The sequence below is a fragment of the Marinobacter fuscus genome (assembly GCF_003007675.1).
GTDB lineage: Bacteria > Pseudomonadota > Gammaproteobacteria > Pseudomonadales > Oleiphilaceae > Marinobacter > Marinobacter fuscus.
On record NZ_PXNP01000104.1, the window covers coordinates 170,143 to 227,134 of the forward strand.

General features: G+C 59.2%; 54 protein-coding genes (1 of these 54 cut by a window edge). 32 read left to right on the forward strand and 22 right to left on the reverse strand.

Going from position 1 to position 56,992, the window contains the following annotated elements; translation table 11 throughout:
• Positions 1–71: 71 nt before the first annotated feature.
• Complete coding sequence (gene radC / locus C7H09_RS16490; protein WP_106764763.1) at positions 72–746, reverse strand: RadC family protein; 675 nt, start codon at positions 744–746, stop codon at positions 72–74.
• Between the two features lie 182 nt (positions 747–928).
• Between radC and coaBC the strand changes: the two genes are divergently transcribed.
• The 7 genes from coaBC to argA all read left to right on the forward strand — a co-directional run bounded on the left by coaBC (position 929) and on the right by argA (position 10,251).
• A complete protein-coding gene (gene coaBC, locus C7H09_RS16495) occupies positions 929–2,143 on the forward strand; it encodes a bifunctional phosphopantothenoylcysteine decarboxylase/phosphopantothenate--cysteine ligase CoaBC (RefSeq protein ID WP_106764765.1) in 1,215 nt (404 codons plus the stop codon).
• Positions 2,140–2,601, forward strand: a complete 462-nt coding sequence (gene dut, locus C7H09_RS16500) for a dUTP diphosphatase (protein ID WP_106764767.1) — start codon at positions 2,140–2,142, stop codon at positions 2,599–2,601. Before coaBC ends, dut begins: the two co-directional genes overlap by 4 nt.
• A 78-nt stretch (positions 2,602–2,679) precedes the next feature.
• On the forward strand, positions 2,680–5,331 hold the full coding sequence (locus C7H09_RS20455; protein WP_106764769.1) for a phosphomannomutase/phosphoglucomutase: 2,652 nt from the start codon (positions 2,680–2,682) through the stop codon (positions 5,329–5,331).
• Between the two features lie 34 nt (positions 5,332–5,365).
• Positions 5,366–6,262, forward strand: a complete 897-nt coding sequence (argB, locus tag C7H09_RS16510; protein ID WP_106764771.1) for an acetylglutamate kinase — start codon at positions 5,366–5,368, stop codon at positions 6,260–6,262.
• 23 nt (positions 6,263–6,285) lie between these two features.
• Complete coding sequence (locus tag C7H09_RS16515) at positions 6,286–7,527, forward strand: acetylornithine deacetylase (protein WP_106764773.1); 1,242 nt, start codon at positions 6,286–6,288, stop codon at positions 7,525–7,527.
• A 20-nt stretch (positions 7,528–7,547) separates the two neighbouring features.
• Positions 7,548–8,717: an acetylornithine deacetylase gene (argE, locus tag C7H09_RS16520; RefSeq protein WP_106764774.1), complete on the forward strand. Its 1,170-nt coding sequence runs from the start codon at positions 7,548–7,550 to the stop codon at positions 8,715–8,717.
• Between the two features lie 226 nt (positions 8,718–8,943).
• A complete protein-coding gene (gene argA, locus C7H09_RS16525) occupies positions 8,944–10,251 on the forward strand; it encodes an amino-acid N-acetyltransferase (protein WP_106764776.1) in 1,308 nt (435 codons plus the stop codon).
• Here the strand turns inward: argA and C7H09_RS16530 are convergent.
• Complete coding sequence (locus C7H09_RS16530) at positions 10,225–11,295, reverse strand: aminopeptidase (protein WP_106764778.1); 1,071 nt, start codon at positions 11,293–11,295, stop codon at positions 10,225–10,227. The genes argA and C7H09_RS16530 overlap by 27 nt on opposite strands.
• A 182-nt stretch (positions 11,296–11,477) precedes the next feature.
• Here C7H09_RS16530 and C7H09_RS16535 point away from each other — a divergent pair, with 182 nt between their 5' ends.
• Positions 11,478–15,239, forward strand: a complete 3,762-nt coding sequence (locus C7H09_RS16535) for a DUF1631 family protein (protein ID WP_106764780.1) — start codon at positions 11,478–11,480, stop codon at positions 15,237–15,239.
• A gap of 19 nt (positions 15,240–15,258) precedes the next feature.
• A complete protein-coding gene (locus C7H09_RS16540; RefSeq protein ID WP_106764782.1) occupies positions 15,259–16,125 on the forward strand; it encodes a phosphoribulokinase in 867 nt (288 codons plus the stop codon).
• 14 nt (positions 16,126–16,139) lie between these two features.
• Here the strand turns inward: C7H09_RS16540 and C7H09_RS16545 are convergent, their stop codons facing one another.
• From C7H09_RS16545 to C7H09_RS16555, 3 genes are all read right to left on the reverse strand, one after another.
• Positions 16,140–17,006, reverse strand: coding sequence for a pirin family protein (locus C7H09_RS16545; protein ID WP_106764784.1), 867 nt, complete (start codon positions 17,004–17,006; stop codon positions 16,140–16,142).
• Between the two features lie 148 nt (positions 17,007–17,154).
• Complete coding sequence (speD, locus tag C7H09_RS16550; RefSeq protein WP_106764786.1) at positions 17,155–17,946, reverse strand: adenosylmethionine decarboxylase; 792 nt, start codon at positions 17,944–17,946, stop codon at positions 17,155–17,157.
• 233 nt (positions 17,947–18,179) lie between these two features.
• The gene (locus C7H09_RS16555; RefSeq protein WP_106764788.1) at positions 18,180–18,602 is read right to left on the reverse strand and encodes an OsmC family protein; all 423 of its coding nucleotides are present in this window, start codon (positions 18,600–18,602) and stop codon (positions 18,180–18,182) included.
• A gap of 276 nt (positions 18,603–18,878) precedes the next feature.
• Here C7H09_RS16555 and crp point away from each other — a divergent pair, with 276 nt between their 5' ends.
• Entirely contained in the window at positions 18,879–19,520 is a 642-nt protein-coding gene (gene crp, locus C7H09_RS16560; RefSeq protein WP_106764790.1) for a cAMP-activated global transcriptional regulator CRP, read from the forward strand.
• 36 nt (positions 19,521–19,556) lie between these two features.
• Here crp and modC read toward each other — a convergent pair whose 3' ends face one another.
• The 6 genes from modC to C7H09_RS16590 form a co-directional block, all read right to left on the reverse strand.
• Complete coding sequence (gene modC / locus C7H09_RS16565) at positions 19,557–20,636, reverse strand: molybdenum ABC transporter ATP-binding protein (protein WP_106764792.1); 1,080 nt, start codon at positions 20,634–20,636, stop codon at positions 19,557–19,559.
• Positions 20,633–21,313: a molybdate ABC transporter permease subunit gene (modB, locus tag C7H09_RS16570; protein ID WP_106764794.1), complete on the reverse strand. Its 681-nt coding sequence runs from the start codon at positions 21,311–21,313 to the stop codon at positions 20,633–20,635. The genes modC and modB overlap by 4 nt, the downstream gene beginning before the upstream one ends.
• On the reverse strand, positions 21,313–22,077 hold the full coding sequence (gene modA / locus C7H09_RS16575) for a molybdate ABC transporter substrate-binding protein (protein WP_106764915.1): 765 nt from the start codon (positions 22,075–22,077) through the stop codon (positions 21,313–21,315). Before modA ends, modB begins: the two co-directional genes overlap by 1 nt.
• A gap of 97 nt (positions 22,078–22,174) precedes the next feature.
• Positions 22,175–22,558 carry a winged helix-turn-helix domain-containing protein gene (locus tag C7H09_RS16580; protein ID WP_106764796.1) on the reverse strand — a complete coding sequence of 128 codons (384 nt, stop codon included), beginning with the start codon at positions 22,556–22,558 and terminating at the stop codon, positions 22,175–22,177.
• Complete coding sequence (locus C7H09_RS16585; RefSeq protein ID WP_106764798.1) at positions 22,491–23,489, reverse strand: alpha/beta fold hydrolase; 999 nt, start codon at positions 23,487–23,489, stop codon at positions 22,491–22,493. Before C7H09_RS16585 ends, C7H09_RS16580 begins: the two co-directional genes overlap by 68 nt.
• A gap of 184 nt (positions 23,490–23,673) precedes the next feature.
• Positions 23,674–24,411, reverse strand: a complete 738-nt coding sequence (locus C7H09_RS16590) for a glutathione S-transferase family protein (protein WP_106764800.1) — start codon at positions 24,409–24,411, stop codon at positions 23,674–23,676.
• A 109-nt stretch (positions 24,412–24,520) separates the two neighbouring features.
• Between C7H09_RS16590 and C7H09_RS16595 the strand changes: the two genes are divergently transcribed.
• The 10 genes from C7H09_RS16595 to C7H09_RS16640 all read left to right on the forward strand — a co-directional run bounded on the left by C7H09_RS16595 (position 24,521) and on the right by C7H09_RS16640 (position 33,923).
• Complete coding sequence (locus tag C7H09_RS16595; RefSeq protein WP_106764802.1) at positions 24,521–24,958, forward strand: META domain-containing protein; 438 nt, start codon at positions 24,521–24,523, stop codon at positions 24,956–24,958.
• A 131-nt stretch (positions 24,959–25,089) separates the two neighbouring features.
• On the forward strand, positions 25,090–25,707 hold the full coding sequence (locus tag C7H09_RS16600) for a glutathione S-transferase family protein (RefSeq protein WP_106764804.1): 618 nt from the start codon (positions 25,090–25,092) through the stop codon (positions 25,705–25,707).
• 95 nt (positions 25,708–25,802) lie between these two features.
• Complete coding sequence (locus C7H09_RS16605; RefSeq protein WP_106764806.1) at positions 25,803–26,420, forward strand: DUF4202 domain-containing protein; 618 nt, start codon at positions 25,803–25,805, stop codon at positions 26,418–26,420.
• Positions 26,421–26,486: 66 nt separating this feature from the next.
• The gene (locus tag C7H09_RS16610; protein WP_106764808.1) at positions 26,487–27,191 is read left to right on the forward strand and encodes a response regulator transcription factor; all 705 of its coding nucleotides are present in this window, start codon (positions 26,487–26,489) and stop codon (positions 27,189–27,191) included.
• Complete coding sequence (locus tag C7H09_RS16615; RefSeq protein WP_106764810.1) at positions 27,188–28,534, forward strand: sensor histidine kinase; 1,347 nt, start codon at positions 27,188–27,190, stop codon at positions 28,532–28,534. The genes C7H09_RS16610 and C7H09_RS16615 overlap by 4 nt, the downstream gene beginning before the upstream one ends.
• Positions 28,535–28,622: 88 nt before the next feature.
• Positions 28,623–30,593, forward strand: a complete 1,971-nt coding sequence (locus tag C7H09_RS16620) for a TonB-dependent receptor domain-containing protein (protein ID WP_106764812.1) — start codon at positions 28,623–28,625, stop codon at positions 30,591–30,593.
• Between the two features lie 8 nt (positions 30,594–30,601).
• Positions 30,602–31,750 (forward strand): ABC transporter substrate-binding protein, encoded by a 1,149-nt coding sequence (locus C7H09_RS16625; protein ID WP_106764814.1) that lies wholly within the window; start codon positions 30,602–30,604, stop codon positions 31,748–31,750.
• Positions 31,747–32,835 (forward strand): FecCD family ABC transporter permease, encoded by a 1,089-nt coding sequence (locus tag C7H09_RS16630; protein ID WP_106764816.1) that lies wholly within the window; start codon positions 31,747–31,749, stop codon positions 32,833–32,835. The genes C7H09_RS16625 and C7H09_RS16630 overlap by 4 nt, the downstream gene beginning before the upstream one ends.
• Positions 32,832–33,620 carry an ABC transporter ATP-binding protein gene (locus C7H09_RS16635; protein WP_106764818.1) on the forward strand — a complete coding sequence of 263 codons (789 nt, stop codon included), beginning with the start codon at positions 32,832–32,834 and terminating at the stop codon, positions 33,618–33,620. Before C7H09_RS16630 ends, C7H09_RS16635 begins: the two co-directional genes overlap by 4 nt.
• A gap of 18 nt (positions 33,621–33,638) precedes the next feature.
• Positions 33,639–33,923, forward strand: a complete 285-nt coding sequence (locus C7H09_RS16640) for a DUF2218 domain-containing protein (RefSeq protein ID WP_106764820.1) — start codon at positions 33,639–33,641, stop codon at positions 33,921–33,923.
• Between the two features lie 29 nt (positions 33,924–33,952).
• On the opposite strand, the gene C7H09_RS16645 is transcribed toward C7H09_RS16640, so the two are convergent.
• The 7 genes from C7H09_RS16645 to rpe form a co-directional block, all read right to left on the reverse strand.
• On the reverse strand, positions 33,953–35,305 hold the full coding sequence (locus C7H09_RS16645) for an MATE family efflux transporter (protein WP_106764822.1): 1,353 nt from the start codon (positions 35,303–35,305) through the stop codon (positions 33,953–33,955).
• Positions 35,306–35,328: 23 nt separating this feature from the next.
• Complete coding sequence (gene trpC / locus C7H09_RS16650) at positions 35,329–36,141, reverse strand: indole-3-glycerol phosphate synthase TrpC (protein WP_106764917.1); 813 nt, start codon at positions 36,139–36,141, stop codon at positions 35,329–35,331.
• A 174-nt stretch (positions 36,142–36,315) separates the two neighbouring features.
• Entirely contained in the window at positions 36,316–37,344 is a 1,029-nt protein-coding gene (gene trpD, locus C7H09_RS16655; protein ID WP_106764824.1) for an anthranilate phosphoribosyltransferase, read from the reverse strand.
• A 15-nt stretch (positions 37,345–37,359) separates the two neighbouring features.
• Positions 37,360–37,938 (reverse strand): aminodeoxychorismate/anthranilate synthase component II, encoded by a 579-nt coding sequence (locus C7H09_RS16660; protein ID WP_106764826.1) that lies wholly within the window; start codon positions 37,936–37,938, stop codon positions 37,360–37,362.
• 16 nt (positions 37,939–37,954) lie between these two features.
• The gene (gene trpE, locus C7H09_RS16665) at positions 37,955–39,442 is read right to left on the reverse strand and encodes an anthranilate synthase component I (protein ID WP_106764828.1); all 1,488 of its coding nucleotides are present in this window, start codon (positions 39,440–39,442) and stop codon (positions 37,955–37,957) included.
• A gap of 232 nt (positions 39,443–39,674) precedes the next feature.
• The gene (locus C7H09_RS16670; RefSeq protein WP_106764830.1) at positions 39,675–40,364 is read right to left on the reverse strand and encodes a phosphoglycolate phosphatase; all 690 of its coding nucleotides are present in this window, start codon (positions 40,362–40,364) and stop codon (positions 39,675–39,677) included.
• Positions 40,361–41,047 (reverse strand): ribulose-phosphate 3-epimerase, encoded by a 687-nt coding sequence (gene rpe / locus C7H09_RS16675; protein WP_106764832.1) that lies wholly within the window; start codon positions 41,045–41,047, stop codon positions 40,361–40,363. The genes C7H09_RS16670 and rpe overlap by 4 nt, the downstream gene beginning before the upstream one ends.
• A gap of 116 nt (positions 41,048–41,163) precedes the next feature.
• Here rpe and C7H09_RS16680 point away from each other — a divergent pair, with 116 nt between their 5' ends.
• The 3 genes from C7H09_RS16680 to C7H09_RS16690 all read left to right on the forward strand — a co-directional run bounded on the left by C7H09_RS16680 (position 41,164) and on the right by C7H09_RS16690 (position 44,698).
• The gene (locus tag C7H09_RS16680; protein ID WP_106764834.1) at positions 41,164–42,114 is read left to right on the forward strand and encodes a DUF3530 family protein; all 951 of its coding nucleotides are present in this window, start codon (positions 41,164–41,166) and stop codon (positions 42,112–42,114) included.
• A gap of 90 nt (positions 42,115–42,204) precedes the next feature.
• On the forward strand, positions 42,205–43,770 hold the full coding sequence (locus C7H09_RS16685; RefSeq protein WP_165794841.1) for an MmgE/PrpD family protein: 1,566 nt from the start codon (positions 42,205–42,207) through the stop codon (positions 43,768–43,770).
• 73 nt (positions 43,771–43,843) lie between these two features.
• Complete coding sequence (locus tag C7H09_RS16690) at positions 43,844–44,698, forward strand: endo alpha-1,4 polygalactosaminidase (RefSeq protein WP_240616626.1); 855 nt, start codon at positions 43,844–43,846, stop codon at positions 44,696–44,698.
• A gap of 98 nt (positions 44,699–44,796) precedes the next feature.
• Here the strand turns inward: C7H09_RS16690 and C7H09_RS16695 are convergent, their stop codons facing one another.
• Genes C7H09_RS16695 through C7H09_RS16705 form a run of 3 tightly spaced genes read right to left on the reverse strand, consistent with a single transcriptional unit; the run spans position 44,797 to position 47,284 of the window.
• Complete coding sequence (locus C7H09_RS16695) at positions 44,797–45,552, reverse strand: DnaJ domain-containing protein (RefSeq protein WP_106764838.1); 756 nt, start codon at positions 45,550–45,552, stop codon at positions 44,797–44,799.
• On the reverse strand, positions 45,549–46,241 hold the full coding sequence (gene murU / locus C7H09_RS16700; protein WP_106764840.1) for an N-acetylmuramate alpha-1-phosphate uridylyltransferase MurU: 693 nt from the start codon (positions 46,239–46,241) through the stop codon (positions 45,549–45,551). Before murU ends, C7H09_RS16695 begins: the two co-directional genes overlap by 4 nt.
• A complete protein-coding gene (locus C7H09_RS16705; RefSeq protein ID WP_106764842.1) occupies positions 46,238–47,284 on the reverse strand; it encodes an aminoglycoside phosphotransferase family protein in 1,047 nt (348 codons plus the stop codon). Before C7H09_RS16705 ends, murU begins: the two co-directional genes overlap by 4 nt.
• Before the next feature lie 294 nt (positions 47,285–47,578).
• Between C7H09_RS16705 and C7H09_RS16710 the strand changes: the two genes are divergently transcribed.
• From C7H09_RS16710 to slmA, 9 genes are all read left to right on the forward strand, one after another.
• Positions 47,579–49,870 (forward strand): LPS-assembly protein LptD, encoded by a 2,292-nt coding sequence (locus tag C7H09_RS16710; protein WP_106764921.1) that lies wholly within the window; start codon positions 47,579–47,581, stop codon positions 49,868–49,870.
• Between the two features lie 55 nt (positions 49,871–49,925).
• Positions 49,926–51,269 (forward strand): peptidylprolyl isomerase, encoded by a 1,344-nt coding sequence (locus C7H09_RS16715; protein WP_106764844.1) that lies wholly within the window; start codon positions 49,926–49,928, stop codon positions 51,267–51,269.
• Positions 51,266–52,276 (forward strand): 4-hydroxythreonine-4-phosphate dehydrogenase PdxA, encoded by a 1,011-nt coding sequence (gene pdxA, locus C7H09_RS16720; protein WP_106764846.1) that lies wholly within the window; start codon positions 51,266–51,268, stop codon positions 52,274–52,276. Before C7H09_RS16715 ends, pdxA begins: the two co-directional genes overlap by 4 nt.
• Positions 52,273–53,103, forward strand: a complete 831-nt coding sequence (gene rsmA / locus C7H09_RS16725) for a 16S rRNA (adenine(1518)-N(6)/adenine(1519)-N(6))-dimethyltransferase RsmA (protein ID WP_106764848.1) — start codon at positions 52,273–52,275, stop codon at positions 53,101–53,103. Before pdxA ends, rsmA begins: the two co-directional genes overlap by 4 nt.
• Entirely contained in the window at positions 53,096–53,899 is an 804-nt protein-coding gene (locus tag C7H09_RS16730) for a symmetrical bis(5'-nucleosyl)-tetraphosphatase (RefSeq protein ID WP_106764850.1), read from the forward strand. The genes rsmA and C7H09_RS16730 overlap by 8 nt, the downstream gene beginning before the upstream one ends.
• 64 nt (positions 53,900–53,963) lie before the next feature.
• Complete coding sequence (locus C7H09_RS16735; protein WP_106764925.1) at positions 53,964–54,284, forward strand: DUF423 domain-containing protein; 321 nt, start codon at positions 53,964–53,966, stop codon at positions 54,282–54,284.
• A gap of 16 nt (positions 54,285–54,300) precedes the next feature.
• On the forward strand, positions 54,301–54,501 hold the full coding sequence (gene thiS / locus C7H09_RS16740) for a sulfur carrier protein ThiS (RefSeq protein ID WP_106764923.1): 201 nt from the start codon (positions 54,301–54,303) through the stop codon (positions 54,499–54,501).
• Positions 54,502–54,557: 56 nt separating this feature from the next.
• Positions 54,558–55,367, forward strand: coding sequence for a thiazole synthase (locus tag C7H09_RS16745; RefSeq protein WP_106764851.1), 810 nt, complete (start codon positions 54,558–54,560; stop codon positions 55,365–55,367).
• Positions 55,368–55,482: 115 nt separating this feature from the next.
• Positions 55,483–56,070 (forward strand): nucleoid occlusion factor SlmA, encoded by a 588-nt coding sequence (gene slmA, locus C7H09_RS16750; protein ID WP_106764853.1) that lies wholly within the window; start codon positions 55,483–55,485, stop codon positions 56,068–56,070.
• Between the two features lie 184 nt (positions 56,071–56,254).
• Here slmA and C7H09_RS16755 read toward each other — a convergent pair whose 3' ends face one another.
• Positions 56,255–56,992, reverse strand: partial view of an inositol monophosphatase family protein gene (locus C7H09_RS16755; protein WP_106764855.1) — the 3' portion only. The gene runs 87 nt beyond the window's last position; 738 of the gene's 825 nt are visible here — the last part of the coding sequence; the start codon falls outside the window, past its right edge; the stop codon is at positions 56,255–56,257.

Sequence of the window (56,992 nt, forward strand, 5' to 3'; positions counted from 1 at the left end):
CCAGAACTGACGGGCCAACGCAAAAAATTGTTGGGAATTTGGCCAGTTTTGGGGGCGTCCCCGGAAAATAACTACATCAACCCTCTTTCAGCCAGGGATATTACCTCACCGTGGCCCACTACCATATGGTCAAGAACCCTGATATCCACCAGGCCGAGTGCTTCTTTCAGTCTTCGGGTCAGAGAAATGTCTGCCTGGCTGGGTTCGGCCACGCCGGACGGGTGGTTGTGGGCAAAAATGACCGCTGCAGCGTTGTCCTCCAGAGCCTGGCGCACGACTTCCCGGGGATAGACGGCAGCGCCATCGATGGTGCCCCGGAACAGTTCTCGGTACTGGATTACCCGATGCCGGTTGTCCAGGAACAGCCCGGCAAAAACTTCATGGGGGTAGGTGCCCAGGCGACTGGTCAGAAATCGCCGGGTGTCCTCGGGAGAACGCAGCGGGTCGCCCTGGCGCAGGGGCTCATCCATCACCCTCCGGGCCATTTCCATGGCCGCCTGAACCTGGGCATATTTCGCCGAGCCAAGCCCTTTTACCCGGCAGAACTTTCCCTGCGAGGCGGTCATCAGCCCCCGCAAGCCGGAAAATTCTTCGATCAGATAACGGGATAGTGCCATTACCGGCATTCCGGTGGTGCCGGTGCGCAGAAAGATAGCGAGCAGCTCGGCGTCTGACAGGGATTGGGCGCCGTGGGCGAGTAAGCGCTCTCTGGGCCGCTCGTCTGAGGGCCAGGGGTCAGTGGTCATAGTATGCTTCCTTGCGATCAAGCAAATTAGGGAACGATGCTTCCGGCATCGGGTTCTCGAAATTACAAAGGTTACTCCAAAAGGTAACATTCGGTAAACGAATGTCGATGCCTGCAGGCTGCCCGTGTGCCCCGGGCATGCTATCTTATAACTCTTTTTTTTCAGTGGATAACGGAGCCTGCATGGCGGCCAGACGAATATTGTTGGGGATTACCGGTGGCATTGCGGCTTACAAAAGTGCCGAGCTGGTTCGGTTGCTGAAGAAGGCCGGTTGTGAAGTTCGCGTGGTGATGACAGCGGGTGCTGAAGCCTTTGTCACCCCGCTGACCTTCCAGGCGCTCAGCGGTGAGCCTGTGCGTACGTCGTTGCTGGATCCGGAAGCCGAAGCGGGCATGGGGCACATCGAGTTGGCCAAGTGGGCGGATCAGGTGGTTATAGCGCCGGCGTCGGCGGATTTCCTGGCCCGGTTGACCCATGGTATGGCTGACGACCTGTTAACAACGGTGTGTTGTGCCACCGAAGTTCCGATTGCGGTAGCGCCCGCCATGAACCAGGCCATGTGGAGCAACGCCCGCACCCAAAGGAACATCCAACTGCTGCAGGACGACCCGCAGATCAGTATCTGGGGGCCTGATCGTGGTGAACAGGCCTGTGGTGATAACGGGCCGGGGCGCATGCTGGAGCCGGAGGCGCTGGCAGAACGGGTTCTGGGTGCCAGTCCACAGGCTGCGGGCGGAGTGCTGGCGGGAAGGCGTGTTGTGATCACCGCTGGCCCCACCCGGGAGCCGATTGACCCGGTGCGCTACATTACCAATCACAGCTCCGGAAAAATGGGCTATGCCGTGGCGATGGCTGCCGCGTTGGCCGGTGCCGAGGTTGTCCTTGTCAGTGGGCCAGTGTCTTTGCCAGCTCCCCGGGGGGTGCAGGTGCGAGGCGTGACCACCGCGCAGGAGATGCTGAATACCGCAAGTGCCGCCGTAGACGAAGGCTGCGACATCTTCATTGCCAGCGCTGCGGTGGCTGACTATCGGCCGGAACAGTTCGTCGACCAGAAGATCAAAAAGGCCAGTGACACCATGAGCCTGTCCCTGGTGCGTAATCCGGATACCCTGGCGACTATCGCTGCCCGGGACAAGCCGCCTTTCACCGTAGGCTTTGCCGCGGAAACCACCGACGTGGCCAGGTATGCCGCCGACAAGATGAAACGCAAGAAGCTCAATATGATCGTTGCCAACGATGTGTCGATACCGGGCCTTGGTTTCAGCAGTGACCGGAATGCGGTCACCGTATTCTGGCCGGGCGGCAGTGAATCGATAGGGCCAGACAGCAAGCAAACCATTGCGAACCGCCTGATGGCGTTGATTGCAGAACATATCAGCAGGACAGCAACAGTATGAGTAAGCGACAGTTTCAAGTGCGCGTTCTGGATGACCGGATTGGCACCGATATTCCATTTCCGGCCTATGCCACCGAGGGTTCAGCTGGCCTGGATCTGCGAGCCGCTCTGAAAGAACCCCTGACACTGAAGCCGGGAGAAACCTTTCTGATACCCACCGGCCTGTCTGTCCACCTTGCCGATTCGAATCTGGCCGCGATGATTCTCCCCCGCAGTGGGCTGGGCCATAAGCACGGGATCGTCCTCGGCAATCTGGTGGGGCTGATTGATTCCGATTACCAGGGTGAGCTGATGGTGTCTTGCTGGAACCGCGGCCAGACAGAGTTCACGGTTGAAATCGGTGAGCGTATTGCGCAGATGGTTTTGGTGCCGGTGGTTCAGGCCGACTTCGAGGTGGTTTCCGAGTTCGCAGCCAGTGACCGTGGCGCCGGTGGTTTCGGGTCGACCGGAAGTCATTAACAGCGCTCGTCGGCGCACGGGCGTCTATACTCAGCGGATAACGAATAATCCGGGTTCTACATATTTGCGGGATGTACTATGAAATTCGCCAAGAAAAAAACCAACGCGGCGTCTGGTGAGGAACTGCCGGAAAAAAAATCGGGTAAGAAGCGCAAACCGGCCAAGGCCGACAAAGAGCCCGGCGCCTCCGGTCTGAAAAAGCTCGGCAGCGTGGCTGTCAATCAGGCTCTGGTTGTGATTCTGGCGACAGCTGCGGCGGTTGCTCTGGCTTATTTTCTTGCGCTGCAGCCTGCGGCTCAGGCCAGTTTCCGTGAAGCCGTAAAGGTAGAGGCAGACAGTGCCAAAACGCGCCTGGATCAGTCGCTTGGCGCCTTGCAGGCTCAGGTGCAGGCGATGGCGAGTCAGCGCTACATTGCCAACGCCCTGCAACAGCGGGCGGGGGTAGAATCACTGGCCGAGCAACTGCAGGCGGCGATACCCGGCGCAGCTCGGGTGTTTGTCTTCCCGTACCGGGAAATTCCCAGAACCGGTGCCGAGGGCAGTTTGCTCGGTTTTGCCGGGCTGGAGCTGGCCCGGCGTGCGGAGAGTGGCCAGTCGTTGCTGCCTGACGCCTTCCCCAGAGACAACCAATGGTACCTTCAGTTCGCCGGCGCAGTTCGGCATCCGGTCAGCAACGCAGTTGTTGGCAGCGTACTGGTGGTGTTTGACGCCTCTCATATCCGCCCCCTGCTGAGCGTTAATAACCCGCAGCTTGGCGGACAGCTTGCGTTGGTGCAGACCGTCGCCGGCACCAGCAGAACGGTTGTCAGTTCGGGTAGCGGCAGTGGCGATGTGCAAACCCGTACCCTGCTGAACCCCGACTGGACGGTGAGTTACCAGCCAGCCAGAGTGCCCGAGCCCCCGGTGAACACGGTGCTGCTGGGTTTGCTGGTTGGTTTTCCCCTGCTGATTGCCGCGATTGTTGTCTGGTTCCTGCTGAGTGGTGCCCAACGGAGCATTCGCAAAGATGTCGCCGCGCTGGTGCAGTGGGCGCATAAGGTGTTCAGTGGCGAAAAGATGAAGCTGCCCACCATGCATTGGGATCTCGTTGCCTCCACGGGCGAGGTGCTGTTCCGGATGTCTCAGGCAGTGGAAAAGCGGGTTTCAAAAGTATCGGCAACAGCAGCACCGGCGCCCAGGGCTGCGCCAACTCCGGGCAAACCAGCGGCGGCTGCCGACGAGCCTCTGTTTCAGGACAAAGACGTGCTTGATATCGACATGCTGGATGGCGATGAGGATGTCCTGGGTTTCGGCAGCTCCGACGACTCTCTGTTTGAGGGGGATATCCCCGACGTGCAGGAAACCGTCATGCCCAGTGTGACGGTGGAGCCGGAAATCTTCCGTGCCTACGATATACGGGGCATTGTCGGGCAGACCCTGTCCCGCGACGTGGTGGAAGTCATCGGCCGAGCGATTGGTTCCGAGGCGGCGAGTCTTGGTATTACCGATCTGTGCATCGGCTACGATGGCCGCCATTCGAGCCCGGAGCTGTCAGAGGCCCTTGGGCGTGGCATTATGGCCACGGGTTGCAATGTTATATATCTCGGCGCCATTCCAACACCGGTGCTCTACTTTGCCACCCACCATCTGCAGACCGGCTCCGGTGTTATGGTAACCGGCAGCCACAACCCGGCGGATTATAATGGCCTGAAAATCATGCTTGGTGGCGAGACGCTGTCCGGTGACGCCATTCAGAAGTTGTATCAACGCATTCAGAATGCCGACTTTACATCCGGCCAGGGTAGCCAGAGTCGGGACGATGTGCGTCGTGCCTACCTGGACAGGATTGTCGGCGATATTGCAGTGGCGGCTCCGCTGAAAGTGGTGCTGGATGCCGGTAACGGCATTGCCGGTGAGCTTGGCCCGATGCTGGTGGAAGAGCTGGGCTGCGATGTGACTCCGCTGTATTGTGACATTGACGGCAACTTCCCCAATCACCACCCGGACCCTGGCAAACCGGACAACCTGCGCGATCTGATTGCCCGAGTGCAGGAAACCGGAGCCGATATCGGCCTGGCGTTTGACGGAGACGGCGACCGCCTGGGTGTGGTGACTAACACTGGCAAGATTATCTGGCCAGACCGTTTGATGATGCTCTTCGCCCGGGATGTGGTTTCACGCAATCCGGGTGCCGACGTGCTGTACGACGTCAAATGCAGCCGCAGGCTGGCCAGCGTGATTTCCGAGGCTGGCGGGCGGCCGATCATGTGGAAAACCGGTCACTCGCTGATGAAGGCCAAGATGAAAGAAACCGGCGCTTTGCTGGCTGGCGAGATGAGTGGCCATATCTTCTTCGGCGAACGCTGGTACGGCTTCGACGATGGCCTCTATTCTGCCGCTCGCCTGCTGGAAATTCTCGGTATTGAAGATCGCCATGCCGACGAGGTCTTCGAAGATTTTCCGGAAGACATCAGCACGCCTGAACTGAATGTGGAGGTGACCGAGAAAGAGAAGTTCGCCATTATTGAGCAGCTCGGTGAGCAGGCCGAATTTGGTGACGGCAGCATCAGCACCATCGACGGCATCCGCGTAGATTACGCGGATGGCTGGGGGTTGTGCCGTGCATCCAACACCACGCCGGTACTGGTGCTGCGTTTTGAAGCCGAGAACGAAGCCGCCCTGGAACGGATAAAAGCCGTGTTCCGGGAGCAACTCCAGAAAGTAGCACCGGATCTGGTTGCTACCTTCTGACCCACTTTTTCAATGCAAGGACTGACAGAACATCATGGCCCTGGATCGTGAAACTGCAATGCAGGTGGCCTCGGTACTGAGCCGGGGGCTGCCCTATATCCAACGCTTTACCGGAAAAACCGTGGTCATCAAATATGGCGGTAACGCCATGGAGAATGAAGACCTGAAAAGCAGTTTCGCCCGGGATGTGGTGTTGATGAAACTGGTGGGCCTGAATCCCATCGTGGTTCATGGTGGTGGCCCTCAGATTGGTGAATTGCTGGAGCGGTTGAATATCCAGTCCCGATTCGTAAATGGTATGCGAGTGACCGACGCCGAAACCATGGATGTGGTTGAAATGGTGCTCGGAGGCCAGGTGAATAAAGAAATTGTCTCGCTGATCAACGCCCATGGCGGCACCGCTGTGGGCCTGACCGGCAAAGACGCCAACCTGATCCGGGCCCGCAAGCTGGAAGTGGTGAATCGCTCACCGGAAGTCGAACGTACCGAAATTGTTGATATTGGCCATGTCGGTGATGTAGCCAGTGTGAATGTCGACGTGATTGATATGCTGACCCGCAGCAACGTGATTCCGGTGATCGCGCCCATTGGGGTAGGACCGGATGGCGCCTCCTACAACATCAACGCAGACCTGGTGGCGGGCAAGGTGGCAGAAGCCATGAAAGCGGAAAAGTTGATTCTGCTGACTAACGTGTCCGGATTAAAGAGTAAAGAGGACAAGGTGCTCACGGGTCTGACTACCCAGCAAGTCAACGGGCTGATTGAGGATGGCACCATCCACGGCGGCATGTTGCCAAAAATCCGTTGTGCCCTGAGCGCTGTCGAAAACGGTGTGCGCACTGCTCACATTATCGACGGACGGGTGGCCCATGCCTGCCTGCTGGAAATCTTTACCGACGAGGGTGTCGGTACCCTGATTTCCCGTAACTGATCCACCTGGCCGGGAGTTGCCGGATGAAGCGCCTGTTGTCTTTCCTCGTTATCACCGGCCTGGTGGCGTTTGCCGCCTACAAAGCCAGCGCCTGGTGGTTGCTGGATCAGCGCCTGGCCGGGGCGAGAGCCGGGTTGTCTGAATATGGTGTTCTGAACCGGGGCAGCATCGGCTCGTCTCTGGATGGCCGAATTTTCCTGGAGCAACCCAACTGGCAGGACTTCCGCCTGACCCAGCCGGTGGCCTTCCGGCTGCTTGAGTTTGATGCAGGCTCGCCGGTGACACTGCTTACCACGCTGTTGGAGCCGGGCCGGTTGCCTGCAACCTGGAATCTGGCCGCTGAGGGTGTAAGCCTTGAGCTTGAACCTACCATGTTCCGCAACTGGGTAACCGCCGGGCCGGACGAGACTACACGGGGCCCGCTGGTCGGCCTGGCTTGCGCGCCGGATCCCCGGCAGCAGCTGGGTAGCGGTGACCTCATGCGCATGGGGATTGCCGGTATTCGTGGTGATTTCACTCTGCACCAAAGCCCTGAAACCCTGCGTCTGGAACTCAATACCCGGGAAACCGGCAGTCTCGAACTGGTCTGGCCGGATGCCCGGCTGAGGGTAAACAACCCGCTATCGCTTTCCGGTATCAGCTCCCGGCCGGTGCAGCTGACACTCCGGGATGCCGGGTTGATGCGCCGCCTGTCTGCCTACTGTGCCCGGGAGACAGGGCAGGATGTCAGTAGCTGGGCAGGCAAGGCCGTGGCCGTACTGGATCGCGGGCTGCGGGAACGCGGCTGGCAGGCCAGCCCCCAGCTGCTGGCGCTATACCGCCAGTGGCTAACGGAAGGCGGCGAGCTGTCGGGAAGTTTCCGGCCAGCCAGCCCGACCCTGGGCATTCCCGTACACAGTAGCGCTGGCAACGCACCAGGCGCGGACTTGCTTTACAACGGCGCCCGGGTACCTGATGTCTATCTGACGGAAATACAGCCCGAGGCACCTGAGCCTCTGCCCAGGGCCCTTACCCCGGTGGCGCCACCGGAAGACCCGGGCGTGGAGCAGTGGTACGCTCAGAGCCTTGAGACCGCCAATGACTGGCTGAACCGTCGGGTGCGGGTAACGCTGTCCAACGACAACCAGGTAGAAGGCCGATTGGCCAGCGTGGGGGAGCGGGATCTGGAAATCGCCCGCACCGTGGCTGGCGGAGAAGTTGCCTATCCGATTCTGAAACGGGCCATTACACACTTTGAAGTCTGGCGCCGGGGCCGCCCGGAATAGCGCCAGCACAGGAGGCGCAGGTGATAGCAAATTCAGGCAGAAGCTCGCAGAATCCGGGCATCCGGGAGATGCTCACCAAATTGATCTCGCTGCCGTCGATCAGCAGCGCATCGCCGGACTGGGATCACAGCAACGAAGCGGTGGTGCGAACTCTCGCGGAGTGGCTTGAACCTCTTGGGTTTACCGTGGAAATCCTGGAAGTGCCGGGCATGCCCGGCAAATGCAACCTGATCGCCACCCTCGGCAGTGGCCCGGGTGGTCTGGTGCTCTCCGGCCACACCGATACGGTTCCCTTCGACGACAAACGCTGGCAAAGCGATCCTTTCACCCTGACGGAAAAAGACAATCGCTGGTATGGCCTGGGCACCTGCGATATGAAAGGCTTTTTTCCACTGGCCATTGAAGCCGCCCGAGCCTTTGTGGGCCAACCCCTGCAAAAGCCCCTGATCATCCTCGCCACCGCCGATGAAGAAAGCTCCATGAACGGTGCTCGGGCGTTGGCCGAGGCCGGTAAACCCAAAGCCCGGTATGCCGTCATCGGAGAACCCACCGGTCTGAAACCGGTGCGGATGCACAAGGGCATCATGATGGAGCGGCTCCGGTTCGACGGCCAATCCGGCCACTCCTCCAACCCGGCGCTTGGTAACAACGCCCTGGAAGGCATGCACCAGGCGCTTGGTGAGTTGCTGGCACTGCGTAGCGAATGGCAGCAGAAATACCGCAACCCCAACTTCGAAGTGCAGGTGCCCACCCTGAACCTGGGCTGTATCCACGGCGGCGACAACCCCAACCGCATTTGCGCCCAGTGCGAGCTGCATTTCGACTTGCGCCCCTTGCCCGGCATGGACATGGCCAGCCTGCGCCAGGCCATTCTCAACCGGATGCAGCCACTGGCCGACCAGCGCGAGCTGAAACTGACTTTCGAGCCGCTGTTTGATGGCGTCCCCCCGTTCGAGACACCGGCCGACGCGGCTCTGGTCAAAGCCTGTGAAAAACTCACCGGCCACACCGCCCACGCCGTGGCCTTCGCCACTGAAGCCCCCTGGTTGCAAAAGCTCGGGCTGGAAACCCTGGTGATGGGCCCGGGATCTATCGACCAGGCCCATCAGCCCGATGAATATCTGGCGCTGGATCAACTGCAGCCCACTGTGGATATTCTTAAAGGCCTGATCAAGGAGTTTTGTCTTTAGTATTTGAAGTCAGAAACAGGTTGCACGAGAGGTTGGCCTGGATGCTCTTCTAAAACCGTTGAGCGCCAGGGATGGCGCGAATCGAGCCCCCCAGGGACGGGTTCATGGGCGTGTTTTGGAAGAACATCCAGGCCAACCTCGGCGATTACCGACTTTGAGCGCATACGCATTACTTGGCATACTCAAGCACTGATACCGAGGCCTTGAGACATAAGGAACACGAGATTTGAAATCGAACGACTGGTTACACGGATTCCGTCACTCCTCCCCGTACATCAACGCCCACCGGGGCCGAACCGTCGTTCTTACCATGCCCGGCGATGCCATCGAGCACCGCAACTTCATTAATATCATCCACGACATCGCCCTGCTCAGCAGCCTCGGCGTGCGCCTGGTGGTTGCCTTTGGAGGCCGCCCCCAGATCCAGTCCCGGCTCGACGACGCTGGCCTGGAATCCGCCTTCTCCCGCGGCCTGCGCATTACCCCAGACGACCACCTGCCGCTGGTGATGGAAGCCATCGGTGGCCTACGGGCTTACCTCGAAAGCCAGCTTTCCATGGGCCTGGTCAACTCCCCCATGCACAACGCCCGCATCCGGGTAACCAGCGGCAACTACGTTACCGCTAAACCTGTAGGCGTGCTGGACGGTACCGACTTTGGCTACACCGGGCGGGTGCGCAGGGTTGATGCCCGGGGTATCGAGCAGATGCTGGAGCTTGGCCATATTGTGCTGCTTCCGCCTATGGGCTACTCCCCTACGGGTGACAGTTTTAATTTGTCTTACGAAGACGTGGGCAGCCAGGTGGCGGCGGCCCTGCAGGCGGAAAAGCTGATCGTTTTTATTGATGACGAAGGTCTGCTGGAAGAAGACGGCGCGCTGATCCGAGAGCTGTCTGCCCGCCAGGCAGCCGACCGACTGCAGGACAACACCGTAACCGGGCACGACGCGGCCCTGTTGAAAGCGGCCTGTGACGCCTGCGTGAAAGGCGTTCGGCGGGCTCACATCATCAGCTATGCTGAGGACGGCGCACTGCTGGAAGAGCTGTTTACCCGGGATGGTTCCGGCACTCTGGTCAGCGGTGACAATTACGAGCAGATACGCCAGGCCCGGGTGGAAGACATCGGCGGCATACTGGAACTGATCCAACCTCTGGAAGAGCAGGGGGTACTGGTGCGCCGATCCCGGGAAATGCTGGAAACCGAAATCAACCGGTTTGTGGTGGCCGAGCGGGATGGCACCATCGTTGGCTGCGCGGCGCTGTATCATTACCCGGAAGAAAACGCCGGTGAGTTGTCCTGTTTTGCTGTAGATCCTTCTTACCGCAGGGCCGGGCGGGGCGACGATATCCTGGCCATGGTTGAGAAACTGGCCCGGGGCCAGGGTATCCAGCGGCTGTTTGTGCTGACTACCCAGACCGAGCACTGGTTCCGGGAGCGGGGCTTTGTGCCTACCGCCGTGCAGGAATTGCCCGGGCCCAAGCTGGCAGCCTACAACACCCAGCGCAACTCAAAGGTCTTCTACAAACCGCTGTGACAGGCTGGCCAGGCGCTGGTTGCGAACCGCCTCCGGGGCTTCGGCGAGCGCCGCCACCTGACGGTAAAAGCGGGGGAAATCTCCGCCTGCATCACGCAACAGCTGGCGGAATGCCGGAACATGCTGGTTGTATTGCCGGAACAGGGCCAGATTGGCGTTGTTCAGGGTAACCGGCGGCGAGCCAAAGGGCCCCGGTTCCGGGAAGTGTTTTGAAAGATCCGCGTAGGCCTGTGCCAGCTGTGTCAGCAACTGGGCTTTACGGTTGCGCACAAGTTCCGTGCCGAGGGCATTTTGTTCACGGTACAGTCGGTTCAGGCGGGCATTGGTCTGCTCCACCAGTTCCAGGGTCTTGCGCCGGTGCTCCAGCCGCGTCAGCGCCCGGTTAAACAGCACGGACTCCCCCCTGAGTTCCAGCCAGAGCTTCAGGCCTTCCAGTTCCACCGCCGTGGCAAAACTTTCGTTGAACGCCGTGTCCTCGTCGATGTAGAGCACCCGGTGAGCCAGTTCGTGGAACATCAATGCCACCATTCGGTCCTCTGGCAGTGCAGTAAAACCGGAATGCAGTGGGTCGTCGAACCAGCCCAGGGTGGAGTAAGCGGTTACACCGCCAATGAAAGTATCGTAGCCCCGGGCCTGAAAATCCGCTGCTTCTGCCCTGGCGTCCTCCAGGCTGAAGTAGCCCCGATAGGCCTGGCAGCCGACCACGGGGTAGCACCAGCGGTTGGGTTGCAGTGAAAACTCTGGTACCGCAATCAGGTTGACCAGAACCCAGGGGCGATCCAGTGCAACATAGTCGCTGAAGGCGCCACCCACCGGCAGGGAAAGGCGTTCCTCGGCGAACCTTCTGGCGGCCTGGCTCAGCTGCAGTTTGTGCTTGAGTTCCGGGCGGGTATCGCTACGCTGAATAAGGTGGGTAACCGATTTTCCGGACCACATCAGAGACAGGTGGCCGCTAACCGCCTGGCTGTAGTAGCTGACGGTTGAGCAGCCACTGAGCAGCAGGAACAGTAGCAAAAGCAGATATATCTGACTAAGCTGTTTCATGGGGCATCTTGTTGTGGTTAATACTCCGTCGGGAGAAAAACCTTCGCTGTTCTGAAGGCTTACTGATGTTATCCCGGGCCCGAAGGCTTTATCATAGCAGTTGGTACTCAGAGAGTTTCAGGGACGTTTACCGGTCACCTTTCACCGGTAACAAACCGGCTTTGCAACCTGGTCAGGTATTCATGGATTCGAGAGAACGTCGTAGCAGCCCCCGACAGCCAATTAAACTGGCAGCTCAGATAGATGCAGGTAATGGTGAGGCATGGCCCTGCCAGATCGCAGACTTCTGTGCCGAGGGGCTGTTTATCCGTTATTCCGCAGAAACCTCCGCCAAAGTCGACCGGGTGCTCGACACGGGTGTTACTCCGGAGCTGGTTGTCCGGTTTCGCGGGCTCGAAGGCAATCGCCGGTTTGACCTGCATGTTCTCCCGGTTCGCCGGATCGAGGGCGCTATGGGTGTCAATTTTACCCGGGCAGACCCGGGCGCCATCAACGCCATGCTGCAGCTTTGCGGCAGTACTGGCACCCAGGAGCGATCCTCCCTCAAGGCGCCCAGTGAACGCGTCCAGTTTGTGCTGCATCAGTGTGCCCGCACGGTTACCCAGTTTATTGAGCCATTAATGGATGCTTGTCTGGTACAGACAGTTCAGGCTTTGCGGGAGGCTGCCCAGAAGGCAGCCAATGATCAGCTGGCCAACGAATTCATGGACTCGGCCGGCCAGATTGAGGGGCGGCAGCGGGTGCTCTGGCACTACATGGGCCGCAGCCTGGAGTCGCCGCTGAAGCCTGAACCCAAAGGTGTGCCGGGCTCCGTCCTTTCGGTGGTCGATAAAAATGAATTTGAAGATTGGCTGGCCATACGGGTGATGGTCACCCGGGCCGATACCCAGTACCGGGGGGATCTGTTACAGCTGAAACTGCGCCTGGATCACCTGGGTATTGCCAATCGCACCGGCCATCACAATCCGTTGGGGCCAGCGCTGGTTTGCGAGGCGTACCACACTGCTCTGGCTCAGGTAAAAGTGGGCCGGGAAGTTGAGAAGATCTGCCTGAAAGTGTTTGAGCAGGCCGTGGTCAGGCAGCTGGAGCCGTTATACCGGGAGCTGAACAATATCCTGATTCGCCACGGGGTTCTGCCGGATCTTGATTTGTCGAGATACCTCAGTGATCAGGCCATGGTGAAAGAGGAGCCCGCGAAGAAACCGGTGCCGCCGGATGTCCCGGAGACGTTGGCGGGCAGCCCGGGGGCCACCGCTGAAACTGCGCCGGCGCCGGAAACGTCGGCTAAAGGTCGCGTTCGTGGCCGGGTAGCGGGAGAGTTCCGGGGTTACGCCCAGGCGGCACAAACGGCGTTCGCGACGGTCAAGAACCTGTTGAGTACTCTGCATGCCAGCCGGGTGGCAACAGGTGAACCGGCCACGAACCCGTTTCCGGCAACAGCCCGGCCACTGTCCGGCGGCGAGCTGCAAAAAGAGTTGCAGGAGTTGCAGTTGCAGGCTGCGGCGCCAGACAATGACAGCCCTGGCACGCTGAAGGAACGGGTGGTCGAGAAAATCCGTGAGTCCGGGGATTCAGGGCTGAATGCGGATCATCAGCAGACCCTGGATGTTGTCGACCGGTTTTTCCACAGCGTGGTGGAAAGCCCGAAACTCAGCGACTATGCCCAGAGCCGAATGCGTCAGCTTGAGGTGCCGGTTCTGAAGGTTGTCATGCGGGATCCGGAGTTTTTTGAAGACCAGAACAGCCCGGTTCGCGGCGTCATGAACCGGCTTGCCCAGCTCGGAGTGAGAGGGGGGCGGCTGAATCCGGTGGTTCAGCGGCGGGTGGATGAACTGGTTCAGCGTATCGCTACCGAGTTTGAGCAGGATACCGGTGTCTTCGAGCAGGCGGTGGGTGAATTCGACAGCCTGATCGACCGGCAGAACCTGGTTTATCGCCGCAACGTTGAGCGGGTAACCGCCGCAGCGGAAGGTGCGCAGAAAGTCGCGGACTCGAAAGCAGCGGTGGCCGAGGCGCTGGATCAGAAACTGGCGGGCCGGAGTGTTCCCCGGGCTCTGATGAGCCTGCTGGATGGTGGGTGGCGAGACCTGCTGTCGTTGACCTGGATACGGCAGGGGCCCGACAGCCAGCTGTGGCAGGATTACCTGGCGGTGGTCGATCTGTTGTTGGCCTTTGCCGACGATCCGCAAAGCAATATCAATCTTCCCGAGTTGCTCCGGCTGATTCAGGATGGGCTGGCGTCGATTTCCAGTAATCATCTGCCTTCCTCGCAGATCCGTGACGAACTCAAGCAGTTTCTGGTGCGTCGCCCCGATCATGCGCCTGAGATGGTGAAAGTGCCCCCGGCTGTTGCAAAACCCGACAAGGCGGTTCTCAGCGAACGGGAACAGCGTAGCCTGCAGCGCTGGGTGAACCGGGCGCAGCAGTTGCGCACCGGCGACTGGCTAAAAGATCAGACACGTCCGGAGCAGCCTCAGTACATTCGCCTGGTGTGGGTTGCGCGGGGTTTCAGCCGCTTTGTTTTTGTAAACCATCAGGGTATGCGCGTGGTGGAGCTGGAGCTGGAGGCTCTGGCCAGGCAGATGCGCAAAGGCATCATCGTGCCGGACAACCAGTACGATCGTCCACTGGTGGATGAAAGCATTGATCGCATGGTGCGCAACGTTTACGACCAGCTTTCCTGGGCGTCGACTCACGATGAGCTCACCCACCTGCTCAACCGCCGGGAGTTTGAGCGTATGCTCGACCAGCACCTGGTGCGCCGTGAAGACAGCCGGACACTGTTGCAGCTGGACCTCAGAGGGTTCCGGTTGCTGAACGATACGGCGGGTTACCAGGCCGGAGACGAAGCCCTGAAACGCATCGCCGGGTTGATCTGCGAGCACGTGGACGGCGGAATGCCGGTTGCTCGAATGTCCGGTACCGAGTTTGCCATGCTGGTGCCGGAGGAAAGTGGCGAAACCGTAGCAGAAACCCTGTTGTCCGCGATTGAGCAAGAGGCTTTCAACTTTGATGGTCGCAGCTATCAGCTCGGCGCCAATGCCGGGCTCGCCCCCGAGTCGTCCGGGCTGATCAGTTCTGAAAAATGGCTGAGGGCGTCTGAGCAGGCGTTGAATTCGGCGCGGGCAAAAGGCTCCGGGCAGTGTGTTATCTATGCTCTTGACGCCTCAGGCCAGGCACGCCAGGAACGGATTGCGGCCCGAGTTGCCGAATTAAGCAGCCCGGATGACGAACGCATGCTGCTGCGTTGCCAGAAAATAATTCCGCTGCACGGCGACACGGTCATGGCGGCCCAGTACGAGATACTGATCAGTATGTACGATGAAAGCGGCGAGCTGATTACCGGCCAGGATTTTGTGCGCATGGCCGAGCGCTATGACCGGATGCAGGCAGTGGATCGCTGGGTCGTCGGCCAAATGCTCGACTGGTTGCGGGATCGGGCACCGGATCCACGGGACGTTGGCGGTGTCTGTATTAACTTGTCCGGGCACTCGTTGAATGATCAGGCGTTGCTGGAGTTTATCTACGAAAAACTCAGTAAAAAAGATGCGCCGATTGAGCGGCTCTGGTTTGAGTTGACGGAAGCCTCTGCCATCCACGACGTGCAGTCGGTGGCGGATTTCATGCTGGAGATGAAAGAGCTTGGCTGCCGCTTCTGTCTGGGCAATTTTGGCAGCGGGCCTAACTCGTTCCAGTACATGCGTTCTTTGCCGGTGGATCTGATCAAGATCGACAGCGCGCTGACTGCGCAGCTGCCTACCAGCCAGACCGATCAGGCAATGGTTCGATCCATGGTGGATATGGCTCACTACATGAAGCGCGAAGTGATTGCCTGCCAGGTTGAATCCCGTGATGTTCTTGATGCTCTCCGGCAGCTTGGCGTGGACTATGCACAGGGTTTTGTTATTGAAAAGCCCAGGCTGCTGAACAGTCTGGTCGGCTAGCTGCGGGAGCCCTTGCTTTATGTCGAAGCGCCATCCGATCATTGCGGTCACCGGTTCCTCGGGAGCGGGCACAACCACCGTCAGCCAGACATTCAGCCGTACCTTTGCCAGTGAAGGTATTCGTGCGGCTATGGTGCGGGGAGACAGTTTTCATCGCTACACCCGTGAGCAGATGGCACGGCTGGCCGCCAAGGGCCAGTTTGGTGAGCGCAACCACTTTGCCCTGGCTGCCAATCATATCGACCGCCTTGAAGCGCTCTTCTACGACTACAGCCAGGCAGGTAACGGCCGCTGCCGGCAGTATGTGCACGATGAGGATCTGGAGCTGGTGAACGCTGGCTACAAGCCCGGCACCTTTACTCCCTGGAGCTCGCTGCCGCCCGATACGGATTTGCTGTTTTATGAGGGGCTGCACGGTGGTGTGGTCTGTGACGACTTCAACATCGCCGAGTACGTTGATTTGCTGATCGGGGTGGTGCCGATCGTGAACCTGGAGTGGATCCAGAAGATCCACCGGGATACCCATCAGCGGGGCTACAGCCAGGAAGCGGTCGTTGAGACGATTCTTAATCGCATGGACGACTATGTGCGCGATATCGTGCCCCAGTTTTCCCACACTCACATCAACTTCCAGCGCATTCCGCTGGTCGACACCTCAAACCCGTTTATTGCCCGTGATGTACCCAGCGAAGATGAAAGCATGGTGGTAATCCACTTCCGGAATACCCGGGAAGTGGATTTCCGCTGGCTGCTTCAGGCCATTCCCCAAAGTAGCCTTTCCCGTCACGACACGCTGGTGATTCCGGGCCCGAAGCTGGCCCTGGCCATGGATCTGATCCTGCGGCCCATGGTGCAGCAGTTGATGGTCGCCAAGGCCTTTGCGTAACGCCAGACAAAGCGTCAGGCGCCCGGGTTGTTGGTAAGCGTGCCGCTCCGGTAGTCGGCCAGTGCCTGTTCAATCTGCTCCCGGGTGTTCATGACAAAGGGGCCATACTGAACAATTGGTTCTGCCAGTGGCAGCCCGGCGATCAACAGTAATTTCGCACCCGCCATGCCAGCGCAAAGCCGTACCTCATCGCCCGGCCCAAGAATGCTGGCACAGGAAAGCGTCAGGCGTTGGTGCTGCTGCTCCGTTTGCAGGTTTGCGGTGCCATCATACAGATAAAGCAGTCCGTTCAGTTTTGCGGAAACGGGCAGGTTCAGCCGGGCCTCTGGCGCCAGGTGGATGTCGGCATAAAGCGGAGCCGTCTGGCCGCCAGACACCGCGCCGATGGCAGAGATGCCCGCGAGGGTCAGCTCCCCGGCAATCAGGCGGATATCAGCCCCCTCCACCTGCAATAGCGGAATGTCCTCCGGTTGGATATCTCGATACCCTGCAGGCTTCATTTTCTCACTGGCGGGCAGGTTAAGCCAGAGCTGGAATCCGCGCATCTGACCCGATTCCTGTTGCGGCATTTCCGAGTGGATGATACCGCGGCCAGCGGTCATCCATTGTACGCCGCCGTTGCGCAGGTTGCCCCGGTTACCCAGATGATCCTCGTGCAGCATATGGCCCTCGATCATGTAGGTTACGGTTTCGAAACCTCGGTGTGGGTGGGCCGGAAAGCCGGCGATGTAGTCTTCGGGTTGATCTGAGCCGAACTCGTCTAGCATTAGGAATGGATCCATGCGTAGTGAAGACTTCTGGCCCAGTGAGCGGCGGATACGGACGCCCGCACCGTCGGAAGTCGCCATGGACGGGATGATGGTTTGCACAGAACGAAGCATAGCCGGAGTCTCCTGAAAAACGACGGTACGGCTATTAAAGCGTGGGCGGCTCGGGGATCAAACCGTAGAATTCTGGCGAGTCAGTTCAAAAAAACTGAATAAGCATGAAGGGCAGCAACCCGGCGAGTGGTGCTGCCCCCGAAGGCAATTACTGAACGTTCCTGGAGTAGAAGATTTCCAGCATCTCCCGGCGCAGGCGATCCTCTATGGACTGGGCTTCTGCCGGGTCCAGGTCGCTGGCGTTTACCCCGAACACGTAGTTGTCGAGGTTGAACTCCTTGAGCATCATCTTGGTGTGGAACAGGTTTTCCTGGTACACGTTCACATCGATCATCTGGTAGGCGTTCTGGGTATCCTCGGTCAGATAGTTCTGGATCGAGTTGATGTCGTGGTCAATGTAATGCTTGGTGCCGTCGACATCGCGGGTAAAGCCGCGCACCCGGTAGTCCACGGTAACCACATCCGAGTCGAAGCTGTGAATCAGGTAGTTCAGTACCTTCAGCGGTGAGATCAGGCCACAGGTAGAAACATCGATGTCCGCCCGGAAGGTGCTTACGCCATCGTGGGGATGGCTCTCCGGATAGGTATGTACGGTCACGTGGCTCTTGTCGAGATGGGCGACAATGGTGTCTGGCAGAGGCCCGGGAGACTCCTCGTTGTCGGCCTGTTCGCTGGTCAGTTCATGCTCGGCAATCAGCATGGTCACCGACGCACCGTGGGGCTCGTAATCCTGGCGGGCAATGTTCAGCACATTGGCGCCGATGATTTTGACCACGTCGGTCAGAATCTGGGTAAGCCGTTCGGCGTTATACATTTCATCGATGTAGTCGATGTAGGCTTCCCGTTGCTCTTCGGTCTGTGCGTAACAGATATCGTAGATATTGAAGCTCAGGGATTTGGTCAGATTGTTGAAACCGTGTAATTGGAGTTTGGTTTCCATGTTCAGCCCCTCCGGATTATGGAGATGAATGTTCGCAGGGCCGTATATCGCCCCTGCCGAGGCCGCCACCGATGATTGACCGGGTGATTGTTGTGTTCACCTTTTGCACAGACCGGCGGAGAAAGTTGCGTATTATGCATACCGCCGGTTGCCTTGAATAGTATTCACAATGACATTTTTGTGGCCGGCCGGGGCCGACCTGAAATAGCGCTGTCCGGCCCGCCCGATTGAACTCAGTCTTCGGCCCGGATTTCATGGCTGTGACTGATTTTTACGCCTCCTGCGGCTAGCATGATGGAGGCCGAGCAGTATTTGTCGGCTGACAGGCTGACCGCCCGTTCCACCTGTTTTTCCTTGAGGTTGCGGCCGGTAACAACAAAATGCAGATGAATGCTGGTAAACACCGACGGCACCGCATCGGCCCGTTCCGCCTGCAGTTCGCAATGGCAGGCGGTAACGTCTTGTCGGCTCTTTTGCAGTATGCTGACCACATCGAAGGATGAGCAGCCGCCAACGCCCATCAGCAGCATTTCCATGGGGCGGGGGCCGAGATCTTCACCACCGCGGTCGGGCGGGCCGTCCAGTTGCACGCTGTGGCCGGTGCCACTGGTGGCGCGGAAACTGGCGTTGCCAGTCCAGTCAACGGTTGCTTTCATTGAATATTCCTCTGATGACGGCGTTTTTTGACCCGGGTCAGCAACGTCCTATGGGTGTTGGTGCGATGCTAGCATAAGCGCGAACCAAGCTCATGATGTCATTCGACCAAAGAAGCATTGCTATCCGAGGCATCCTGTATGCCGTTTCAAGTTGCCCATTCCCTGCCTTCTTGTTATAAGTTGCGTGGCAAAACAGTAAAAACCTAACCTGCCGGGACAGGCGGGATTATAAAAAGATCAGGCATCGCCAGACTCTGAGGAGGCACGTCTCGCATTATGGCTACTATCGTCAAGCCGGTTGAGCAGAAAACCAAGCACCTGGACTACTTTCTTTCCCAATGCCATCGTAGGCGTTACCCCGCGAAAAGCACCATCATCTACGCTGGCGACAAGAGCGACTCTCTGTTCTACATCGTGAAAGGCTCGGTTACCGTCATTATTGAAGATGACGATGGCCGAGAGATGATCATGGCCTACCTGAATTCTGGCGACTTTTTTGGCGAAATGGGGTTGTTCGACAACATGGACTCCCGGAGCGCCTGGGTGAAGGCCAAAATCGAGTGCGAGGTGGCGGAAATCAGCTACACCAAGTTCCGGGAAATTGCCCAGCAGGATCCTCGGGTGCTGTACTTTATCGGCGAGCAAATGGCGTCACGCCTGCGTCAGACCACCCGCAAGGTGGGCGACCTGGCCTTCCTCGACGTGACCGGGCGTGTTGCCCGAACTCTGCTCGACCTGTGCAAGGAGCCGGATGCCATGACCCACCCGGATGGCATGCAGATCAAGATTACCCGCCAGGAAATCGGCCGTATCGTTGGCTGCTCCCGGGAAATGGTTGGCCGTGTACTGAAAACCCTGGAAGATCAGGGTTTGGTGCGGGTCAAGGGCAAGACCATGGTGGTTTACGGCACCCGATAGGGGGCAACCGGTAGCCGGTGACAGTCAGTTGCCGCTTTACTCCACCAACGCCACCGATTTGATTTGTATCCACACCTGCTGGCCCGGCTCCAGGGCCAGCTGAGCCGCTGATCGGCTTGTCAGCCGTGACAGAAAGGGCGTTTCGCCAGACATCAGCCGGACCAGTGTGGTGCCCGGGCTGATGTCTGTCTCGATCTGATCCACACGGGCCTCCAGCAAATTTTGTATGCTCTGATCCCGGTGTTCCGACAGGGCAATACTCACATCTTTGGCCAGCACCTGGATACGGGCCGTGTCTCCGGGCTGGAGTTTTTCATCCTGGCGCAGCCACAGGCTGCCTCCGTCAAACCTGAACCGGGCCAGATGCCAGTGCTCGTCCAGCTCTTCAAGGCGCCCTTCCACGATGATGCCAGCGTCTTCCTCCAGCCGGAACGGGTGGTCAATCCTCGCTAGCGTCTCCTGAAGCGGCCCCTGGGCAACCACCTTACCCTGATCCATCATCACAATATGGTTCGCCAGCCGGGCGACTTCGCTGGTGGAATGGGAGACATAGACAATGGGCATGGCCAGATGATCCCGCAGTCGCTCCAGATACGGCAGTATGTCCTGCTTCGAGCCCTGGTCCAGGGCAGACAGGGGTTCGTCCATCAAAAGCAGGTTCGGGCTGGTAAGAATAGCTCTGGCAATGGCCACCCGCTGCCGCTCGCCGCCGGAGAGCCGGGCGGGCATCCGGTCCAGCAGGTGCGCCAGGCCGAGCCAGGCTACGGCGTCGTCAAAATCGATTTTGCGCTGATTTGCGGGCACCCGCCGTTGCCCGAAGGTCAGGTTTTTGCTAACCGACAGATGGGGAAATAAATGGGTTTCCTGGAAAACGTAGGCCAGGGGGCGCCGGTGCACCGGCTTGAAGGTATGCGCGGTTTGCCAGGCATCACCGAAAACCGTCAGCTCCCCAGTGGCTTGCTGCAGCCCCGCCATGCACCTTAGAAGGGTGGTTTTACCGCAGCCGGAGTGGCCAAACAGGGCGGTAATACCGGTGCCTGGCAGTGCAAGGTCGACGTTAAGGTGAAAGCCTGGAAAGCGGCAGTCGAAACGGGCCCGGATATTGGCTGAGGTCATCGGAAGGCTCCGGCCCTGGCACGGCCATTGAGTGTGTACAGGGTGACCAGAACCACAAAGGAGAAGGCCACCATGCCCGCCGATAGCCAGTGGGCCTGGGTATATTCGAGGGATTCTACGTGGTCGTAGATAGCTACAGACAGAACCTTGGTCTCTCCGGGTATATTGCCGCCAATCATCAGAATAACGCCGAACTCACCGATGGTATGGGCAAAGGTGAGGACGCTGGCGGTAATAAAACCGTTTCTTGCCAGTGGCAGAACCACAAAAAAGAACCGATCCCAGGGGCCTGCCCGCAGAGTTGCGGCAGTTTCCAAAAAGCCCTCGCCGATGGCGTCAAACGCGTTATGTAGAGGCTGTACGGTAAAGGGCAGGGAGTAAATTACTGAGGCCACCACCAGGCCTTCGAAAGTGAAGGGTAGCAGGCCCAGGCCAAGAGACTGGGTGAACTGGCCAACCCAGCCGTTAGGGCCAAGCAGCAGTAACAGATAAAACCCGAGCACTGTGGGTGGAAGCACCAGCGGCAAGGCCACAATGGCCGCGATGGGTTGCCTGGCCCAATGCCGGGAGCGGGCCAGCCACCAGGCCACAGGCGTGCCCACCACCAGCAGAACCGAAGTGGTTAGCAGCGCCAGTTTCAGAGTGAGCCAGACAGGTTCCCAGTAGGTCTCCAAGATCAGTCCGCCGTGTCGTATCCGTAATCCCGGATAATCCTGATGGCTGCCGGTGATTTCAGGAAATCCAGCCAGGCGGCAGCAGCTTCATTGTTTTGACCCCGTTTGAGCAGAATCGCCTGCTGGTCGATGGGCTGGTAGAAATCCTGGGGGATCGACCACAAGGTGCCTTTACCCTCCGGCCAGGCTTTGACTTGGGAAAGTGCGACGAATCCGGCCTGGGCATTGCCACTGGCGACAAACTGGAAGGTTTGGGCAATGGAGTCGCCACGCACAAGTTTCGGCTGAAGTTCCCCAAGCAGGCCAACATGCTCTATTACTTGCTGAGCAGCAAGGCCATAGGGTGCTGTTTTCGGGTTGGCCATGGCCAGGCGGGCGAAGGGTTGCTGCTGCAGATAGTCTGCGCCCTTGTCGAAGGCATTGGGCCGGGGATTCCAGAGCACAAGCTTGCCCCGGGCGTAGGTGAACCGGGTAGCGGCAACCCCATCGCCCTCACTTTCGACGAGTTCGGGGCGCCTTACATCGGCGGCCATGAACACGTCGAAGGGAGCGCCATTCTTGATCTGGGCATAGAGTTTGCCAGTAGAGCCAAAGCTTGCCGACAGGGTGTGGCCGGTTTCCTTCCGGAAGAGTTCGGCGAGGCTCTTGGTGGTATCGGTAAAGTTGGCTGCGACGGCCACGGCTACCTCACCGGCCGACACGGTCGGGCTCAACGCCACCAGAGCGGCCAGTAACCAGCCTCTGGTTTTTTTCGGGATGTGCGCCATGATCATTTTCTTTATGTTCTTCCGTATATAGCGATAGGCGCATAGTAGAGCTGCCCGGCGGCAGGTGCAAGCTTTGCGGGATGATACCGGGCGCGGATCAGGCTTGATCGAGTGGTGGTGACTGGAATACACCGGCCAGAGACTGATATGCCGGCGATTGCAGTATTTCCTGCTCCAGCTGCCGAAACTCCGTCAGCACATGCAGTCCGAGAGATGACAGCTCGGCCCCCCCGCCTTTGCGGCCACCGGTGGCGGTAACAACCAGCGGGGTGTTGGCGCAGCGGTTCATGGTTTCCACCAGCAACCAGGCCCGGCGATAACTCAGGCCCATAGCCCGGGCGGCCCCGGAGATGGAACGGTGCTGGTCGATCAGCTCCAGTAATTGTGCCTTGCCGGGCCCGAAGGCGATGTCATCACCGGCTTTGAGCCGGAGCCGGGGGGTTAGCCTCTGTGGCGAAGGGGAGTGTTTGCTGTTGGTCATGAGCGTGGTTCGACATGGCTTCTGTTGCGGTTCGGGTATGGCACAGTGACAGAAGATACTGCCATACCTCAAGCCGGTTGGTCTCGTTCAGCATCTCATGACGGCCCCCGGCAAATAATCTCAGGGTTACCTGCTCAACGCCGGATTCCCGAATGGTCTGAAAGTGCTTGCGAACGCCTTTGCCCATTTCACCGACCGCGTCTTCAGTGCCGGAGAACAGATGCACGGGCAAATCCCGACGCCAGCGGTCAGGGCGAATACTCAACATGCCGCCAATAAAATCCCGCCAGAGCCCCAGCGTGCAATCGAACCCGCATGCAGGATCGCTCTGGTAATGGTCCACCTGGTCCGGATCCCGGCTGAGCCAGTCGCCGGTGGTTCGGTTGGGGCGAAAGGCGCGATTGAACTGGCCGAAGGTCAGCCTTCCGGGCAAGCGGCTGTGGCGGCGATGCCCCAGCAGGGCAGCCAGCAGCTGAACCACCAGCCGGAAAATACCCAGCTGGCCCCGGTTGATCCGGTTGGTGGCGCTGAGGATCAGATTATCGATATGGTGGCTGTCTTGCTGGGCACAGCTCTGAGCAATAAATGACCCCATGCTATGGCCCAGCAAATTGACCGGCAGTTCGGGGTAGGTGGTGCGCGTTGCTTCAATAACCTGCTGCAGATCGCCGACAACCTTTGACCAGCCGTCGGCATCGGCATAATGCCCCTGGCGCTGTTCAGGGCAGTCAGGGCCGTGGCCGCGATGATGAAAGGTGATGACCAGGATTTGCCGGGCCATCAGCCAGCGTGCCAGTTCCCGGTATCGGTCGCCGTGTTCAGCCATGCCGTGACTGATCACCAGAGTGCCTGAGGGAACATCTGGCAGGTATTGCCTGCCGTTGATCGTGTGGCCGTCCGGGGCAGTCAGCGTCAGAGGTTGCTCGGTCATGTTCAGGGCCTGTGCTTGTTGTCGTTTTCAGGCGCCGGGCGCTGCCACTCCGGCGGGGACTCCATGCGTGCTGGAGACGGGACAATAAGCTGCCCGGCCCTACCATGTCGCGGAACATGTCCACATATTTGTGGATCCGGATTATCGTCAGGAACGAGTCATCAACCGGTGATTTACCACCAACTCAACGGTGTTGCTGATACATCTTGGCGATGGGCTGGATGGCGCTTTGCCATTCTGAAAGCCAGGCCTGCACCGGGCCGGGTATTTTGGATGGCTTTGGCCATGGCACCGGATACTGCGCGGGCTGGAACAGGGGCGCCAGCAATGATGCAGCGGTGAGATCCGCCCGGGAAAACCGGCCGCCCACCAGAAAGTCCTGTTGCCGGTAGTGATCCGCCAGTTCGGTAACCAGGGCTTCCAGGGTGGCTTGTGCCTGGTCTGCAGTTTTCTGGTTGATTTTCATCCAGTTGCGCATAGTTTCATCAACCCGGCTGAAGGCAAGACTGAGAATGATGCGGTTATAGAAGGGCGTACCCGCGGCCAGCATTGGCACCACCTCTTTCGGGCGTTGCAGAAAGTAATGGTAGACCCAGGTTCTGATGGCGGGCCCGGCAAGTTCGTCCAGTTTGTTCTCCCAGGCGATCGCGCTGGCCCGTTCATCGGGATGCTCCGGCGTCAGCGGGTGTTCGGGAAAGGTGTTGTCCAGATAGTCCAGAATAGCCGATGAGCCCTGGATGATTTCACCATCGTGTTCCAGAACCGGCACGGACGACGCACCGCCAGTCAGTTTCCGGATGGTTTTTATGTGCTGGCCCGGCAGCAGGTTGGCGGGTTGCCAGGCAAGGCCTTTATGATCCAGTGCCCATCTGACTTTTTCGGAATAATGGGAGATGCAGAACTGGTAGAGGGTGATGGCCATGGTATAACTCCCTATGTCTGGTGACGCAAGATTAACCTTTCTTTCAGGGAATTCCCACGTCCGAAAGCGTAAAATGTTAGCTTCGTATCGTATTGTTTCAGGGGGTTATATGAGTCTTGCAAAGAACATTTTCGCCATGCTTCTGGTGACTGGTTCACTCTGGGGTTGTTCCCTGAACCAGTCACAAAAAGAGGGGCAGCCAGGGTCTCTGGCAGGCAGTAACTGGTTGGTTGAGTCCATCGATGGCAAGCCGGTTCTGACCGACAGCGAAATCACCATAAGCTTTGCTGAAGAAGGTCGGGTTTACGGCTCGTCCTCCTGTAACCGCTACAACGGTGGCTGGCACATCCAGGGGCAGGAACTCGAGTTTACCCATATGGCCTCAACCCGCATGGCATGCCCGGACAGCCTGATGCAACAGGAAACCCGCTTTCTACAAGTGCTGAACGACGTTGCCCGCTACCAGGTTGCCGGTGATGGCCGCCTGATGCTGGAGACATCCGAGGGCATGACCATTACGGCAGTGGCATCGGGAAAGGCTGAGTAAACCCGGCTTTCAGGTTTTTTCAAAAGGCGTGACGGTTCACTGTCGCGCCTTTTTTATGAGCTTGAATTTCTTGTTGCGGCGGGTCACTCTCAACTCTCCAACGTTATCGTGTCTGCGGAGCAAATAATAAAATGAAAATCTTCGAAACCCGAACCGCCCCCAACCCTCGCCGGGTTCGCATGTTTCTGGCGGAAAAAGGCCTGCTTGAGCAGGTTCAGTTTGAGCAGGTGGATATTCAGCAAGGCGAGAACCTGACCCCGGAATTCGTTGCCAGAAACCCGATGAAAAAAGTACCGGTTCTGGAGTTGGATGACGGCAACTGCGTGGCCGAAACCATGGCGATTTGCCGGTACTTCGAAGAGGCTTTTCCCGACAGCCCATGCCTGCTGGGTGAAACCGCGCTGGAAAAGGCTCAGATCGAGCAATGGCTGCGCTGGATCGATTTCTATTTCATGATGCCCACGGGCATGTGTTTCCAACACACGACGGGTTATTTCAAAGATCGCATGACGCCGGTTCAGGCATGGGGTGAGGAGTGCGGAAAGAGTGTTGAGCAGTTCATGCACTTCCTTAACGACGCTCTGGATGGCCAGGAATATATCTGCGCCAACCGCTATACCGCTGCCGACATCAACGCCTTCACCACCGTGGCTTTTGCCCGGGTAGTCAACCTGCGGATCAAGCCTGAGCACAGCCATTTGCAGGCGTGGTATGACCGCATCAAGGCCCGGCCCTCGGCTCAGGCCTGAGAGTCTTTGCGAGTATAATAACGGGCAATAACCCCAGCGCCTCCGGTAGCGGATACCGGGGGCGTTCTCGTTTGATCAAGACCAAGGATGCCTCTATGAATCAGCCCAACCGGCTTGAGTGCGCCATCGCCGCCATCGATACCGCCAATCAGGCCGACCCGAATCAGGAACCGGTAGGCAGTGAACTGTTGCCCAGAGAGTATGCCTATAGCCTGCACATGACACGCTGGCTGTTCGCGCTGGAGGCGGCGCCCTCCGAGGCCATGCAGATCGCTTGCCGGGCCCAGCACCTGGAGCGCTGGACCATGCCCCGCAGTGAGTATGGTGAAGGCCGGGCAAACTATTACCAGTGGCGCCAGGCCTGTGGCCGAATGCACGGACGCCGTGCTGCAGAAATCATGGCCGACTGTGGTTATCCACAGAGCGAGTGTGAGCGGGTGGAAATCATCCTGACCAAACGCAAACTGAGGGAAGATGAGGATACCCAGTTGCTGGAAGATGTTGCCTGCATGGTGTTTCTGGAGAAGTATTTTGCTGGCTTCTATGCCGAAAACCCGGACTACGACAAAGAGAAATGGCTGCGCATCGTGCGCCGCACCTGGGCCAAGATGACCCCCCGAGGCCACGCGACAGCGCTGAAACTGGCCGAGGGCATGCCTGAGCACTTGCTGGCGTTGCTGCAGGAAGCGCTGGCCGGTGAAGACGCTCATTAATCAGGCTTGAGGTGAGCCGCCTGCGGCAATATGATGCTTGTTATCATTTGATATCGAGTATCATTCATGAGTGTGTTGGCCTGCCAGAAACCCAGAATCCTGATTGTCGAAGACGACCGGGCGCTGAATGAACAGTTGTCCGGGTTGCTGGAGGCCCGTGGTTACCAGGTAGAGCAGAGTTTCGAGGGGGATCAGGCGCTGGTTGCGGCGTTGGGGCAGAAGCTGGATCTGATTCTGCTGGATGTGCTGCTGCCCAACCTGAATGGTTTTCAGGTGCTGGAGAGGCTGCGCAAAATGCGCCGGACACCGGTCATGATGTTAACCGCCTGTGGCGCCGAGCAAGACCGAATCACCGGCTTTCAGCAGGGAGCGGACGATTATCTGCCAAAGCCTTTCAGCTTTACGGAACTGATCCTGCGCATCGAGGCGTTGCTCAGGCGCACCATCGGGGCCGGGGATCAGAGAAGCGATCCGCCATGCCTCACCATGGGGGATCTGGCACTTGACCGAAACTGCCTGTCGGTGCTTTTTGCCGGGCAGCCCGTTGAGCTAACCCCGATACAGTTCCGCTTGCTCTGGATTCTTGTTTTGCATCAGGGCGAGGTTCTGAGCAAACCCTACCTGTATCCGCTGGTTCTCGAGAAAGAGTTCAGCCGCTATGACCGTAGCCTGGACATGCATCTGAGTCGTGTCCGGCGCAAACTGACCGGGGCCGGTATGGCTGCAGACCGGCTTCAGACGGTTCATGGCAAGGGGTACGTTTTCCAGTGAACCGGCGCTTGTGGTGGAAGCTCTGCGGTTTGCTGGCAGTGGGTACTCTGGCGTTGTTCTGGTTGATCTCGCTGCTGGGGGCAACAACCGAACAGCAGATGAGTTTTATTGCTCGCCATCATCAGGAAACGCTTCGGGCATGGGGTGAGACCGCCGAGCGCCTGTACAACTCCGGCAATGAGCAGGCGTTGGCCAAATGGCTGGAGGCCCTGCAGGCCCGGGAAAATACCTGGGCAGCGGTGGTGCGGTCACGTCTGGAGCCATTGGCTGGAAGCAGGCTGCAAGAGGATTTCATGGATCGGTTTCGTCTCGGGCGGGATGTCGAATGGAAGATTCACCTGTATTTTGTCGAAAACCCCACTATGGAGATCACCTTCGCAGACGGGGTTACCCACTTTCTGGTGACCTTGCCGCAGCGCATGCGCCCGGGCACCTATCTGCCAGAGGTGCGCCTGGTTCTGAAGGTGGTGCTGCCGCTGACGGTATTGCTGATATTTTGTCTGGTGATTTACCGCCATGTGATGAACCCCATCCGGCAGCTCGAAACCGCGACCCGGCAATTCAGTGAAGGGCATCTCGGGGCACGGGTGCGTTCATTGCTGGGTGGCCGTAACGATGAACTGGCGTCGCTGGCGGATACCTTTGACCGGATGGCCGAGCGCATTGGCGATCTGATCCTGTCTCAGCGGCGATTGATAGCGGATCTTTCCCATGAGCTGCGAACGCCACTGACCCGTATCGATATGGCGATCAGTTGTGTTGAGGAAGGCATCAATACTCAGCACTTTATTCCGCGCCTGCGGAGGGAGTGTGATCTGATGCAGTCGCTGGTTGAGGATACCCTGACTCTGGCCTGGCTGGAAAACGAACAGCCTGCGCTGGATGCTGAGGCGCTTGATCTGACCGATCTGGTCGACAGCATCGTCAGCGATGCCCGCTACGAATACCCCGATCATCAATTGTCTCTGGAAGCCCCGGACACGGCTCTGATTCAGAACACCAGCCAGCGTGCGCTGGCACAGGCCATTGAAAATGTCATTCGCAATGCCTGCAATTACACGCCCGCCGGAGGGATTATCCGGGTTGTGCTGGCCGCGGACAACGGGGCTTACCGGCTGACGGTTGCCGACCAGGGCCCGGGGGTACCGCCGGAGCAGACAGAACTGATATTTAAGCCGTTCTTCCGGGCTTGCCGGGATCGCGAAAATGCTCCGGCGGGCCATGGTCTGGGGCTTGCCCTCGCACGCCGGCAGCTGGAGGCCATTGGTGGCCGGATACGCGCCCGTAACCGGCCGGGCGGTGGCCTGGAGATGGAGTTGTGGTTGCCAGAGGCCCGGTTGTAACAATTGTAAAACCGGTTCACTTTGCGACACGGTTTGACGAGAATGCTCCGCAAATAGGAATTTATTTCATTTTGGAGCCAAAGCTGCCGTGACTATAACCACTTCATCCTGCCCTTCCAGAAGATTCAAACGCAATGCGCTGTGGTTAGCGCTGCTGGCTACGCCTCTGGCCAGTGCGGAAACGGTATCGCTGGAGCCGATCCAGGTAACAGCCGAGCGTCAGAGCGGAGCCGATGCCGTGGTTTCCCGGCAAACCCTGGACAACTTCCAGGCTGAAGATCTTGCTGACGTGTTTGCCGGTCAGCCCGATGTCAGCGTGGGTGGCCCGGTGGGTGTTGGCGAAAAGGTTTATGTGCGCGGTCTTGAGGATTCGATGCTGAATGTGTCGGTGGATGGCGCGGTACAGGCTGGCGCTTTGTTTCATCATGCCGGTCGTTTGCGCATTGAGCCGGAACTGATCAAGCAGGTCGAGGTAGATGCCGGTGCGGGCAAGGCTACCTCTGGCTCCGGAGCGGTTGGTGGCGCCATCAAGTTTGTCACCAAAGATCCGGAAGATCTGTTGCGCTCCGGTGAAACTGCCGGTGCCCTGGTGAAACTCGGCTCGTTTTCCAACACCGATGGCTATAAAGCCAGCACGACGCTGTTCGGTCGGCTGGACGACCGCTGGAGTGCCATGTTCTCTGCCAGCCGGAGCGATCATGACGAGTACCAGGATGGCGATGGCAACGACATTGCCGGTACCAAGGCCCGTCAGCAGTTAGGGTATGCCAAGCTGGTCGGTCATCTGCCGGGGAATCAGACGGTACGCGTCAGTCATGAAATCCGCACCGATGATGGCGACCGTAATCTGCGACCCCAGTGGGGCGCCAGCCCGTTCAATAAAACCTTTGCCCTGGATAGCCGTCGAGACACGACTACCCTGAACTACGGCTTTACGCCTTCCGGTAATCCTCTGGTGGCGGTGGATGCTACGGTGTACTACACGGATTCGGAAATCGAACGGGATCCGGAGAACAGGGACGGGCGAAATTATCGCGGTGCCGTGCGCAGTGTTGGCGGTGATTTGCGCAATACCAGCCGGTTTGGTGACCACAGCATGACCTACGGCGTCGAGTATCGTGAAGATAAGGGCCAGGCCCGGGGAGAAGGGGAGTTCTACCAGGAGTCGGGTGAGGTATTTGGCACTTACCTGCAGGCGGATATCTGGCTGACACGGGCGCTGCTGCTCAGCACCGGGGTTCGCTACGATGACTACGCTATGAAAGACACCCGCAAGCAGAGTTTTTCCGACGACGGTGTGAGCCCGAACGTTAACCTGTCCTGGGAAGTACTCAGCGGCCTGACGCTCAATGCAGGATACGCGGAAGCCTTTCGCGGCCCGGTTACCCACGACACGTTCAAACTCTACGGCGCCGAGAATGATCCTGAGCTGAAAGGTGAGCGAGGTGTTAACACCGAGCTGGGTTTTGACTATGTAAACGGAGCTTTCTCGCTTTCCGGCGAGGTCTACCGCTCTGACGTTCGTGATGCCATCAGCGACCCGCTGATACCCTGGAAGCAAACCATCTATACCAATGTGGGCGACCTGGAGACCGAGGGCTTTCTGATTAGCACGGGATACCGCTGGCAGGGGCTGTCTGCGGGCCTGAGCTTCCACAGCAATGAAGCGGAAGTGAATGGCACGCCGCTGACCGTGTACGAACACAACCTGCTGGGTAACTCCATTGGTGATACCTGGGTGGCGGATCTGGCCTATCAGCTGAACCCGCAGCTGGAGTTTGGCTGGCAGGGCCGCTTTGTGCAGGGCATTGATCGCCTGGAGACCTCGGTGGGTACCATCGCCAAACCCGGCTATGGCGTGCACGACCTGTATGCGCACTGGCTGCCCACCGGCAGTGAAGACCTGCGCCTGACCCTGACCGTAAAAAACGTCGCCGACAAGCAATACCTGGATCATGCCAGCCAGGCTGACTTCCAGCATATTGAAGACTATGAGGGTATTGTCGGCAACATGGCGCCGGGCCGTGACATCCGGCTGGGCCTGGCCCTGCGTTTCTGAGGCTTTTCATGTCGTATCTCAGGTTTTTGGCCGCCCTGTCGGGCGGTCTTTTTGTGGCACTGTCGGGGCTGGCCTCTGCCGCGCAGGTGGTCACCGATCTTGCCGGTCGCCAGGTTTCGGTACCCGACGCGGTTAACCGGGTGGTGTTGGGCGAGAGCCGTTACATTCCGGCACTGGCGATCCTGGAGGGCGAGGCTCTGGCGGATCGGCTGGCGGGTATGCTGCCAGACTTCGAACTGACCGATCCGGCGGGCTATGCTTTGTACCGGGATCGTTTCCCTGCGCTGGCCAGGGTGCCTCGTGTTGGCCATACCTCGGCCGACAGCTTCAGCCTGGAGAGCGTGCTGGCAATGGGCGCCGATTTGGCCATATTCAGCCTCGAAGGCCATGGCCCGGGCGCCCGTAACCGGGCACTGATCGGTCAGCTCGAAAAGGCTGGCGTGGCCGTGGTGTTCATCGATTTCAGGCAGAATCCTTTGGAGAACACCCCGAAGAGCATGGCCCTGCTGGGCGAGGTGCTCGGCCGGCAGGCCCGTGCCCGGGAGTTTAACGACTTCTATCAGCGGGAACTGGCAAGGGTGACCGAACAGGTAGCCCGGATACCCCGGGAGCAGTGGCCGTCGGTCTTTCTGCACAGCCGCCTGGGCCGCGAGGCCGGATGCTGCGAAACCATGGCGGCCGGGATGATTGGTGAACTGGTGGCGGCGGCCGGTGGCCGCAATGTCGCGCTGGAGCTGCTTCCGGGCGTGTCCGGCGTGGTCAGTCTGGAGCACCTGCTGACCGAACCGCCCGACATCTATATTGCCACGGCCATTGGTACCCCGACCTACCGGGTGTCGGATGCCGAAGTGCCCTATGTGATGCTGGGCGCCGGTGTGAGCGAAACCGACGCCCGGGCGTCGTTGCGTCGGGCCACGGATCGGCCCGGACTGCGCAGCCTGCAGCCGGTTCGGGAGGGCAGGGCGAAGGCATTGTGGCATCACTTCTATAACTCCCCGATGAACCTGGTGGCGGTGCAAGCCCTGGCTACCTGGTTTCATCCCGGCCAGTGGCCGGATTTGGACCCCGGGGCCACCCTGCGCGAGTTTTACGAGCGCTTCCAGCCAGTGGCTCTGGATGGGGTTTACTGGATTGATCAGCAGGAGCTGCCGGAATGAGTGAGCTGTCCGTAAGCCCGCCCCCGGTTGTCGGTGAGGCGGGCACAGAGCTTGCCCGTGGCTATCGGCGCTTTGTGTTGCGCAGGAGTCTCTGCCTCGGGGGGCTGATTGCGGCAGTTATCGCCGCGCTGCTGGTGGATATTGCCTCAGGGCCGTCGTTTCTGGGATTGGCCGAGGTGCTGCACGGCTTGTGGTATCCGGAGCAGCTGAACCCCGCCACCCGGGTAATCATTGAAGATATCCGGCTGCCCTACGCGCTGATGGCGGTTGTGGTTGGTGCCTGCCTTGGCCTGGCCGGTGCAGAAATGCAGACCGTCCTTAATAATCCTCTGGCCAGCCCGTTCACCCTGGGAGTCGGCGCAGCGGCAACCCTGGGTGCCTCGCTGGTTATTGTGTTCAATATTTCGTTCCTCGGGTTGGCGGCGGATCTGCTGCTGCCCTTATCGGCGTTTGTATTCGCGGCACTGGCGTCGATGTTAATTCTGTTATTGTCCAAAACCCTCGGCGCGTCGGTTCACTCTGTGGTTCTGTTTGGTATTGCCCTGCTATTTGGTATCAATGCCGTGGTAGGCCTGATCCAGTTTGTGGCCGATGCCGAATCCGTCCAGCAGATCGTGTTCTGGACCATGGGGAGCCTGGCCCGGGCCTCCCTCGATAAAGTGTTGATCGTCGGTTTGGTACTGGTGGTATGCCTTCCGTTTTCCCTGCGTCAGGCCTGGGCGATGACCTTGCTGAGAAGTGGCGAAGAACAGGCCCGAAGCCTTGGCATAGCCGTTGAACGGCTGCGCCTGATTGTATTGATGCGGGTTAGCTTGCTGACGGCAGTTGCCATGGCTTTTGTCGGTGAAATCGGTTTTATCGGCCTGGTCGCTCCGCATATTGCCCGGCTGATGCTTGGTGAAGACCATCGATTTCTGCTGCCGGGCAGCGCACTGGCGGGGGCCGTGTTGCTGTCGCTGTCCTCCATCGCCAGTAAGATGTTGATCCCCGGCGTTGTGCTTCCGGTGGGGATCGTCACTGCGCTGGTTGGTATACCCCTGTTCATTACACTGATCATTGGCCGGGGCCGGAGGTCACCGTTATGAGCCTGAGGTTAAACGGTGTGGATGCCGGATACCGGCGGCGGCTGGTATTTCGTAATCTCACGTTACCCGAGATACCCAGAGGTACTCTGGTGGCGGTGATCGGGCCGAACGCCGTTGGCAAATCCACCCTGCTAAAATCTCTTGCCGGGGTTCAGCCAGCGTCTGGCAGCATGATGCTCCACGAAGAGCCGCTGGCGCAGGGCCGGGTGGATCAGCGGGTGCGTCAGGTTGGCTATCTGCCCCAGACACTGCCGCAACCGGTGCCGTTGATCGCGTACGAAATTGTTTTCAGTGCCTGCCGGTCGGCCCGTCCGGACTGGTCGCGGGCGCATATCGAAAGGGCGATCGAGGCTACGTTCAAAACCCTGGGGATTCATAAACTGGCGTTGCGCAGGCTCGACGAAATGTCGGGTGGTCAGCGCCAGATGGTGGGCCTGGCGCAGGTGCTGGTGCGCCGCACACCCCTGTTGTTGCTGGACGAACCAACCAGTGCCCTGGATCTGCACTGGCAGCTTAATGTGCTGAATGCGGTGCGGGCGGCCTCGGACTGTGACGGAGTTATAGCTCTGGTAGCCAGCCACGACCTGAACCTGTCGTTAAGGTTCTGTGATCAGGTGCTGGTACTGACACCGGATGGTGGCGCAGAGCTAGGTAGGCCAGAGGTAGTTCTGACCCCGGCCATGCTTGCGCGCACTTACGGTATTGAAGCCCGTGTTGAACGCTGTTCTCACGGCTATCCCATTGTATTGGCAGACAACGCAGTGACTGCCAGCGACTATTTCTGACTTGAAGAGGACTATACGATGCCCGTTATGCATGCCGAGGTGAGTACCGTCGACGCCAGTCGCCTGATCAACCGCCTGTGCAAACATTTTCGGCACAAGATTGATGCCCGGTGGGATGAAACGGAAGGTTTTCTGACCTTCGCCATGGGCAGCTGCAAACTGACCGCCAGGGACTCCACCCTGGAAATGTCCTGTCAGGCAGGCTCAGAAGCGGAGCGTGATCAGGTAGGCGACATTGTTGCCACACATCTGGTGCGCTTTGCGGGAGGGGAAGTGGAGCAGGTTACCTGGCAGTCTGAGTAACCGGTCAGGGCCTGAGACTTGCCCGGCCTTCAGGTTGCAGGTATTTCCCGGCCCGGGCGGTAACGCCAGAACAGTGCCAGCGCCAGGGTAAAGCTGAGCCATTCAGCCAGGGGCAGGGCCAGCAGCAGCGGCCATTCCGGGGCAAGGCGTGACAGCGCCAGCAAAAGCACTGCGGGCAGCACCAGGCTGCGTGCCAGCGCAATGATGGCGGACGGTACCGGCCGGTGCATCGCAGTCAGGTACACCGAAAGCAGAACGTTGATGCCGTTAATAAGAAACAGCGGCCAGAGTATGCCCAGGTAACTGCCAGCGAGTGCGGCCGTGCCCAGGTCGGCCTGGGTGTCCAGAAACAGCGCCACCAGCGCGGAACCGGCTACGCGGGTGCCTGCTACCAGGCACAGGCCGAGCAAGACAATGACCAGAGCAGCGCAGCGCATAAAACGGCGGATTCGGTCAGCATTGCCCGCGCCCAGGTTCTGGCTGACCAGCACATGCATGGCGTCGGCAATGCCATAGAACACCATCAGGCTGAGAAAGATCAGATAGTTCACAACGGTAAATGCTGCCACGCCAGCGACGCCTTCGGTCAACATCAGCAGCCAGTTTATCAGCAGCATCACCAGCCCCACCGACAACTCGTTGATCCATTCAGAGACGCCATTACCGAAGGCCCGGCCGAGCTCCTGCCAGTTCTGTTGTCGCCAGTGAAACCTCAGTTTCCGGGCGGGCTTTCTGAAATAGCCCATCAGCACGCCCAGCTGCAGCAGTTGCGCCAGCCCTGTGGCGATGGCCGCCCCGCGCAGCCCGTAATCCAGATAGCCAACCATCAGCGCATCCAGCAGAATGTTGCCTGCAGCACCCGTGAGCAGCGCGGCGGTAGCCCGCTCGGGGAACCCGTCAAGACGCACAAAATAGTAGAGCACCATGGTGCCCAGTTGCAGCACCAGAACCCAGATGATAACCAGGTAGTATTCGGACATCAGTGGAAACAGAGCCGGGGATGCGCCGAGCAGGCGATAGATACTGTGCTCGAAGCAGGCGCCAACGAGAACACCGGCCAGCGCCAGCGCCAGTGTGGCCAGAAGACATTTGCTGAACATGGCCGAAGCCAGATCGGTACGGCCTTCGCCCAGATAACGCCCGGCACGCACCGTGCCACCAATGGCCAGTGCCAGGGCAACGCCGAACAGCAGGGTAAACCAGGGGATGAGCAGATTCAGCGCCGCCAGGGCATCGGCGCCAACGAAGTTGCCGATAAACAGTCCGTCGACAATACTGGCGGTGGTTAATGCCAGCAACCCGGCCACCGAGGGTAGCGCGTACCGGAAAAAAACCGGCCAGCAGGGGCCCGAAAGAACCGGATTGTCTGAATTACTGCTCACAGGCGGCGCGTCGGGCGAGCGACTCAGCTGAACAACTCCTGCAGTTTCTCGCCAGGCTCCGGTGCCCGCATGAAGGATTCGCCAATCAGGAACCCGTAGATGCCCCGGCTGGTCATGGCCTGCACATCCTCGCGGGTCATGATGCCGCTTTCGGTAATGCTCAGGCGGTCGGCGCCGATGCGCTGGTGCAGGTTGAAGGTGGTGTCCAGCGACACTTCGAAGTTGTGCAGGTTCCGGTTGTTGATGCCAACCAGCGGTGTGGTCAGGGTTAGGGCATCGTCCAGTTCCTCGCCATCGTGTACTTCCACCAAGACATCCAGCCCGATCTCATGGGCAATGCCCTCAAGCTCCTGCATCTGGTCTTTGGTCAGGCAGGCGGCAATCAGCAGAATGCAGTCGGCGCCAATGGCCCGGCTTTCGTACACCTGATACGGCGCCACCATGAAGTCCTTGCGAATCACCGGCAGGCTACAGGCCGCGCGAGCGGCTTTCAGGTAGTCCTCGTGGCCCTGGAAGAAGTCTCTGTCGGTCAGTACCGACAAACAGGCCGCGCCGCCTTGCTGGTAGCTTTCGGCGATGCGTTCCGGTTCAAACGGATCGCGCAGGATGCCTTTGCTGGGTGAGGCCTTTTTGATCTCGGCGATCACCGCAGGGTTTTGCGCCTCGATCCGTGTCCGAAGCGCGTTGGCAAACCCTCGTGCCGGTGGCTGATCACCGGCCATGGCTTTCAGGTCCGCCATCGAAATCTTCGGTTTGCGCTCGTCGATTTCTTCCCACTTCCGGTCAACGATTTTCCGAAGGATGGTGGGAGTTTTGTCTAAATGTCGTTCAGTCATCTCGTGCCTGCTGAATTGGGTGCTGGAGCCGGTGATGGGGGCCTTTCCAAAACACGCCCACAAGTACGTCCCTGTAGGGCTTGACTGTAGCCATCCATGGCTACAGACAGTTTTGGAAAGGCCCCCATCACCGGCTCTTCAAACTTGGTCAGGGCCTTCTGGAGTTAGTGGCCTTTAGAAGCACTGCGAAAAATCTGCCAGCTCGGACATTTTACCCGCCGCCAGCCCGGAACCCATGGCGTCCAGCGCCATATCCACGCCTTCTTTGGCGGTTCTTGCCAGCCCGGCCACATAGATAGCCGCGCCAGCGTTCAGGGCGATCATATCCCGGGCTTTTTCGGTGATTTCGTCGTGGCTGCGACCGAAAGCGGCCTTGATCAGCGCCAGAGATTCTTCAGAGGAGCCCACCGTCAGACCAACCAGCGACTGGCTCTTGATGCCCAGCTCTTCCGGGGTCAGCTCGTATTCGGTAATGGCGCCATTCTTCAGCTCTGCCACATAGGTATTCGAGGCAAGGCTGATTTCATCCAGGCCGTCTTTGGAGTGCACCACCAGAATGTGCTCGGCGCCCAGCCGTTGCAGAACTTCTGCCATGGGACGGCAAAGCTCCTGGGTGAAGACACCGATCAGCTGGCGAGTGACACCGGCCGGGTTGGTCATGGGGCCCAAGATATTGAAAAGGGTGCGGCAACCCAGCTCCCGGCGCGGGCCGATGGCGTGTTTCATGGCGCCGTGGTGGGCCGGTGCAAACATGAAGCCGACGCCGATCTGTTCGATGCAGCGGGCCACCTGCTCCGGGGTCATGTCCAGGTTGATCCCGGCCTTTTCGATCAGGTCGGCGCTGCCGCTTTTCGACGATACGCCCCGGTTGCCGTGTTTGGCCACGTAACCACCGGCGGCGGCCACCACGAATGAGGCAGCCGAGGACACGTTGAACAGGTTAGCGCCGTCGCCGCCGGTGCCGACAATGTCTACCAGAGGGCTGGCGTTCACGGTAACGCCAGTAGCCAGTTCGCGCATGACTTCGGTGGCACCGGTAATCTCGTCGATGGTTTCGCTCTTCAGGCGAAGCCCCATCAGGAAGGCGCCAATCTGGGCGTCGGTGGCTTCGCCGTTCATCACAATGCGCATCACGCTTTTCATTTCTTCCCGGGACAGGTCCAGGTTAGAGGCAATGCGGTTGAGGGCTTGTTTCATGTCCATGGGCTTGGCCTCTTGTTATGTTCGCAGGAAGTTGCGCAGCAGTTCATGGCCCTGTTCGGTCATGATGGATTCGGGGTGGAACTGCACGCCTTCGATGGGCATGGTTTTGTGGCGCACGCCCATGATTTCCTCAATGGAGCCGTCTTCGTTGCGGGTCCAGGCGGTGATTTCCAGGCAGTCCGGCAGGGTGTTCTGGTCGATCACCAGGCTGTGGTAGCGGGTGGCCTGCAGCGGATTGTTCAGGCCCCGGAACACACCGGTGTCTTTATGGAAAACCGGTGACACCTTGCCGTGCATCACCCGGCCTGCCCGAATGATGTCACCACCGTACACCTGGCCGATGGACTGGTGGCCCAGGCAGATGCCCAGGATCGGCAGCTTGCCGGCGAAGTGGCGGATGGCCGCCATGGAGATGCCCGCTTCGTTCGGTGTGCAGGGGCCGGGGGAAATCACCAGCCGCTCCGGGTTCAGGGCTTCAATCTGCTCGAGGGTGATCTCGTCGTTGCGGTGAACCTGAACCTCCGCCCCCAGTTCTGCGAGGTATTGCACCACGTTGTAGGTGAAGGAATCGTAGTTGTCGATCATCAGTAACATAACTCGTTCCTCCGCCTCAGTGGTCGTAGTCGTTGTAGGTCATGGCGACGGCCTTGAAGATGGCGCGACCTTTATTCATGGTTTCTTTCCATTCAAGGCGGGGAATCGAATCGGCCACCACACCGGCACCGGCCTGGATGTGCAGGGTGTTGTCTTTGATCACGGCGGTGCGGATGGCAATGGCGGTGTCCATGTTGCCGTTGAACGACAGATAGCCCACAGCCCCGCCGTATACACCCCGTTTTACCGGCTCCAGTTCGTCGATGACTTCCATGGCGCGGATCTTCGGGGCACCGCTCAGGGTGCCGGCGGGCAGGGTGGCGCGCAGCACGTCCAGGCAGCTGGTGCCTTCTTTCAGGCGGCCGGTGACGTTGGAGACGATGTGCATCACGTGGGAGTAGCGCTCGACAATCATCTTGTCGGTCAGCCTTACGGTGCCGGTTTCGGACACGCGGCCTGCGTCGTTACGGCCGAGATCAATGAGCATCAGGTGTTCGGCAATTTCTTTCGGATCTGCCAGCAGCTCTTTTTCCAGCGCTTTGTCTTCGGCGTCGGTGGCGCCGCGCTTGCGGGTGCCCGCAATGGGCCGCACGGTCACTTCCTCATCTTCCACCCGGGCCAGAATTTCCGGCGACGAGCCGACAATGTGGAAGTCGTCCAGATCCAGAAAGTACATGTAGGGCGAGGGGTTGAGCACCCGAAGTGAGCGGTACAGGTTCAGCGGCGGTGCTTCGAACGGAATCGACATACGTTGGGAAATGACCGTTTGCATCACGTCGCCGTCCAGCACGTAGCCTTTGATCTTGTCGACGGCGGCTTCGAATTTGTCCTGGCTGAAGCCGGAGACAAAATCGGTTTCGTCCACCACCTTGCCGCGCAGGTGCTCTGGTGTCCGCGGTGCGTTGGCGGTTTGCCGGTGCAACTGGCGTTCCAATTCGTCGATGCGGGCCTGGGCCTGGGCGTAAGCACCGTCGGTGGCGGGATCAACGTGCACGATCAGATGCAGCTTGCCGCGCAGGTTATCGAACACCACGATTTCGTCGGACACCATCAGCAGGATGTCCGGGGTGCCGATTTTGTCGGGCGGGCAGCTCTGGCGCAGGCGCTTTTCAATGTAGCGCACGGTGTCGTAGCCAAAATAGCCCACCAGGCCGCCGTTGAAACGCGGTAACTCGGGCAGATCGGGTGCGTTGAAACGCTGCTGGTATTCGTCAACAAAGGCCAGTGGGTCGTCCACCTCGGCCTGCTCGACAATCTGCCCGCCTCGGCTGACTTCGATGCGATGGTCGAACACCTTGAGTACTTCCCGGCTGGGCAGGCCGATGATCGAGTAACGGCCCCACTTTTCACCGCCCTGCACCGATTCGAACAGGTAGGAATAGGGGCCGCTGGCCAGTTTAAGATAGGTGCTTAACGGGGTGTCCATATCGGCCAGTACTTCACGGTACACGGGGATACGGTTATAGCCTTCCTGGGCAAGCCCGGAGAATTGCTCGGGTGTCATGGTTCGGATTCCTGAATTCTGATCTGCGTTGTGTCACGGCGATGCGACATCGCGGTGACCGAAGCGGGCAGGCAGACAGCGCTGGCGGCCCGGTGGCTTGCTCAGCCGGTGCGCCATCGCCACCATCGTGTTGCGCGGGTTGTCAGGATGCCTCGCGCTGCAGTCAGATTCAGTCCCTGCACGGCAGGAATCTCCCGAATAAAAAGGTGATTTGTCAGTATTTTTACAGAGGTTACAAAAGCTCGGCCAGGGAATCAACAACTGCATCGGCACCGAGGCTGTCCACCGGGCTGCCAAAGTTGTAGCCGTAGCGCACCGCCACGCAGGGAATGCCTGCGGCCCGGGCAGCGTTAATATCGGCCGCCGAGTCGCCCACCATCACTGTGGTGCCGGGTGTGCCGCCCAGGTGTTCCATTGCGTGCAGCAGAGGCGCGGGATCCGGCTTTTTCACCGCCAGGGTGTCGCCGCCTACGGTCAGTTCGAACCAGCGGTCGAGACCGGTGTGGCGTAACAAGGGCGCGACAAACTGGTCGGGCTTGTTGGTAACAATGGCTAGTCGGCAGCCCTGTTGCTTCAGGTGCTCCAGGCATTCCTGGACACCGTCGAAGACCACCGCATGGCGGCCGTTAATTTGTCCGTAGGCCAGATAAAAGATCGCCAGGGCATCTTCGAACAGGGCGTCGTCTTTCGGCTTGGCCGGTTCCCAGTTGCTATCACCGGCCAGCGCCCGGCGCACCAGAATGGCGGCGCCATTGCCCACCCAGTTGCGAACTTTGTCGAGCCCTGCCGGGGTGCGCCCCAGGTGTTCCAGCATCTGGTCGACCGCGGCCGCCAGATCCGGCGCGCTGTCCACCAGGGTGCCGTCCAGGTCGAACAGGGCCGTGCCCGGCCAGCGGCTGTTGAACAATCCGGCCAGGCTCATGCGCCTGCCGTCCTACGGGCCTGCTCCAGTTCTTCGCGCATGGCCTCGATAGTGGCCCGGTAATCCGGCGTGTTGAAAATGGCGGAGCCGGCCACGAAGGTGTCGGCTCCGGCTTCGGCGATTTCACGGATATTATCGACTTTCACGCCGCCATCGATCTCCAGGCGGATGTTGTAATTGCTGGCATCAATCTTTTTACGGGCTTCGCGCAGTTTGTCGAGGGTTCCGGGAATGAACTTCTGGCCACCAAAGCCCGGGTTGACCGACATCAGCAACACCATGTCGAGCTTGTCCATCACATAATCCATGTAGCTCAGTGGGGTGGCCGGGTTGAATACCAGCCCGGCCTTGCAGCCACCTTCGCGGATCAGTTGCAGGGAGCGGTCGATGTGATTGCTGGCTTCCGGGTGAAAGGTGATGTAGCTGGCACCAGCGTCGATGAACATGCGAATCAGGTCGTCCACCGGCGAGACCATCAGGTGAACGTCGATGGGGGCTGAAACGCCGTGCTTACGCAGAGCTTCACAGACCATCGGGCCGATGGTCAGATTGGGGACATAGTGATTGTCCATCACATCGAAGTGCACCACATCGGCACCGGCGGCCAGCACATTGTCGACTTCTTCACCCAGGCGGGCAAAATCGGCGGAGAGGATGGATGGGGCAATCAGATATGGGTTCATCGGGGCTCTCTCGGGGTTGTGAATTATCGGCCTTGCGGCAATGCTGCTAGTCTATCAGCTTGCCAGCGTTTTTCGCAGCCGGAGATGGAGGGCGAGCATTGGGATATGGGGCAGTGATGTTTGCGTATTTGTGGTTGCTGACCGGCTGGGCGGGTTGGGCGCTGGCCCAGGAGCCCACCTCTGAACCGGAGCCCGCGCTGGAATCGGAGGCCGTGCCTGAAGCTGCGGCGGTTGCGCGCACCGGTGCCTGGAGCGGGCTTGGGCAGGCGGCTCTGGCAGGGCGTTATCTGCAACATGCTGTGTGGCTGGACCTTGAGCAGGATGGGCCCGCACTGGCGCTGTTTCAACCGGAACTATCCAGCCCGGGCCATGGAGCCTTGTTGCTGCTGGTGGACGAAGGGCAAACCGCCGATGAGGGGCTGGCGGGGGCTTTGCGGCAGGCTCTGGCAGAGCGCGGATTTGCCGTGATGACGGTGGCCGCGGGCCTGCCGCCGGAAGCGGTGCGCAGGCAACGTTTGCTGCCCCGGATTGCTGAGCCTGAACCCGAAGCCCTAGCCAGTCCTATGCAAGATACGGCAGGAGCGGCGGCCACAATTGATGTGGCGGCAAGTGGAGCGCTGGATGATGCGGTATCGGCCTATCGCAACCGGGTGAATGCCCTGCTTGCGGCCGGTTTTGCCGAACTGCAACGGCGCGGCTATGAGCGCCCGGGCCTGTCGGGCGTGGGCTGGTCGGCCGATTATGTGGCCAGCTGGGCCAGCGGTAATGCCAGTGTGTCTGGCGTTGTCTGGATTGCACCGCAGTTCGCACTGGCCCGCGAGGCAGAATTGCCGTCTTTGCTGAAGACGGAAAATAACGACGGCGCGGTTCCGGTTCTGGATCTGCAGCCGCCACAGGCCAGAGCCTCCGGCAAGGCCCGGGCGGGGGCGTTTGCCCGGGCAGGCATTGCCAGCTACCAGCGCCAGTCTGTGGTTATGGCCGAGCCCCCCAGGGCCGTAGATGCGGAACGTGTGGCCAGCCGTATCAGTGCCTGGCTGCAGCGCAGGCTGTCGCCTGCCTCGAGGTAGTTGCCTATCCAGGTAATGTTAAACGCATCGGCGCTTCAGCCAAATGGGCGCAATGGCGTTATTGTTCCTTTCAACAAAGGAGAGGTTTCCATGGCGACGACGATTCACAGCGTAAGAGCAGAACACCAGAGCGGCGACCTTGCACGCCACGATCAACTGGCGTGGAAGCTGGCCGAACTGGCCACCCAGGCCAGGTCACGACCGCTTGATGCGGCGTCTGTCGGCATGGCGAAGAACCGCATTATTGACAATGCCGCCATTGCCCTGGGTGCCGCCAACGAGCGAGCCGTTGTGGTAGCTCGTGGCCAGGGGCGGCTGGTTGCCGGTACCGGCAATGCCACGATCTGGGGCCTGAAAGGCGGGTTCCACCCGTTGGCGGCGGCCTTTGCCAATGCCGTGGCGGTTCGCTATCTGGATAATGATGACACGTATCTGGCGGCGGAATACTCCCATCCAGACGACAATATCTCGCCTGTTATCGCGGCGGCTCAGCAAACAGGTGTGTCCGGCGAGGACTTGCTTCGTGGCATCATCGTGGCGTATGAGGTGCACGTTGCCCTTGTCGGTACCGGAAACGGCACTGGCATCTGTCTGCACAAGCACAAGGTTGATCACATGACGCATATCGCGGCGGGCACAGCGGCCGGTATTGCATCCATGCTGGGGCTCTCCACGGAGCAGGCGTATCACGCTATCAACTTCGCTGTGCACAACGCCATTTCCTCACGCCAGTCGCGCAAGGGGGATATCGGGGCCCAGAAAGAATTCGTACCGGGCTTTTCCGCTGAAATCGCGCTCAAGGCCGTGCATCATGCCATGCACAATCTCAAAGGCCCGAACCCGGTTTATGAGGGTGTGGATAGCATCATCCGGCGCTTCCTGGATGGTCGGGACAACCCCGGGGCCGAGTACAGGATTGAGCTGAACGACTCCGTGCAGGCCCCGATGCGCAATATTCTCAAAACCTACCCCAAACAGCACGCCTTCGAATATCAGGGGCAGGCGATCATTGACCTGGCACTGCAAATGCGTGAGCAACTGCCGCGGGATGCCAGTGGTAAGGTCGACATGGCGCAAATCGAAAAAATCGTGCTGCAAACCAGCCACCATACGCATCATGTGATTGGTACAGGTGCCAATGATCCACAGAAGATCGACCCGGATTCCCCGCGCGGTACGCTTGATCACAGCATTATGTTCGCCATAGCACGCTGTATTCAGACCGGGGAATTCCACAAGGATCGCGCCTATCAGATGACAGCAGGTGAGAAGCTTGCTCTGCGCAGCCTGATGATGAAGATCGAGACCCGGTTTGATCAGCACTGGGAAGACCTCTATCACGATCAGGATCCCAATATTCAGGCGTACGGTGGCCGCATGACAATTACAATCAACGGTGGCGATACGATTACAGACGAAAAAAACCGTGCCAACGCCCACCCTGGAGGCGATACCCCATGGCAGCGCCCGGAATACATCGCCAAGCTTGAGGATTACACCGCAGGCCTGGTCAGTGATGCCGAGCGCAACCGGTTCCTGGAGCAGGTCGATCGCCTGGAGCAACTGTCTGGTAAGCAGCTGATGCAGGTGAACCTGGTCGCCGATCAAGGCAGTTTGGTTGTCCCTGAGACCATCGGGATTCTGGATCCACAGTAGTTTTGTTATTTCAGGTTTTGGATCTGGGTTTTTCTGAATGAGATTATGGTTTCAGGTATAAGAAGGGGTTTTAATGAAAGCTCGTTTTGCTTTGGTTTCTGTTCTGATCATGTCGCTATTTGGTGGCTGCGGCGGAAATGGTAATTCACTCAATGGCAATGAAAATGGATTGGATCCAGACGTTGCGCCAATTACGGAAGGTAACTGGTATCGCCCCGGGGTGTTCGTAACATGGCAATGGCAGCTTTCAGGAAATATTAATACCTCGTATGCGGTTGAGATATATGACATTGATCTTTTTAGTGCTTCATCTGAGATAATTCAGAAGATTCAGTCGTCCGGTAAGAAAGTAATATGTTATTTCTCTGCTGGTACTTATGAAGAGTATCGAGATGACAAAGACAAATTTTTACCCGAAGATCTGGGGAATACTGTTGGGGGCTGGGAAAAAGAGCGGTGGCTGGATGTTCGTTCTCCCAATGTTCATCGTGTTATGGAGTCTCGTCTGGATTTGGCAAAAGAAAAAGGATGTGACGGAGTTGAGCCCGATAATGTAGATGGTCATATTAACAAAACTGGTTTTAAATTAACGGCAGCTGATCAGTTGGCATATAATAAGTTCATTGCTAATGAGTCTCATAAGAGAGAGTTGTCGGTAGGTTTGAAAAATGATCTTTCTCAAGTTAATGAGCTTTTGGACTATTATGACTTTGCAGTTAATGAAGAGTGTTTTCAACTTGGTGAGTGTGATGCCTTGTTGCCTTTTATAAGCGATGATAAGCCGGTTTTAAATGCTGAGTATCTGAGAAAGTATGTGGAGAATAAGTCAGAAAGAGAGGCTCTTTGCACTGAATCGATAAATAATCTATTTAGTACCTTGGTGTTGCCGCTAAAACTAGATGATGAGTTCAGGTTTAGCTGCTTATGAATGCATAACAGGTAAAGTGAATGTGGGCGCCAAATTAAACTGGCTTGGGATTGGCCAGGGTGCCTCGTCCGATATAAAAAGCGACTTAAAGTACTCAATCAGAGCATCCGATGTCGCTTGCGAATCAGCTCCCAGGCTTGCTGGTAACGCAACAGGCGATCCTTGGCGCTGGCGATTTCAGACGGGGTCAGTGTCTGCTGGGCCAGCTTGTCGGGGTGGCAGGCGGAAATCTGTTTCCGGTAGGCCCTTTTGATGGTTTCGAGTGAATCCCGGCGGGTAACGCCCAGTATCAGGCACGCCTGTTCGTAGGAGGTTGGTTTCTCGGGCGGTGCGGCATTTCTTATCCAGATCTTGCTGGCGTAGCTGTCGAATATGTCGTCGCTCACCGCTACGGGCAGGCCGATCTGGGTAATGCTGTCTTCACAGCGATAGCGGCGCGCCTTGCCGGGTTGGCCAAGCACCTGGGCGCCGTGGCACAGGCAGATGGCGGTTTTCAAGGCGGGGGTGGGCCAGAACAGGCTGGCGAGGCGAAACCGGAGTGCCAGTCGAAGCGGGAGTTTGCCTGCGTTTTTGCCTTCATGAAACTGACGAATGGCTTTGCGACGTTGCCGGGGTGACAGGCGAAGCGCTTTCATCAAAGCCTCGGCATAGCGAATGTCCGGCTCCAGCACCCGGCCGTCGGCTTTGGCAATGCTGCCCAGGGCGAAAAACAGCGGAGTGCGACACCAGCCCGGCAGGTGAGCACGCTCCAGCAGGGTGTGGGCCTGATGGCCACAGCTGCCAAGTTCCCGCAGCAGCTCCTGGAAAGCAGATTCCATTCGGGCAGGCAGAGAAGCAGGTGTTGACTGGCTCATAAGCGGGCAGACCCCAGCGACAACCGGGCGTCCAGTTCCGCCAGCCGCTCCGGCGTACCGACATCAATCCAGTGGCCGGAATGATACTGGCCTCTTACCCGACCTTTCGACATGGCACTGCGCAGTATCGGGCCCAGTTTGCCAGCATCGTCCTTCAGGCCATCGAACAGGCGGGCATGAAGCAGGCTGATGCCGGAGAAGGTGAGTGACGGTGCTCCTGTGACTGCCAGAATGCCGTTGCTGTCCAGGTGAAAATCTCCGCCCGGATGATGGGGCGGGTTGTCCACCATAACAAGCAAGGCATCGGTGGCTGGCGTGAGAGGAGGCTGCAGGCAGGCAAAATCAAAGTCGGTCCAGATGTCAGCGTTCACCACCAGAAACCAGTCGCTTTCGGGGCCGGTAAGTTTCGGCAGAGCACGGATAATACCACCGGCGGTTTCCAGGGGCTCGCCTTCGCGGGAGTAGCGGATCGACAGGCCGTAGTCTGCGCCATCGCCCAGGGTTTGCTCGATCTGTTCCCCGAGCCAGGCAAGGTTAATGATGACGTGATGGAAACCGGCGTTGTGCAAGCGTTCCAGATGATGCTCGATCAGCGCCTTGCCACCGGCCCGAAGCAGGGGTTTGGGTGTGCTCAGAGTGAGTGGTCGCATACGCTCACCTTTGCCGGCAGCGAGGATCATGGTCTTCATACTGGCTGAGCTTCGGGTTGTGGTAAGGGGCCGATTTTCTGCTCGATGGCGGGTATCACCTTGCTGCATAGCCATTCATGAAAGTGCCGGAAGGCCGGTTGCCGGGCGCTGGCATCGCGGATGTAACTGACCGTACGGGGAATATCTGCCAGATAACCGGTCTTGCCGTCGCGGATGGCCAGCCGCGCAAAAATGCCCGCCGCTTTCAGATGACGCTGCATGCCCATCAGCTCGAACCATTGTCGGAAGCTGTCCGGGTCGGCCCGGTGCAGCCCGGCTGTCAGGCTGGCCTGGCGGAAGTATTCCAGCCATTTGCTAGTCTGTGATTCGGGCCAGCGCACATAGCAGTCTTTCAGCAGTGAGACGATATCGTAGGTTATCGGGCCGCGAACGGCGTCCTGGAAATCGATCACGCCGGGAGCGGTGGTGTTTTCAAACATTAGCAGGTTGCGGGAGTGGTAGTCCCGGTGCACCGTTACCTCCGGTTGGGCCAACGCGCTTTCGCGCAACAGGCCGAAGGCGGTCTCAAGCAGTGCCCACTCCTGATTGTCCAGGCTCAGCTGCAGGTATTGCTCTAGCAGCCAGTCTGGAAACAGGGCCATTTCCCGATCCAGCAAAGCCTGGCTATAGGCAGGCAGGGTATAGTCTTCCGGCTGGCCGAGACGGGCAATGCGAACCAACTCGTCCATGGCCGGGAGGTAGGCTGCCTCCGGGTTGCCTTGCTGCACAGCGGGCAGCATCAGCCGGTCGCCGAAATCTTCGAGCAGCAGGAAGCCCAGGCCGGTATCTTCGGCCAGTATGTCGGGTACCCGTATGCCCTGTTTGCGCCAGTGCCGGGCAATGGCGAGGAACGGGCCGCAGTCTTCCCGGGCGGGTGGGGCATCCATCACGATGAAGGGGGTTACGCTTTTGTCATCCTCCTGCCGGAATACTCGAAAGTAACGGCGGAAACTCGCATCGCCGGAAACCGGCACCGGTGTGGCGGCGGTAAAACCGGGCAGTGTTCGAACCCAGCGGGTCAGTGCATCTAAGCGGTTGTCCATGGTCGGGGCGTCGTTCCTGGATCGGTTGATTATTCCCTGTCGCTGAACCGGGCCTTTCTCACACGGAGTATAAAGAGGCTAAACAGGAATTGCAGCGGGCTTTCCGTTAACAAGCCTGCGAGGCGCGTGTAAACTAGAGAGCCGGCTGGCCAGATGTCATCCCAGCCTCCATTTGCATGAAACAGGAATGTCGCCCGCGTGCTCAGCCTTTTTCCCTTTTCACCGGCCCTGAAGTCAGGGCTGACTGGCATTGTGTTGTCTCTGGCACTGTTGCCAGCGGCTGGCCGGGCAGAAATGGCGAATACCCGCGCGCCCAGTGCTGCGGAAATGGACTGGCACCCCCGCAGCGAACTGCCGGCGGCGGCCCAGGCCGCGCTGCCGGTTTTCTGTGACGGCGGCTATCTGCCCGGTGTCAGTTCGGTTGGTGATATGCCCCTGACAGAACAGCCGGAGACCGACTCTGCGCCGCTGCAGGCCAGTGCACTGAACGCCCGCTACCAACTGGACACCGAGCTCTTCCTGGAGGGGGATGTCCGTTTGCGCCAGGGAACATTTCAGGCCTCTGGTTCGGCGGCACGATTCAACCAGCAGTCCGGCGAGCTGCTCTTGCAGGGGCCTCTGGTGAGCCGAGGCAATGGTTTTTTGCTGACCGGCGAAAGTGCGCTCTATGCCACCGGTTCCGGCCAGATGGATATCAACACCGCCACCTTTTTGTTACACGGGCCGGAGCTGCGGGGGCGGGCGGCATCTCTGTCGCGAGTCGGTGACAACCAGGTTCTGATTACCGACGGCCTAATTACCTCCTGCGGCCCTGCCAGCAACGACTGGGCGGTGGTTGCCTCGGATATCGAGCTGGATCGTGCCGAAGGCTTTGGCAGCGCCCGCCATGTACGCCTTGAGGTACTGGACACTCCGGTGCTCTACTGGCCCTATATTACCTTTCCGATTGATGACCGCAGGAAAACCGGTTTTCTGTACCCGCGGTTCGGCTCCTCCAGCGCGGGCAGTGGTGCCTACCTGGCATTGCCGTACTACCTGAACCTGGCCCCCCATTACGATGCTACGCTCACGCCCCAGTACATCCATGGTCGTGGCTTGTTCACGGAAGCGGAAGGGCGCTACCTGAGCCATTTCGGAGAATCGGTGCTGCAGCTGGGGTATATCCGTCGGGATTCCGATTTCCGCGCGGAAACCCCCGGGGCCGATGGTGAGCGCTGGGCACTGGATTTCAGCACGCGCGCGAGTTTTGGTGCCGGCTGGCGTGGCTACGGTGATTATTCTGTGGTCTCCGACGAGGACTATCTGAGCGACCTGAATCTCAGCCTCGGTATTGATCAGGCGACACACCTGCAGCGCCGCGGTGGCATTCGTTACCAGTCAGAAGACCATTATTTCGATGCTTATCTGAATGGCTATCAGACAATCAAGGAGCGGATTGCAGAAGAGAGCAAGCCTTATGCCCAGTTACCGGAGATTGTTTATGCCGGTACTCTGGATACCGGTTGGCTGGAGGCGAGTCTGGACAGCCAGTACACCTGGTTTTATCGCGACAACGAGACGCTGGCCGGTCTGGATCGGGCCAACGGCCATCGCTGGCGGGCGATTCCCGAAGTGGCATTGCCCATGCATGCACTCTGGGGCTTTAGTCGCCCATCGGTGAGCCTGGATTACACCCGTTACCAACTGGAAGATTACTCGCTCGGCAAGGCGCATTTCGACCGCACGGTACCGGTGTTTGAATGGGACAACGGCCTTTATTTCGACCGTCGCTCACAGTTCCTTGAGATTCCGTATAACCAGACACTGGAGCCCCGGCTCTACTATGCCTGGGCAGATGCCGAGGCGGATCAGAATCATATTCCGGATTTCGACACGGGCATCCGCAGTTTCCGTTTCGAGCAACTGTTCCGGCGCGACCGCTTTACCGGCGGCGATCGTGTGGGGGATGCAAACCAGTTGACGGTGGCCCTGACCAGCCGTTTCAATGATCTGCTGACCGGCGCGGAACGGGCGCGCGTCAGCGTTGGCCAGGTACGCTATTTTGATGATCAGGACGTCAGCCTGTTTGGGGCCGGTGCAGCCGGGCGCAGCCGCTCCCCCCTGGCTGCAGAGCTTGTTCTCAATCCGATTGATTACCTGGAAATCCGCTCCTCCGGGCTCTGGGATCACGAAACACGGGAAACCGAAGAGGGCCGCAGCGAGTTGCTCTTCCATACCGGCGATTATCGCTACCTGGCCAGCCTGGGGCACACCTACAGCCGGGCGGATGATCTGGAGCAGACTGATATGGGCACGGTGTTTCCGGTAACCGACCGGTTAAGCGCCATCGGTCGCTGGGTCTGGGACTCGGGGCTGGATCGCACCGTCGGTACTCTGGCGGGCCTGGAATACAATAACTGTTGCTGGAGTGTGCAGGTGGTTCATCAGAACTATCTAACCGATGATCAACAACTGGATACACGGCTGTTGTTCCGGGTCGAGCTGAAGGGCCTGGGGGGCAGCGGAGGGGCGTCTGACAATATTGCAGATGCCATCTACGGCTATGACGAGCGCGAACGCCGGCGGTTCGGCACCGCTCGACGCTAACTGAACCAGAGGCGGTCTCCCCGGTGGCGGCCGTTTTACCAATCAAGAGGTGATTATGAAGGCGACTGTCCGCCACGGGCTGACCCTGCTGTTAACCATGGCCATGCTGGCTGTGTCGGTAACCGTGCAGGCTGAACGCAAACTGTTGGATCGCGTGGTTGCGATTGTTGATGACAGTGTCATTCTGCAGACCGAACTGGATGCCCGGGTAAATACCATCGTTGGCCGCCTGAGCGCACAGGGAACCGGTTTGCCGCCCAGGGAGCTGCTGGAGCAGCGGGTACTGGAGCAGCTGATTTCAGAATCCCTGCAGTTACAAATGGCAGATCGAATGGGTATGCGTATCAGTGACAACGAGCTGAACGAAACCCTGGCCGGTATTGCCCGCAGCAATGGTCTGACACTGGGTGAATTCGAGGCGCAGCTGGCTCAGGAAGGTGTCAGTTACCAGCAGGCGCGGGAGCAGATCCGTAACGAAATGCTGACCAGCCGGGTTCAGCAGCGCCGGGTTGGCAGCCGGGTGCGGATTACCGAGCGTGAGGTGGATAACTATCTGCAGGCTGAGGATGCGCGCGGTGCCACCGACCCAGAGTATCGCCTGGCCTACATTTTCGTTGAAGTGGATGACCCGGGCAGTGATGCCTCTGTTGCCGGGGCTCGGGACAAGGCGGAGAATCTGCGGGAGCAGATTGTCAGTGGCCGGGATTTCCGGGAAGTGGCGGTTGCCGAGTCAGATGCGAGCAATGCCCTGGAAGGCGGTGACATGGGTTGGCGTTCTGAAAGCCAGCTGCCGTCTCTGGTGGCACCGGTTGTGCCCGGTCTTGCCGTGGGCGAGCCTTCACAGGTTCTGGAAAACAACAGCGGCTTTCACCTGGTGATGGTGATGGACAAGCGCGGTGGCGAGCAGAAGGAGTTTGTGCGCCAGCATCGTACCCGTCATATTCTGGTTCGCCCGTCTGAGGCGGTCACCGATACGCAGGCAGAGCAGCGCATTCGCGATATCTACCAGCAGCTGCAAGACGGCGCAGAGTTTGCCGAACTGGCCCGGGAGCGCTCGGATGATACGGTTTCAGGCTCTGACGGCGGCAGCCTGGGCTGGGTAAGCCCGGGGCAGATGGTGCCTGAGTTTGAGCAGGCGATGTTGCAGGCAGAGGTGGGCGAGTTTGTCGGCCCTTTCCGGTCGCAGTTCGGATGGCACATCCTGCAGGTAGAAGAGCGGCGGCAGCAGGATGTCACCCGTGAAAACCGGCAGTCTCAGGCGCGACAGGCCATCTATATGCGTAAGTTTGATACCGAACTGCAGAACTGGCTTCGTGAAATCCGGGATGAAGCCTTTATCGAGTTCAAGGGCGCCTATGCGGAGTTGAATCCACAGCCCGAGGAAGCGGGCGCATCATGAGTGCACAGCTGGTTTTGGCGGTGACCGCTGGCGAGCCTGCGGGTATCGGCCCGGAGCTGTGCCTGCAACTGGCCGGAGAAGAACGCAGCTGTGGCCTGGTTCTTGTGGCCAGCCGGGAGCTGATGCAAGATCGGGCGAGACAGCTCGGCCTGGCGACATGCCTGCACGATTGGCAGCCGGGCATGCCTGCTGAAAGCCGGGCGGGCCACCTGTCGGTTCGGGATGTATCCGGGTGCCTGTCAACCGAACCTGGAAAACTGGACACCGCTAACAGTCAGTACGTACTGGATACCCTGAGTATTGCGGCCCGGGGCTGCCTGGCAGGCGAGTTTGACGGCATGGTCACGGCCCCGGTACACAAGGGTGTCATTAACGAGGCCGGCATTGCCTTCAGTGGTCACACCGAGTTCCTGCAGGCTCTGTGCGGCGTTGAGCGGGTGGTGATGATGCTCGCCACCGAGGAACTCCGGGTTGCGCTGGTAACCACCCACTTACCTCTGAAAGACGTGTCGGCGGCGATCACGCCTGAGCGATTGCGCCAGGTTACCCGGATACTGGCGGCAGATCTGCGCACCTTCTTTGGCATTGAGCAGCCCCGGATTCTGGTGGCCGGGCTGAACCCCCACGCCGGGGAAGGTGGCCATCTGGGGCGGGAAGAGATCGAGGTGATCGAACCGACCCTGGCGGAGCTGCGCGGCGAAGGCTTGCAACTGATCGGGCCCCTGCCCGCGGATACTCTGTTTACGCCTCACTGGCTGGATAACGCCGATGCGGCCCTGGCCATGTACCACGATCAGGGTCTGCCGGTATTGAAGTTTCAGGGCTTCGGGCGGGCCGTCAACATTACGCTGGGGTTGCCGATCGTCCGCACCTCGGTCGACCATGGCACCGCTTTGGATCTGGCCGGTACCGGTACCGCCGATGCAGGCAGCCTCCGCACCGCCATTCGGATGGGCGAACACATGGCTCGCTGCCGCAAGGCCGCACAGGCCGGAGAATCTATATGAGTAATAAACACGGCCACCAGGCCAGAAAGCGCTTTGGTCAGAATTTTCTGCACGATCCGGGGGTGATTGAAAAGATCGTGCGTTCGATCAACCCGAAGCCGGAAGACGCCCTGGTGGAGATTGGCCCGGGACTGGGCGCCCTGACCGAGGAAATTCTGGCGCTGAACCCCCGCCTGCAGGTGGTGGAGCTGGACCGGGATCTGATTCCGGTGCTGCGGACCAAGTTCTTCAATTATCCGGATTTTTGCATTCACGAAGCCGACGCGCTGAACTTCGATTTTCGCCAGTTGATGACTGATCGGCCGCTGCGCATTATCGGAAACCTGCCGTACAACATTTCCACGCCACTGATTTTTCATCTGTTGGAGCAGAGCGGTGTGGTACAGGACATGCACTTCATGCTGCAGAAAGAAGTCGTGTTGCGGCTGGCGGCAGGGCCTGGCGATAACAACTACGGTCGTCTGGGCATCATGGCCCAGTATTTCTGCAAGGTTCAGCCGTTATTTGAAGTGGGCCCCGGCGCCTTCCGGCCTGCGCCGAAAGTGGATTCGGCCATTGTCCGCCTGGTACCCCATCAGACGCTGCCGCACCCCGCCAAAGATCTGAAAACCCTGCAGTCGGTGGTACGTACCGCGTTCAATGCCCGGCGTAAAACCCTGCGTAAAGCACTGGCCAGCTTGGTGACGGTTGAGCAGCTGCACAGCCTTGAGATCAACGACGGATTGCGGCCGGAAAACCTGAGCCTGGCGGACTACGTAAAGGTTGCCGATCTGCTGGTCGAAAGCGCGGGCAATACCGAAGGCGGTAATGAGGTAAGTAATGACTGACTACGCCATTGGCGACATTCAGGGCTGCTACGACCGGCTACGGGATGTACTGGCCAAGGTGGATTTTTCGCCGTCCCGGGACAGGCTCTGGGTGGCGGGTGACCTGATCAATCGCGGGCCGTCTTCCCTGGAAACCCTGCGCTATATCGAAAGCCTGGGCAGTTCGGCGGTGGTGGTGCTGGGCAACCATGACCTGCACCTGCTGGCGGTTGCGTTGGGTGGTCACAGCCCCAAGCGCAAGGATACCCTGCACGAGATACTGGATGCCCCGGACCACAACCGGTTGATTCACTGGTTGCGCCAGCAGCACCTGTGCGTGCACGACCCGGAACGCAATCTGGTCATGGCTCATGCCGGCTTGCCTCATATCTGGACGGTGTCGCAGGCCACCGAGTTTGCCCGGGAAGTGGAGCAGGTCATCCGTGGCCGCGATGCTGACGAATACTTTCAGGGCATGTATGGCAACTGGCCGGAAGGTTGGTGTGATAGGCTGGAAGGCATGGATCGGTGGCGGGTGATTACCAACTACTTCACCCGCATGCGCTTTATCGCCCCGGATGGCCAATTGGAACTGGCCACCAAGGAATCCGCAGACCACGCCCCGGATGGCTTTGCTCCCTGGTTTACTTACCCGCGCAACGATGACGTGACGGTGATTTTTGGCCACTGGGCTGCCCTTGAAGGCCAAACCGGCGACAAACAGTTTGTTGGCCTGGACACGGGCTGTGTCTGGGGTGGCCTGTTGACCATGATGAACCTGGATTCCGGGGAGAAAATACACTGTGACTGCGCCTGACCAGAGCACACCTGTGCTGCGCTGGGCGTTGGTAGCCGGGGCGCTGGCGGCCCTGCTGGCGGTGATGGCTGGTGCCTTTGGAGCCCACGGTTTACGCGCCATGGTCAGCGAGCGTGCCCTGGAGGTTTTCCAGACAGCCGCGACCTACCAGATGTACCACGCGCTGGCGCTGATTGCGGCTGCACTGATGCCCGCACTAGGCTTGCGGCCTCGGCTACTGGCCGTAGCTTGCGGGTTCTGGCTACTGGGAACTGTGCTGTTCAGCGGCAGTTTGTATTTGCTGGCGCTGTCCGGCATTCACTGGCTGGGGCCGGTTACGCCCGTCGGCGGTGTCTGTTTCATGATTGGCTGGGGCCTGCTGGCCACCGCAGCCTTGAAAAAATAACGGAGGTGTTCCGGTGATTCACGTTCAGGTAAATGGTGATTCCATGCAACTGTCACAGGCGACCACCCTGTCGACCCTGCTAGAACAGCTTGCCCTGGCGGGCAAGCGGGTGGCAGTGGAGGTCAACGAGGACATTGTTCCGCGCAGCCAGCATGCCGGTTATCAGCTTAACGACGGCGATCGGGTGGAGGTGGTGCACGCCATCGGCGGTGGCTGAGTATCCCGCGCCCTCTACCGTTTTCCAGCTCCTTCTTATAACAACTCAGGAACCTTATGACCGAACAATCGCAAATCCAGTTACCCGAAGACAGGCCCCTCGAGATCGCTGGCCGTGTTTATCAGTCCCGTTTGCTGGTGGGCACTGGCAAATATCACGACCTGATGGAAACCGGCCACGCCATTGAAGCCAGTGGCGCGGAAATCGTGACGGTCGCCGTCCGCCGCACCAACCTGGGCCAAAACCCGGATGAGCCGAACCTGCTGGATGTGATTTCTCCGGAAACCTACACCATCCTGCCTAATACGGCGGGCTGCTACACCGCCAAGGATGCGGTACGCACCTGCCGCCTGGCGCGGGAGCTGCTGGATGGCCACGATCTGGTGAAGCTGGAAGTACTGGGCGAACACAAAACCCTGTACCCGAATATGCCGGAAACGCTGGCAGCCGCCGAAGAGCTGATCAAGGACGGCTTCAAGGTGATGGTGTATTGCTCTGATGATCCGCTGCTGGCCATGCGCCTGGAAGAAATGGGCTGTGTTGCCATTATGCCCCTGGGCGCACCCATTGGCTCTGGTCTGGGTATCCAGAATCGCTACAACATCCGGCTGATTATCGAGAATGCCAAGGTGCCGGTGCTGGTGGATGCGGGCGTGGGTACCGCCTCCGATGCCACCATTGCCATGGAGTTGGGTTGCGATGGTGTGTTGATGAATACCGCCATTGCCCAGGCGAAAGATCCGATCCGTATGGCCAATGCCATGCGCCTGGCCATTGAGTCCGGGCGGGAAGCCTATCTGGCTGGTCGTATGCCAAAGAAGCTGTACGCCAGTGCGTCGTCACCGATCGACGGCACCTTCTTTTAAGAAGTTCCTGGTTCAGAAAAACATAAAATACCGGCCCGAGACGGCCCGGACATCCTTGTAAAGGCTGTTTCCGGGCGGTCACGGGTCAAAAAAAACAGAGCGCTGTAGTCCTGATATGACCAACCAGAAACCCAGCCGCCGGGAGTCGATTCTCCAGGCGCTTGTCGAGCTTTTGCAAGCTGATCCCGGGGCCCGTATTACCACAGCGGGCTTGGCTAAAACCGTGGGCGTGACTGAGGCGGCCCTGTACCGGCATTTTCCCAGTAAGCGGAAGATGTTCGAGGCGTTGATTGAGTTTGCCGAGGAGGCGGTGTTTTCCCGCTGTCAGGTGATTTTGCAGGAGCAGGAGGATGTGCGCATGCGTTTGCAGCAGTTGACGCATCTGGTGCTGGTGTTTGCCGAGCGTAATCCGGGGCTGTGCTGTGTGCTGACGGGGGATGCGCTAATGGGCGAGGATGAGTCGCTGCGCAAGCGGGCCTCGCAGTTTTTTGAGCGGCTGGAAACTCAGGTTCGTCAGGCTTTGAAGGAAGGTGAAATCCGCCAGGGGCTGCGGCCGAGAACGTCGGCGGCCCGGGGGGCGGATTTCGTGATGGTGTTTGTGGAAGGGCGTATTCAGCGCTTTGTGCGGTCGTCTTTTTCGCGCTTGCCGACGAGTGATTTTGACGAGGCGTGGGGGCTGGTTGCCGAGTCGGTTTGGGGTTAAGTGTTGGCGGAGTGCTCGGCACTAGCCTGGTGGCTTTGGGGTATGGCACGATCTGGTGGCCCTTTCCCGAAACCGCTACAAGCACATCCCTGTGCGCTTCTCTCCGGCCATCCATGGCCTCCGAAATTTCGGGAAAGGGCCACCAGACCGCGCCTTTCCAGCCTTGGTGTAATCGCCTGAAAACTTAATCGTAACCAGAGGCAGTCCGCAGTATTGAACGTACCGGCGCCCAGACGGCTGGCGCCGAGATCAGAATATCTCTTCCGTACAGGTCCGCCGGGTAGCCCTCCGGTACTTCCCCGAAGTGACCTACCTTAGCACCGGCCTCTTTGGCAATCAGGCGGGCGGCGGCGAAGTCCCAGGGGCTGACGTTTTCATAGTAGATGTCCAGTCGCCCGCAGGCTACCCAGCAGATATCCAGTGCCGCCGAGCCGATGCGGCGCAGGTCCCGGCACTGGTGAACCATGGCGTTCAGCCGGTTCACCAGGGGCTCCAGATTGTCTTTGGTGTAGGGGAAGCCGGTGGCGAACAGGGATTGCCTGGGGTCGGTGGCGCCGCTGTGGCGGATGGGGGCCTGGTTCAGCGTGGCGCCGTCACCTTCGGTGGCCCGGAAGGTTTCGCCCGCGAAGGGTGCATGTACAACGCCTGCCCGCACCCGGCCGCGTTCGGCATAGGCGATGGATATCGCCACCTGGGGGTGGCCGTAGGCGTAGTTGACGGTGCCGTCGATGGGGTCGATGACCCACAGCGGGGTGTCCAGTTGTTCTGCCTGGGTCAAATCCGGCATGGTTTCTTCAGAGAGAATGCGGTGGTGCGGAAAACGCTGTCGGATGGCGCCGGTGATGAATTCGTCGGCCATCACGTCGGCGTGGGTGACCAGTTCGGTCTGGTGTTTGAAGTCGGTGCGCAGGGTGTTCTGGTC

Excerpts from the sequence above, each read along its gene's own strand:
- C7H09_RS16710 (WP_106764921.1), top strand. The coding sequence starts at position 47,579 with ATGGCGAATACCCGCGCGCCCAGTGCTGCGGAAATGGACTGGCACCCC.
- speD (WP_106764786.1), bottom strand. The coding sequence starts at position 17,946 with ATGGAAACCAAACTCCAATTACACGGTTTCAACAATCTGACCAAATCC.
- C7H09_RS16670 (WP_106764830.1), bottom strand. The coding sequence starts at position 40,364 with ATGAGCCTGGCCGGATTGTTCAACAGCCGCTGGCCGGGCACGGCCCTG.
- C7H09_RS16695 (WP_106764838.1), bottom strand. The coding sequence starts at position 45,552 with ATGAGCCAGTCAACACCTGCTTCTCTGCCTGCCCGAATGGAATCTGCT.
- trpD (WP_106764824.1), bottom strand. The coding sequence starts at position 37,344 with ATGGACATGAAACAAGCCCTCAACCGCATTGCCTCTAACCTGGACCTG.
- C7H09_RS16625 (WP_106764814.1), top strand. The coding sequence starts at position 30,602 with ATGTCGTATCTCAGGTTTTTGGCCGCCCTGTCGGGCGGTCTTTTTGTG.
- C7H09_RS16545 (WP_106764784.1), bottom strand. The coding sequence starts at position 17,006 with ATGCTTCGTTCTGTGCAAACCATCATCCCGTCCATGGCGACTTCCGAC.
- C7H09_RS16735 (WP_106764925.1), top strand. The coding sequence starts at position 53,964 with ATGGCTGGTGCCTTTGGAGCCCACGGTTTACGCGCCATGGTCAGCGAG.
- crp (WP_106764790.1), top strand. The coding sequence starts at position 18,879 with ATGGCTACTATCGTCAAGCCGGTTGAGCAGAAAACCAAGCACCTGGAC.
- C7H09_RS16600 (WP_106764804.1), top strand. The coding sequence starts at position 25,090 with ATGAAAATCTTCGAAACCCGAACCGCCCCCAACCCTCGCCGGGTTCGC.
- C7H09_RS16705 (WP_106764842.1), bottom strand. The coding sequence starts at position 47,284 with ATGGACAACCGCTTAGATGCACTGACCCGCTGGGTTCGAACACTGCCC.
- C7H09_RS16610 (WP_106764808.1), top strand. The coding sequence starts at position 26,487 with ATGAGTGTGTTGGCCTGCCAGAAACCCAGAATCCTGATTGTCGAAGAC.
- radC (WP_106764763.1), bottom strand. The coding sequence starts at position 746 with ATGACCACTGACCCCTGGCCCTCAGACGAGCGGCCCAGAGAGCGCTTA.
- C7H09_RS16635 (WP_106764818.1), top strand. The coding sequence starts at position 32,832 with ATGAGCCTGAGGTTAAACGGTGTGGATGCCGGATACCGGCGGCGGCTG.
- murU (WP_106764840.1), bottom strand. The coding sequence starts at position 46,241 with ATGAAGACCATGATCCTCGCTGCCGGCAAAGGTGAGCGTATGCGACCA.
- C7H09_RS16745 (WP_106764851.1), top strand. The coding sequence starts at position 54,558 with ATGACCGAACAATCGCAAATCCAGTTACCCGAAGACAGGCCCCTCGAG.
- C7H09_RS16515 (WP_106764773.1), top strand. The coding sequence starts at position 6,286 with ATGAAGCGCCTGTTGTCTTTCCTCGTTATCACCGGCCTGGTGGCGTTT.
- C7H09_RS16540 (WP_106764782.1), top strand. The coding sequence starts at position 15,259 with ATGTCGAAGCGCCATCCGATCATTGCGGTCACCGGTTCCTCGGGAGCG.
- C7H09_RS20455 (WP_106764769.1), top strand. The coding sequence starts at position 2,680 with ATGAAATTCGCCAAGAAAAAAACCAACGCGGCGTCTGGTGAGGAACTG.
- C7H09_RS16535 (WP_106764780.1), top strand. The coding sequence starts at position 11,478 with ATGGATTCGAGAGAACGTCGTAGCAGCCCCCGACAGCCAATTAAACTG.
- slmA (WP_106764853.1), top strand. The coding sequence starts at position 55,483 with ATGACCAACCAGAAACCCAGCCGCCGGGAGTCGATTCTCCAGGCGCTT.
- rsmA (WP_106764848.1), top strand. The coding sequence starts at position 52,273 with ATGAGTAATAAACACGGCCACCAGGCCAGAAAGCGCTTTGGTCAGAAT.
- dut (WP_106764767.1), top strand. The coding sequence starts at position 2,140 with ATGAGTAAGCGACAGTTTCAAGTGCGCGTTCTGGATGACCGGATTGGC.
- C7H09_RS16605 (WP_106764806.1), top strand. The coding sequence starts at position 25,803 with ATGAATCAGCCCAACCGGCTTGAGTGCGCCATCGCCGCCATCGATACC.
- C7H09_RS16580 (WP_106764796.1), bottom strand. The coding sequence starts at position 22,558 with ATGACCAACAGCAAACACTCCCCTTCGCCACAGAGGCTAACCCCCCGG.
- C7H09_RS16555 (WP_106764788.1), bottom strand. The coding sequence starts at position 18,602 with ATGAAAGCAACCGTTGACTGGACTGGCAACGCCAGTTTCCGCGCCACC.
- C7H09_RS16530 (WP_106764778.1), bottom strand. The coding sequence starts at position 11,295 with ATGAAACAGCTTAGTCAGATATATCTGCTTTTGCTACTGTTCCTGCTG.
- pdxA (WP_106764846.1), top strand. The coding sequence starts at position 51,266 with ATGAGTGCACAGCTGGTTTTGGCGGTGACCGCTGGCGAGCCTGCGGGT.
- modA (WP_106764915.1), bottom strand. The coding sequence starts at position 22,077 with ATGGCGCACATCCCGAAAAAAACCAGAGGCTGGTTACTGGCCGCTCTG.
- C7H09_RS16640 (WP_106764820.1), top strand. The coding sequence starts at position 33,639 with ATGCCCGTTATGCATGCCGAGGTGAGTACCGTCGACGCCAGTCGCCTG.
- C7H09_RS16590 (WP_106764800.1), bottom strand. The coding sequence starts at position 24,411 with ATGGCCATCACCCTCTACCAGTTCTGCATCTCCCATTATTCCGAAAAA.
- rpe (WP_106764832.1), bottom strand. The coding sequence starts at position 41,047 with ATGAACCCATATCTGATTGCCCCATCCATCCTCTCCGCCGATTTTGCC.
- trpC (WP_106764917.1), bottom strand. The coding sequence starts at position 36,141 with ATGACTGAACGACATTTAGACAAAACTCCCACCATCCTTCGGAAAATC.
- C7H09_RS16660 (WP_106764826.1), bottom strand. The coding sequence starts at position 37,938 with ATGTTACTGATGATCGACAACTACGATTCCTTCACCTACAACGTGGTG.
- coaBC (WP_106764765.1), top strand. The coding sequence starts at position 929 with ATGGCGGCCAGACGAATATTGTTGGGGATTACCGGTGGCATTGCGGCT.
- C7H09_RS16680 (WP_106764834.1), top strand. The coding sequence starts at position 41,164 with ATGTTTGCGTATTTGTGGTTGCTGACCGGCTGGGCGGGTTGGGCGCTG.
- C7H09_RS16585 (WP_106764798.1), bottom strand. The coding sequence starts at position 23,489 with ATGACCGAGCAACCTCTGACGCTGACTGCCCCGGACGGCCACACGATC.
- trpE (WP_106764828.1), bottom strand. The coding sequence starts at position 39,442 with ATGACACCCGAGCAATTCTCCGGGCTTGCCCAGGAAGGCTATAACCGT.
- C7H09_RS16685 (WP_165794841.1), top strand. The coding sequence starts at position 42,205 with ATGGCGACGACGATTCACAGCGTAAGAGCAGAACACCAGAGCGGCGAC.
- C7H09_RS16730 (WP_106764850.1), top strand. The coding sequence starts at position 53,096 with ATGACTGACTACGCCATTGGCGACATTCAGGGCTGCTACGACCGGCTA.
- C7H09_RS16630 (WP_106764816.1), top strand. The coding sequence starts at position 31,747 with ATGAGTGAGCTGTCCGTAAGCCCGCCCCCGGTTGTCGGTGAGGCGGGC.
- C7H09_RS16690 (WP_240616626.1), top strand. The coding sequence starts at position 43,844 with ATGAAAGCTCGTTTTGCTTTGGTTTCTGTTCTGATCATGTCGCTATTT.
- C7H09_RS16595 (WP_106764802.1), top strand. The coding sequence starts at position 24,521 with ATGAGTCTTGCAAAGAACATTTTCGCCATGCTTCTGGTGACTGGTTCA.
- modC (WP_106764792.1), bottom strand. The coding sequence starts at position 20,636 with ATGACCTCAGCCAATATCCGGGCCCGTTTCGACTGCCGCTTTCCAGGC.
- argB (WP_106764771.1), top strand. The coding sequence starts at position 5,366 with ATGGCCCTGGATCGTGAAACTGCAATGCAGGTGGCCTCGGTACTGAGC.
- C7H09_RS16715 (WP_106764844.1), top strand. The coding sequence starts at position 49,926 with ATGAAGGCGACTGTCCGCCACGGGCTGACCCTGCTGTTAACCATGGCC.